Origin of the sequence: Solibacillus ferritrahens, from assembly GCF_037027585.1 — a bacterium.
Classification (GTDB): Bacteria; Bacillota; Bacilli; order Bacillales_A; family Planococcaceae; genus Solibacillus; species Solibacillus ferritrahens.
On record NZ_JAXCLE010000013.1, the window covers coordinates 57,672 to 103,812 of the forward strand.

General features: G+C 36.9%; 43 protein-coding genes, 2 pseudogenes and 1 other annotated feature (1 of these 46 running past the window's edge). Of the genes and pseudogenes, 36 read left to right on the forward strand and 9 right to left on the reverse strand.

Going from position 1 to position 46,141, the window contains the following annotated elements; all coding sequences use genetic code 11:
* The 3 genes from citZ to mdh form a co-directional block, all read left to right on the forward strand.
* Positions 1-243, forward strand: the end of a protein-coding gene (gene citZ / locus SNE38_RS13295; protein ID WP_191702885.1) for a citrate synthase. 873 nt of this gene lie to the left of the window's left edge; only the last 243 of its 1,116 coding nucleotides appear in the window; its start codon lies off the left edge, out of view; it ends in the stop codon at positions 241-243.
* A gap of 79 nt (positions 244-322) precedes the next feature.
* Entirely contained in the window at positions 323-1,585 is a 1,263-nt protein-coding gene (icd, locus tag SNE38_RS13300) for an NADP-dependent isocitrate dehydrogenase (protein WP_191702884.1), read from the forward strand.
* 227 nt (positions 1,586-1,812) lie between these two features.
* Positions 1,813-2,751, forward strand: coding sequence for a malate dehydrogenase (gene mdh / locus SNE38_RS13305; RefSeq protein ID WP_191702883.1), 939 nt, complete (start codon positions 1,813-1,815; stop codon positions 2,749-2,751).
* 59 nt (positions 2,752-2,810) lie between these two features.
* Here the strand turns inward: mdh and SNE38_RS13310 are convergent, their stop codons facing one another.
* The 3 genes from SNE38_RS13310 to SNE38_RS13320 are packed head-to-tail and all read right to left on the reverse strand — an operon-like array spanning position 2,811 to position 5,306.
* Positions 2,811-3,575 (reverse strand): ABC transporter permease subunit, encoded by a 765-nt coding sequence (locus SNE38_RS13310; protein ID WP_336046666.1) that lies wholly within the window; start codon positions 3,573-3,575, stop codon positions 2,811-2,813.
* 11 nt (positions 3,576-3,586) lie between these two features.
* The gene (locus SNE38_RS13315) at positions 3,587-4,525 is read right to left on the reverse strand and encodes a sulfonate ABC transporter substrate-binding protein (RefSeq protein ID WP_336046668.1); all 939 of its coding nucleotides are present in this window, start codon (positions 4,523-4,525) and stop codon (positions 3,587-3,589) included.
* Between the two features lie 13 nt (positions 4,526-4,538).
* On the reverse strand, positions 4,539-5,306 hold the full coding sequence (locus tag SNE38_RS13320) for an ATP-binding cassette domain-containing protein (RefSeq protein WP_191702880.1): 768 nt from the start codon (positions 5,304-5,306) through the stop codon (positions 4,539-4,541).
* Positions 5,307-5,657: 351 nt separating this feature from the next.
* Here SNE38_RS13320 and SNE38_RS13325 point away from each other — a divergent pair, with 351 nt between their 5' ends.
* From SNE38_RS13325 to thrS, 13 genes are all read left to right on the forward strand, one after another.
* On the forward strand, positions 5,658-6,368 hold the full coding sequence (locus SNE38_RS13325) for a response regulator transcription factor (protein WP_191702879.1): 711 nt from the start codon (positions 5,658-5,660) through the stop codon (positions 6,366-6,368).
* The gene (gene pnpS, locus SNE38_RS13330; protein WP_191702878.1) at positions 6,368-7,906 is read left to right on the forward strand and encodes a two-component system histidine kinase PnpS; all 1,539 of its coding nucleotides are present in this window, start codon (positions 6,368-6,370) and stop codon (positions 7,904-7,906) included. Before SNE38_RS13325 ends, pnpS begins: the two co-directional genes overlap by 1 nt.
* A 252-nt stretch (positions 7,907-8,158) precedes the next feature.
* Positions 8,159-9,133 (forward strand): FtsH protease activity modulator HflK, encoded by a 975-nt coding sequence (gene hflK, locus SNE38_RS13335; RefSeq protein WP_191702877.1) that lies wholly within the window; start codon positions 8,159-8,161, stop codon positions 9,131-9,133.
* Positions 9,133-10,206 carry a protease modulator HflC gene (gene hflC, locus SNE38_RS13340; protein ID WP_336046670.1) on the forward strand — a complete coding sequence of 358 codons (1,074 nt, stop codon included), beginning with the start codon at positions 9,133-9,135 and terminating at the stop codon, positions 10,204-10,206. Before hflK ends, hflC begins: the two co-directional genes overlap by 1 nt.
* Positions 10,207-10,369: 163 nt before the next feature.
* Positions 10,370-10,807, forward strand: coding sequence for a DNA polymerase I (locus SNE38_RS13345; RefSeq protein WP_336046672.1), 438 nt, complete (start codon positions 10,370-10,372; stop codon positions 10,805-10,807).
* Positions 10,808-10,957: 150 nt separating this feature from the next.
* Positions 10,958-13,588, forward strand: coding sequence for a DNA polymerase I (gene polA, locus SNE38_RS13350; RefSeq protein WP_336046674.1), 2,631 nt, complete (start codon positions 10,958-10,960; stop codon positions 13,586-13,588).
* A gap of 12 nt (positions 13,589-13,600) precedes the next feature.
* Positions 13,601-14,473, forward strand: coding sequence for a bifunctional DNA-formamidopyrimidine glycosylase/DNA-(apurinic or apyrimidinic site) lyase (gene mutM, locus SNE38_RS13355; RefSeq protein ID WP_191702873.1), 873 nt, complete (start codon positions 13,601-13,603; stop codon positions 14,471-14,473).
* Between the two features lie 12 nt (positions 14,474-14,485).
* Positions 14,486-15,082, forward strand: a complete 597-nt coding sequence (coaE, locus tag SNE38_RS13360; protein WP_336046677.1) for a dephospho-CoA kinase — start codon at positions 14,486-14,488, stop codon at positions 15,080-15,082.
* A 182-nt stretch (positions 15,083-15,264) separates the two neighbouring features.
* Positions 15,265-16,284 carry a glyceraldehyde-3-phosphate dehydrogenase gene (locus SNE38_RS13365; protein WP_191702872.1) on the forward strand — a complete coding sequence of 340 codons (1,020 nt, stop codon included), beginning with the start codon at positions 15,265-15,267 and terminating at the stop codon, positions 16,282-16,284.
* Between the two features lie 274 nt (positions 16,285-16,558).
* The gene (nrdR, locus tag SNE38_RS13370) at positions 16,559-17,026 is read left to right on the forward strand and encodes a transcriptional regulator NrdR (protein WP_191702871.1); all 468 of its coding nucleotides are present in this window, start codon (positions 16,559-16,561) and stop codon (positions 17,024-17,026) included.
* 19 nt (positions 17,027-17,045) lie between these two features.
* Entirely contained in the window at positions 17,046-18,410 is a 1,365-nt protein-coding gene (locus tag SNE38_RS13375; protein WP_336046678.1) for a replication initiation and membrane attachment family protein, read from the forward strand.
* Positions 18,411-18,412: 2 nt separating this feature from the next.
* Complete coding sequence (gene dnaI, locus SNE38_RS13380; RefSeq protein WP_191700671.1) at positions 18,413-19,354, forward strand: primosomal protein DnaI; 942 nt, start codon at positions 18,413-18,415, stop codon at positions 19,352-19,354.
* Positions 19,355-19,914: 560 nt separating this feature from the next.
* Entirely contained in the window at positions 19,915-21,846 is a 1,932-nt protein-coding gene (gene thrS / locus SNE38_RS13385; protein ID WP_336046679.1) for a threonine--tRNA ligase, read from the forward strand.
* Between the two features lie 101 nt (positions 21,847-21,947).
* Here the strand turns inward: thrS and SNE38_RS13390 are convergent.
* Both SNE38_RS13390 and SNE38_RS13395 read right to left on the reverse strand, forming a co-directional pair.
* Positions 21,948-22,034 (reverse strand): annotated as a pseudogene (locus tag SNE38_RS13390) (manganese catalase family protein); the annotation flags it as partial.
* Positions 22,033-22,119 (reverse strand): annotated as a pseudogene (locus SNE38_RS13395) (manganese catalase family protein); the annotation flags it as partial. The pseudogenes SNE38_RS13390 and SNE38_RS13395, both read right to left, overlap by 2 nt.
* 323 nt (positions 22,120-22,442) lie before the next feature.
* Between SNE38_RS13395 and SNE38_RS13400 the strand changes: the two are divergent.
* The 6 genes from SNE38_RS13400 (at position 22,443) to SNE38_RS13425 (ending at position 25,120) form a co-directional block, all read left to right on the forward strand.
* Positions 22,443-22,574 (forward strand): hypothetical protein, encoded by a 132-nt coding sequence (locus SNE38_RS13400; RefSeq protein ID WP_336046680.1) that lies wholly within the window; start codon positions 22,443-22,445, stop codon positions 22,572-22,574.
* Positions 22,565-23,068 (forward strand): translation initiation factor IF-3, encoded by a 504-nt coding sequence (gene infC, locus SNE38_RS13405; protein ID WP_191700545.1) that lies wholly within the window; start codon positions 22,565-22,567, stop codon positions 23,066-23,068. The genes SNE38_RS13400 and infC overlap by 10 nt, the downstream gene beginning before the upstream one ends.
* A gap of 35 nt (positions 23,069-23,103) precedes the next feature.
* Entirely contained in the window at positions 23,104-23,304 is a 201-nt protein-coding gene (gene rpmI / locus SNE38_RS13410) for a 50S ribosomal protein L35 (RefSeq protein ID WP_036156293.1), read from the forward strand.
* Between the two features lie 76 nt (positions 23,305-23,380).
* The gene (gene rplT / locus SNE38_RS13415; protein WP_191702868.1) at positions 23,381-23,740 is read left to right on the forward strand and encodes a 50S ribosomal protein L20; all 360 of its coding nucleotides are present in this window, start codon (positions 23,381-23,383) and stop codon (positions 23,738-23,740) included.
* A gap of 78 nt (positions 23,741-23,818) precedes the next feature.
* The gene (locus tag SNE38_RS13420) at positions 23,819-24,085 is read left to right on the forward strand and encodes a DUF1294 domain-containing protein (protein WP_191702867.1); all 267 of its coding nucleotides are present in this window, start codon (positions 23,819-23,821) and stop codon (positions 24,083-24,085) included.
* Between the two features lie 444 nt (positions 24,086-24,529).
* The gene (locus SNE38_RS13425; protein WP_191702866.1) at positions 24,530-25,120 is read left to right on the forward strand and encodes a peroxidase-related enzyme; all 591 of its coding nucleotides are present in this window, start codon (positions 24,530-24,532) and stop codon (positions 25,118-25,120) included.
* A 156-nt stretch (positions 25,121-25,276) separates the two neighbouring features.
* Here SNE38_RS13425 and SNE38_RS13430 read toward each other — a convergent pair whose 3' ends face one another.
* Positions 25,277-25,657, reverse strand: coding sequence for a sigma-w pathway protein ysdB (locus SNE38_RS13430; RefSeq protein ID WP_191702865.1), 381 nt, complete (start codon positions 25,655-25,657; stop codon positions 25,277-25,279).
* Positions 25,658-25,747: 90 nt separating this feature from the next.
* Here SNE38_RS13430 and SNE38_RS13435 point away from each other — a divergent pair, with 90 nt between their 5' ends.
* The 5 genes from SNE38_RS13435 to SNE38_RS13455 all read left to right on the forward strand — a co-directional run bounded on the left by SNE38_RS13435 (position 25,748) and on the right by SNE38_RS13455 (position 33,174).
* A complete protein-coding gene (locus tag SNE38_RS13435; protein WP_191702864.1) occupies positions 25,748-26,230 on the forward strand; it encodes a dUTP diphosphatase in 483 nt (160 codons plus the stop codon).
* A gap of 90 nt (positions 26,231-26,320) precedes the next feature.
* A complete protein-coding gene (locus tag SNE38_RS13440) occupies positions 26,321-27,409 on the forward strand; it encodes a M42 family metallopeptidase (protein ID WP_191702863.1) in 1,089 nt (362 codons plus the stop codon).
* 360 nt (positions 27,410-27,769) lie between these two features.
* The gene (locus SNE38_RS13445) at positions 27,770-29,515 is read left to right on the forward strand and encodes a methyl-accepting chemotaxis protein (RefSeq protein WP_191702862.1); all 1,746 of its coding nucleotides are present in this window, start codon (positions 27,770-27,772) and stop codon (positions 29,513-29,515) included.
* A gap of 113 nt (positions 29,516-29,628) precedes the next feature.
* On the forward strand, positions 29,629-32,586 hold the full coding sequence (locus SNE38_RS13450; protein WP_191702861.1) for an amino acid adenylation domain-containing protein: 2,958 nt from the start codon (positions 29,629-29,631) through the stop codon (positions 32,584-32,586).
* 63 nt (positions 32,587-32,649) lie between these two features.
* On the forward strand, positions 32,650-33,174 hold the full coding sequence (locus SNE38_RS13455; protein ID WP_191702860.1) for a 4'-phosphopantetheinyl transferase family protein: 525 nt from the start codon (positions 32,650-32,652) through the stop codon (positions 33,172-33,174).
* A 75-nt stretch (positions 33,175-33,249) separates the two neighbouring features.
* On the opposite strand, the gene SNE38_RS13460 is transcribed toward SNE38_RS13455, so the two are convergent.
* Complete coding sequence (locus tag SNE38_RS13460; protein ID WP_191702859.1) at positions 33,250-33,702, reverse strand: CoxG family protein; 453 nt, start codon at positions 33,700-33,702, stop codon at positions 33,250-33,252.
* 297 nt (positions 33,703-33,999) lie between these two features.
* Between SNE38_RS13460 and argF the strand changes: the two genes are divergently transcribed.
* Positions 34,000-34,965: an ornithine carbamoyltransferase gene (gene argF, locus SNE38_RS13465; RefSeq protein ID WP_191702858.1), complete on the forward strand. Its 966-nt coding sequence runs from the start codon at positions 34,000-34,002 to the stop codon at positions 34,963-34,965.
* A 275-nt stretch (positions 34,966-35,240) separates the two neighbouring features.
* Here the strand turns inward: argF and sspI are convergent, their stop codons facing one another.
* Positions 35,241-35,450: a small acid-soluble spore protein SspI gene (gene sspI, locus SNE38_RS13470; protein WP_191702857.1), complete on the reverse strand. Its 210-nt coding sequence runs from the start codon at positions 35,448-35,450 to the stop codon at positions 35,241-35,243.
* A gap of 128 nt (positions 35,451-35,578) precedes the next feature.
* On the opposite strand from sspI, the gene SNE38_RS13475 reads away from it, so the two are divergent.
* From SNE38_RS13475 to pheT, 7 genes are all read left to right on the forward strand, one after another.
* Complete coding sequence (locus SNE38_RS13475; RefSeq protein ID WP_191702856.1) at positions 35,579-36,340, forward strand: TrmH family RNA methyltransferase; 762 nt, start codon at positions 35,579-35,581, stop codon at positions 36,338-36,340.
* 612 nt (positions 36,341-36,952) lie between these two features.
* Complete coding sequence (qoxA, locus tag SNE38_RS13480) at positions 36,953-37,840, forward strand: cytochrome aa3 quinol oxidase subunit II (RefSeq protein WP_191702855.1); 888 nt, start codon at positions 36,953-36,955, stop codon at positions 37,838-37,840.
* A 37-nt stretch (positions 37,841-37,877) separates the two neighbouring features.
* On the forward strand, positions 37,878-39,842 hold the full coding sequence (gene qoxB, locus SNE38_RS13485; RefSeq protein WP_191702854.1) for a cytochrome aa3 quinol oxidase subunit I: 1,965 nt from the start codon (positions 37,878-37,880) through the stop codon (positions 39,840-39,842).
* Positions 39,842-40,441 carry a cytochrome (ubi)quinol oxidase subunit III gene (locus tag SNE38_RS13490; RefSeq protein ID WP_191702853.1) on the forward strand — a complete coding sequence of 200 codons (600 nt, stop codon included), beginning with the start codon at positions 39,842-39,844 and terminating at the stop codon, positions 40,439-40,441. Before qoxB ends, SNE38_RS13490 begins: the two co-directional genes overlap by 1 nt.
* A gap of 3 nt (positions 40,442-40,444) precedes the next feature.
* The gene (qoxD, locus tag SNE38_RS13495) at positions 40,445-40,726 is read left to right on the forward strand and encodes a cytochrome aa3 quinol oxidase subunit IV (protein ID WP_191700527.1); all 282 of its coding nucleotides are present in this window, start codon (positions 40,445-40,447) and stop codon (positions 40,724-40,726) included.
* A 68-nt stretch (positions 40,727-40,794) separates the two neighbouring features.
* Positions 40,795-41,024, forward strand: a binding site (T-box leader).
* Between the two features lie 286 nt (positions 41,025-41,310).
* A complete protein-coding gene (gene pheS / locus SNE38_RS13500) occupies positions 41,311-42,348 on the forward strand; it encodes a phenylalanine--tRNA ligase subunit alpha (RefSeq protein WP_191702852.1) in 1,038 nt (345 codons plus the stop codon).
* Positions 42,349-42,365: 17 nt separating this feature from the next.
* The gene (gene pheT / locus SNE38_RS13505; protein WP_336046682.1) at positions 42,366-44,771 is read left to right on the forward strand and encodes a phenylalanine--tRNA ligase subunit beta; all 2,406 of its coding nucleotides are present in this window, start codon (positions 42,366-42,368) and stop codon (positions 44,769-44,771) included.
* Positions 44,772-44,826: 55 nt separating this feature from the next.
* On the opposite strand, the gene SNE38_RS13510 is transcribed toward pheT, so the two are convergent.
* Positions 44,827-45,303, reverse strand: coding sequence for a nucleoside-diphosphate sugar epimerase (locus SNE38_RS13510; protein WP_191702850.1), 477 nt, complete (start codon positions 45,301-45,303; stop codon positions 44,827-44,829).
* Positions 45,304-45,429: 126 nt separating this feature from the next.
* On the opposite strand from SNE38_RS13510, the gene SNE38_RS13515 reads away from it, so the two are divergent.
* On the forward strand, positions 45,430-45,969 hold the full coding sequence (locus SNE38_RS13515) for a hydrolase (RefSeq protein WP_191702849.1): 540 nt from the start codon (positions 45,430-45,432) through the stop codon (positions 45,967-45,969).
* Positions 45,970-46,141: the final 172 nt, after the last annotated feature.

Consider the following 46,141-nt stretch of genomic DNA (forward strand, 5'->3'; position numbering starts at 1 on the left):
AAGATTCACGATATGATTGTTGAACAAAAGAAATTACCTGCAAACGTAGATTTCTTCTCAGCATCAGTATATGATTCTTTAGGTATCGAGCATGACTTATTCACTCCAATCTTTGCAGTTTCTCGTACTTCAGGTTGGGTAGCGCACATTTTAGAACAGTATGCAAACAACCGCTTAATCCGTCCTCGTGCGGAATATGTTGGTCCAGATATGCAAAAATACGTACCAATTAACGAGCGCTAATTAAAAAAGTATGTTAAAATATCTAGGACTGTGAATTGACACAGTCCTAGATTTATGATTATTAGGAGGCAAATTTCCAATGACTAACAAAATCGTAGTAGAAAACGGTTCTTTAATCGTTCCAAACAATCCAGTAATCCCTTTCATCGAGGGTGACGGTATCGGTCCAGATATCTGGGCAGCAGCATCTCGTGTAATCGACGCAGCTGTAGAAAAAGCTTATAACGGTGAAAAGAAAATTGAATGGTTAGAAGTTTTAGCTGGTGAAAAAGCATTCAACCAAACTGGTGAATGGTTACCAAAAGAAACTCTAGAAAAAATTAACGAATACTTAATCGCTATTAAAGGTCCTTTAACAACTCCAATCGGTGGCGGTATCCGTTCACTTAACGTAGCTTTACGTCAAGAGTTAGACCTATATGTATGCTTACGTCCAGTACGTCACTTTGACGGTGTACCTTCACCAGTTAAACGTCCAGAAGACGTAAACATGGTAATCTTCCGTGAAAACACTGAAGATATCTATGCTGGTATCGAGTACAAAGCTGGTTCTGACGAGCAAAAGAAATTATTAGCATTCTTACAAAACGAACTAGGTGTTAAAAACATCCGTTTCCCAGAAACTTCTGGTTTAGGTATCAAACCTGTATCTAAAGAAGGTACTGAGCGTTTAGTACGTTCTGCTATCGAGTATGCTATTCAACATAACAAACCATCTGTTACTTTAGTACACAAAGGTAACATCATGAAGTTCACTGAAGGTGGATTCAAACAATGGGGTTACGATGTTGCTGAAGCTGAATTCGGCGATAAAGTATTCACTTGGAACCAATACGATGCAATCAAAGCTGAGCAAGGTGAAGCTGCTGCTAACGAAGCACAAACTGCTGCATTAGCTGCTGGTAAAATCTTAATTAAAGATTCTATCGCTGATATCTTCTTACAACAAATTTTAACTCGTCCAAATGAGTTCGACGTAGTAGCTACTATGAACTTAAATGGTGACTACATCTCTGACGCATTAGCTGCTCAAGTTGGTGGTATTGGTATCGCTCCAGGTGCTAACATTAACTACTTAACTGGTCACGCTATCTTCGAAGCTACTCATGGTACTGCTCCTAAGTATGCTGGACAAGATAAAGTAAACCCATCTTCAGTATTATTATCAGGCGTATTAATGCTTGAGCACTTAGGATGGCAAGAAGCTGCGGACTTAATTACAAATTCTGTAGAGAAAACAATCTCTTCTAAGTATGTAACTTATGACTTCGCACGTTTAATGGATGGCGCTACAGAAGTTAAATGTTCTGAATTCGCTACAAAATTAATCGAAAACTTCTAATTTAAAGCTTAATTTTTTGCCTTTATATGTGAAATTGTGAACAAATTGTTTAGTAATGAATAATATTATATTTATAATTTCGGATTTATAAAGGGAAATATTGACTTTATAAGTTATTCGTTCCAAAATAAATAGTAGTTACAAAAGGGAGAGAGCATTATGTTTTCTCCCTTTTTTGTACATATTTTTATGATGCTAAGATTATTATTCTAAAGGAGCGATTCATAATGACACTTAAACGTAAAAAGATCTCAGTAATTGGTAGTGGCTTTACCGGTGCAACAGCGGCATTTCTAGCTGCACAAAAAGAATTGGGTGACATTGTAATAGTAGACCTTCCAGCAGCTGAAAATCCGACTAAAGGAAAAGCATTAGATATGTGGGAAGCAGCACCTGTTCAAGGCTTTGACTCCTATGTAAATGGTACATCATCTTATGAAGATACTGCTAACTCGGATATCGTATTAGTTACTGCAGGTGTTGCACGTAAGCCAGGTATGAGTCGCGACGACTTAGTTCAAATTAATCAAGGTGTAATGAAAACTGTAGCAAAGGAAATTTCCTGCACTTCTCCAAATGCAATTATTATCGTCTTAACGAATCCTGTAGATGCGATGACTTATACAGTATTTAAAGAATCAGGATTCCCGAAAAATCGTGTCATCGGTCAATCGGGTGTATTGGACACGGCTCGTTTCCGCGCGTTCATTGCAGAAGAATTAAATGTTTCGGTAAAAGACATTTCGGCTTTAGTATTAGGTGGTCATGGTGACACGATGGTACCTTTAACACGATATGCATCCGTTGGCGGAGTACCTTTACAAAGCTTAATTCCTGCAGAACGTTTAGAGGAAATTGTGCAACGTACCCGTGTAGGCGGCGGTGAAATTGTTAATCTTCTAGGGAATGGTTCAGCTTATTATGCACCCGCTGCGGCAATGGTAGAAATGGCGGAAGCGATAATAAAGGATCAAAAACGTGTATTACCGGCAATTGCTTATTTAGAAGGTGAATACGGTTATACTGGAATTTATCTAGGCGTACCTACATTGTTAGGTGCAGGTGGAATTGAAAAAATTTATGAGCTAGAGCTGACAGACAATGAAAAAGCAGCATTAGATCATTCTGCGCATGCAGTTGAAGACGTTATGAAGGCATTGAAATAGTATAAAATAAAAAGGGCTTTTCGGTTTTTACACCGAAGCCCTTAATTTTGTTTATTGGTTTATTGATAAACCGGATTCCATTTTAATAATTTTTTCTCTAATAATTTTGCAATAGAATCCGCAATTTTACCTAAAATAGCATATAAAATAATCGCCAACACGACAATATCAAGTTGCATATATTCCCGCGCATTCATTGACATATAGCCGATACCAGAACTTGCCGCTACCGTTTCTGCAACAATTAAAGTAAGCCACATTATTCCTAAAGAATATCGAATACCGACCAATATCGATGGCATAGCTCCTAAAATAATTACTTTAAAAAAGAGCTTGAACTTTGATAGATTATAAATTTTCCCCATTTCGATTAACCTCGGATCAACATTACGGATGCCGTGATACGTATTGACATAAATCGGAAAGAATACACTGATTGCCACTAAAAAGATTTTCCCTTCCTCTCCTACTCCAAACCAAATAATAACCAATGGAATGAGTGCCAAATTAGGGATATTCCGCAGCATTTGAATAGTTGTATCTAAATATCGCTGTGCGAATGGAACAATTCCATTTAAAATACCGATAACAAAAGCGATACTACCGCCTATAAGGAACCCTATTAAAGCACGCGTTGTACTAATTTGAAGATGTTCAAACAGTACCCCAGAAAGTGCTTGTTCATAACCTGCTTTTACTACATCAGAAGGGGCAGGTAATATTGTGTTTGCAAGGATACCTGTTTTATTTGATACTTCCCATATGACAACAATCAAAATAGGAATTATCCAGGGCTCAAGCAAATGAATCCATTTTTTCTTCATTTTCTCACCTCTTATGGTTTCCAAATATAGTTTTCGATATTTTCTACAAGGTTAGTCGTTAATTGAATATCGTAAAGATCTTCGTTTAACCTCTGCAAATCTGCCTGTGCGGACTCATCTAGATAGGTTGCAACTGAAGAACGGCGTCCAAGGCTTGTTGACCAAATATCTGCTGAAATACCTGTATTTTCTTCAAGTATAGAGGCTGCCTCACTTGAATCCGTATCAATAGCTTCGCCGACTTTTGCTAGCTCCTCAACATAAGCAATGACTGCATCTTCGTTGGATTTGATAAATTTTTCTGATGCATAGTAGAAACTGCGATGCTCCACAATTCCCTCTGCTGTAGTTAATATTTTATTGCCTTTACTTTCTGAAACTGTCATATACGGGTCCCAAATAGCCCAAGCATCAACATCGCCATTTTCAAACGCAATATTCGCATCAGCAGGGCTTAAAATTACTGATTGTACATCATCCAGTGTTAAGTTAACGGTTGCTAGTGCGGAAACTAATAAATATTCAGAGATTGAGGCTTTATTATAAGCAATCTTTTTTCCTTTTAATTGTTCTATAGACTGGATGGCGTCATTATTTTTAACTAAAATCCCTTCCATTTGAGGAGATGAATTTTCGGCTGCTATGTATTTGAAATTCATCCCTTTTGATAATGCCATTACAGAAGGAGCATCACTTGCATTTGCAAAATCGATGGCACCAGAGTTTAATGCCTCGAGTATTGAACTGCCGGTATTAAATTCTGACCATTCAACTGAATAACCTAATTCTTTTAAACGAGATTCAAGATCGCCGTTCGCTTTTAATAGCAATGTTGTGCCGTTTTTTTGGTAGCCGATTCGAACCTTTTTATTTTCCGCATTCGATGAGGAGCATCCAACCAAAATAATTGATAAAGTTAAGACCAAAAAGATTGAGAATAATTTTTTCACTTGTAATACCTCCTTAAATAATCGCTTGTAATTCTTTTGGTTTAGTTGATTTTTCGTTTTGTTGACCTAATAGATGCTGAAGCAGAATTTCCTCTAGCTCCGCAAACTTAGGATTTGAACGTGTTCTTGGACGGGGGAGTTTTACTGGTAAGTCCAATGCCAAATTCCCGTCTTCTATTAAAATAATTCGATCTGCCAATGTAATCGCTTCTGCAACATCATGTGTAACGAGCAAGGACGTATATTTTTGGTTTAACCATAATTCTTCAATTAAATTTTGCATTTCCAGTCGGGTCAGTGCATCCAATGCACCAAGCGGCTCATCCAATAATAAAAGTCTTGGCTTGGCGCTGAGTGCTCGGGCTAATGCAACACGTTGCTTTTGACCACCTGACAGCACATGAGGCCATTCGTTCGCGCGGTCCTTTAAACCTACTTGGTCGAGTGCTTTTAATGCGAGCGGTTGCCAATTCTTTATTAACTTTGTCCCTACCCCCACATTTTCCAAAACTGACAGCCACGGAAGTAATCGATCTTCCTGAAACATTACACGAACGCCTGAAAAGTCTTCCTGTTGAATACCGTCCTTTAAAGATTCACCATCTGTTTTTTGTTCCAAGTTCGCGATAATACGGAGAAGCGTACTTTTTCCGCATCCGCTTTTCCCAACGATTGCAACGAATTGTCCGGCTGGGATTATTAAATTAATGCCTTTCAACACTTCATTTTTACCGAAACGTTTCGTTAAATTTACTAACTCAATATTGATTCCATTTGTCATGGAAGCACCTACTTTCTATTGTTATATTTAACATATTGAAATACTAGGAATTAATATTAAAAAATTTATATGCGTTTTTTCTTTAACATATAAATAATTTTCTAAATGTTAACACAATAATAAATATTCGGTCAATAATAAATGTTATTTTTCCTATTGAAATAATGGGTATTAGAAATTCTTCTCAGTTAAATGGTGTTGACACAGATGAATAATTGTACTTTTCAAAAAAAGTTGATACTATGAAGATAGTGCTTTAATCAGTACATATTTATAGAAATAGTTGATAGTCAACCACTTGGAAAATTGATTTTGAGATGGGGGTTTCAAATCGATTTGGAGGAACTTAACATGGTTAAAACGGTTTTAGTAGTAGAAGATGAAATGCCAATCGCAACATTATTGAAGTATAATTTGGAGCAAGCTGGCTTTGAAGTTCTTTTAGCACATGATGGCCAGGTAGGTCTAGATACCGCAGTTCAGCAATCACCAGACTTAATATTACTGGATTTAATGTTGCCGAAACTGGATGGTGTGGAAGTATGTAAAGAATTACGTCGTTTACGCATAAATATACCGATTATTATGTTGACAGCAAGAGATGATGAATTCGACAAAGTATTAGGTCTAGAGCTAGGTGCAGATGACTACATGACAAAACCATTTAGCCCTCGAGAAGTAATCGCACGTGTTAAAGCAGTATTGAGACGTTTTTCAGGACCGGTTGTGGAAGAGACAATAGAGACTAATGAAGTCGTATATTCATTTGGCAATTTAAAAGTCTTCCCGGAGCGATTTGAAGCATTTATTGATGAAGATTCTTTAGAATTTACACCGAAAGAATTTGAATTACTAGTATACTTACTTGAAAATAAAAATCGTGTATTAACACGTGATCAATTACTAAGTGCAGTTTGGAACTATGATTTTGCAGGAGATACAAGAATCGTAGACGTCCATATTAGCCATCTTCGAGATAAAATTGAAGAAAATAGTCGTAAACCACTTTATATTAAAACAATCCGTGGTTTAGGATATAAATTTGAGGAGCCAAAAAAATAATGAACGGAATGAAAAATCGTTTGTTTTATTCGTTTATTTTTGTTATTGGATCAAGTTTAGCTGTTCTAGGGCTGTTCATAGGGCAGCTTTTTCCTTTTTTTATTGGTGAATATATTAACGAAGCGACAAATGTTTCAGAATACAAATTTAAACAGGTAGTTGAGGAACAACAGATTGAGCTGACTACCGCCCAAAAGGAAGCTCTTCTAAATGCCTCTATGATTGATGTTGAGGCAGACTCTTTAAAAGATATTAAACAGAAAATGTATGTACTTATAACGGCATTGTTATTAGGTGGATTTATTATAACCGGAATTATGGCTCATCGTGTCGCCAATAATTTTATAACCCCGATTGTTAATATTACTAAGACGGCAAGAGAGTTATCCAAAGGCAACTATCGTGCGCGAGCTTTTGCGAATGGGCCAAGAACAATTGTGGAATTACGAAACTCAATTAATATTTTAGCTCGCAATTTACAAGATATAACAAAGACGCGAGCCATCGAGGAAGAACGTTTAAAAACATTAATTGAAAATATGGGTAGTGCGCTAATGATGATAGACCGTGAAGGGAACATTTCTATTGTTAATAAAAAGTTCCAAACACTTTTCGAGCTTCCAAAAGAACAGCTTATTGGTAAGAACTTCATGATGTTAGGATTACCTAAGGAGCTGGAGCAGTTTATCGACCATGTGTTTTTAACGGAACTGCCATATCGTCAGCAGCTCGTAATGGAAATTGCTGCCGAAGAATATTATGAGCAAGTATATGGGGCACCGGTAGTAGGGGAACACGGTCGTTGGCTAGGGGTCGTAATTGTCATGCATGATGTAAGTGAGCTTGTAAGATTGGAGCAGATTAGAAAAGATTTTGTAGCGAACGTATCGCATGAGCTGCGTACACCAATTACATCGATTAAAGGTTTTTCGGAGACCCTTCTTGACGGAGCCTTTAAAGATGAGCAAATGCTGCTTTCGTTCTTGAATATCATTTATGACGAAAGTAACAGAATTCAAGTACTTGTTAATGATTTACTGGAACTTTCCAAAATTGAGCGCCACGGCTTTACGCTTGATGTGACCCCAACAAAGCTTCAGGATATTCTAGTGCGGGTAGTTGATTTAACGAGTTCACAGCTGGAAAGCAAAAATATGCAATTTGATGTGAAAATTGAGCAGGATGCGGTTATTTTAGGTGACGTTAATCGATTAATGCAGATTTTCACGAATTTAATTAATAATGCGATTGCATACTCAAAAGAAGGGACTACCGTTACATTATGTATTAGTGCGAATGAACAATACGGGATATTTGAAGTAAAGGACGAAGGAATCGGGATTGAAAAAGCTGAGATTTCACGTATTTTTGAACGCTTTTACAGGGTGGATCGTGCACGTAGCCGGAATTCTGGAGGTACAGGACTTGGTTTATCCATTGTGAAGCATTTAATTGAAGCTCATCAAGGGAAAATTCAGGTAGCAAGTGAGATTGGAAAAGGTACAAGTATTAAAGTGTTTTTACCGTTGAATCGCTAAAGCTTAACAGTAGCTTTACAAAAATATTATATAGCCTTTATATTGGGGTGATATATTTTTTATAGAAACCCCCGTTTCAAAAAAAGGTAATACACCTAAATGGTAAACACGACCGTGCAAAGAGCTATGCGTTTTTTGCATGGTTTTTTTGTGTTTCACTATACTTCACATGTTTCTAAAAATATTTGAAACTTTTACAATAGATGGTGCGTAGAATAAAAGGAAAATTAAAAAAGCGGGAGGTTCTTTACGATGAGTGTAAAAAGAACATTATTATGGGTAGCGCTTATCTTGTTTGCCATAGTGGCAATTATAGCTGTTACGACATCGTGGTATACGGTGGATGAATCGGAGCAAGCGGTTGTAGTTACATTTGGTCAGGCAGATGAGACGATTCAGGATTCAGGGCTGCATTTCAAATTACCATGGCCAATTCAATCTGTTGAAAAGTTATCAAAAGAAACATATAGTCTGCAGTTTGGCTACAAGCAAAATCCTGATGGAACGGTAGAAGCATTTGATAAAGAAACAAAAATGATTACAGGTGATGAGTATATTGTATTAACAGATTTAGTTGTACAATGGCGAATTGTTGAACCGAAAAAATATTTATTCAGTTCGCAGGAGCCACGAACGGTTTTACATAATGCGACGTCAAGTGCAATTCGTTCAATCATTGGTAGCTCTACAATCGACCAGGCATTAACGGATGGAAAAGCAGATATTGAAGCTGAAACACGTGAATTACTTGTCTCGTTAATCGAGAAATATGATATCGGTATAGGTGTTGTAGGCGTTAAGCTACAGGATGTAGAAGTACCAAATCAAGAGGTACGTGCAGCATTTACGGATGTTACAGATGCGCGTGAGATGAAAAACACAAAAATTAATGAAGCGGAAAAATATAAGAACCAACGTATAAGCGAAGCAGTTGGTGAAGTTGCTGCAATAAAATCAAGAGCTGAAGGTGAGAAAGAATCACGTATTCAGCAAGCTACAGGGGAGGTTGCATTATTTAATCAGCTGTATGAAGAATACCGTTTAAATAAAGCGATTACTCGAGAGCGTTTAGTACTGGAAACGTTGGAAGCTGTATTACCAAATGCACAAATCTATATCATGAACGATGATGGAAGCGGTACAATGAAATACTTACCACTTCAGCCAATGCAACAAAATAGTTCTTCTACTCCTACAGAAGAGAAGAAAGAAGGGGGCAATAACTGATGAGCAACAACAAAAATAATTTCGAAGGCGATTTAGATGAATTTGTAAAAAAATTATTTGGAAACAAAAAAGATTCGAAAACGGTGAAGGAAACTACACCAAAAAACGAAGAGAATCTAAATGCCAGTAACAGTGACCATTCTTCAAATAAAGGGCCGACACCTATCAAGAAGACGAAAAAGCCCCTTAACATAAAGCAGTGGGTAACATCAGCGATTATTTTAACAGTGGTATTTGCAACATTAATCGTAGTACTAGCAAATTTATATGTAGTAAAAGAAAATGAATATAAGGTTGTTCGTCAATTTGGTGAAGTCGTGAAATACGAAAGTGAACCTGGGCTTCATATGAAAATTCCATTTATCCAAAGTGTGACAACATTACCGAGCAATTTAATGACACATGATATGACGGAAGAAGAAATTAGTACGAAAGATAAAAAGCGAATTATTATCGATAATTATACAATTTGGCGTGTTACTGATCCAAAGGCATTAATTTCAAATGCTGGTCAATTATTAAATGCGGAAAATCGTATGGAAGAGCTTATTTATTCGGCGCTACGAACAGAGTTTGGTCAAACGGACTATGGCGATATTATTAATGAAAAAACTTCAGAGCGAGGTAGTATTAACGATCGTGTAACGCAACGTGTCAATGAATTAATTACTTCATCAAACTTTGGGATTGAAGTAATCGATGTTCGTATTCGCCGTACAGATTTACCGGAAGAAAACGAACAATCTGTATATACACGAATGATATCAGAGCGACAATCAATTGCACAAAAGTATCTTTCTGAAGGGGACGCTGCAAAACAAAGCGGTGATGCAAAGACTGACCAGGAAGTTCAAGTTATGTTGGCGACAGCAAATAAAGAAGCAGCAGTAATTCGATCAGAAGGTGAAGCAGAAGCAGCTCAAATTTATAACGCAGCCTATTCGAAAGATCCTGAGTTTTATAGTTTATTCAGAACATTAGAATCGTACAAGAAAACAATTGGTGATGAGACAATGATTATTATTCCGTCAGACTCACCATATGCCAAATTATTATCAGGTCAAATAGAATAAAAGGTAAGATTAGCTATTTAGAATGTGAACTCTTTCTAAATAGCTTTTTTTTTGCAAAAATTTTTTTACAATATTTACCTTCACTGAAAATTTGAATTATATTATTTAAAATTATTATTTTATTGTTATAATAAGTGAGTAATATAATTAAGGGGGATCAAATTTGAGTAGAAAAATACAAAATAGTTTACTTGCTTTCATTATGGCAACATCTGTGACAGCACTATTTTATCAAACGAATTTAAGTTTCATGAAAGTGGAAATTTATCATATACCTATTTTATTTATTGTGATTTTATTGTTGAGTGCCTTTATAGCAGAAGATGTCCGTAATTCGTTTAAAAAAGTACTATGGTTTGAAAAACGTGAGGACAAGCGTCCGATTTGGCAGGTTGGAGTAGGAATGATTTTTTACTTTGCGCAAATTGGTTTTGTTGAAGTATTTGCACGTGGATTAATGCAATACGATTTAGGTGGTATGCCAATGTATATCATCATTCCATTTTTAAATGCATTTTTACTAACAGTTATATTTGAAGAAATTTTCTATGAGGAAAAACGAGATGTTGTAGAGAATTATAAATTTAAAAAGTTAAAGTAATGATTGCTCCTTAATTTTAAGGGGCTTTTTTTGTTGGTTTGTTGCTTAAAAAATCTTGTTAATTCCTCATTAAATATTGGCAATTCGGATGAACAATCGCTAAAGTAGAAAGAGAACATATAATCGTACCAAACTGATGGAGGAACTTGAATGACAAAACAAAAATTACTTTTACTAGATGGCAACTCATTAGCATATCGTGCCTTTTTTGCATTACCGTTACTAACGAATGATAGTGGTATTCATACAAACGCAACTTACGGGTTTACGACAATGCTGCAAAAAATTATCGGTGAGGAAAATCCAACGCAAATGCTCGTTGCTTTTGATGCAGGGAAAACAACTTTCCGTCACAAATCATTTGATGAATATAAAGGCGGTCGCCAAAAAACACCACCTGAGCTATCAGAACAATTTCCCTATATTCGTAAACTGATCGATGCGTATAATATTAAACGCTACGAGCTTGAAATGTATGAAGCGGATGATATTATCGGAACTTTGGCGAAGCAAGCTGCAGGGCAGGGAATAGAAGTAATTGTTGTTTCCGGAGATAAAGACTTAACTCAGCTCGCTACTGATGATGTAACAGTTTATATCACACGTAAAGGGATTACGGATATCGAAAAGTATACTCCAGAACATATAGAAGAAAAGTACGGATTAACGCCCAATCAGATTATTGATATGAAAGGGCTTATGGGTGACCAATCCGATAATATTCCCGGTGTACCTGGTGTTGGAGAAAAGACAGCCATTAAATTGTTAAAAGAGCATGGCTCAATTGAAAAGATATATGAAGCAATCGATTCTTTGAAAGCTTCAAAAATGAAAGAGAAGCTTGTTGATAATGAAGAAATGGCTCATTTATCGAAAAAGCTGGCTACGATTCATACAGAAGTACCGTTAACAATTACGCTTGATGAATTGGCTTACGCTGGTCCAAACGAAGAAGCACTTATGGGAGTTTGGCAGGAACTTGGTTTTAAATCATTAATTGAGAAAAGCGATTTTGAAACAGAACAGGTGGAGCAGGTCGAATTAAAGTACGAAATGGTGTCTTTGATTACAAAGGACATGCTGAAAAATACAATGGCAATTCATCTAGAGTTGGAAAATGAGCATTACCATAGTTGTGAGGCAATTGGCTTTGCCATGACAGATGGAGAAAATACATTCTATTCAACGATTGAAAACGTAGCAGAAAATGAAGACTTAAAAGCATGGCTAAATGATGAGACAAAGAAAAAATATATAGCCGATAGTAAAGCAACACAGGCTATGCTCCATCGTTTAGGTATTGAGTTAAAAGGTGTGGAGTTTGATTTATTGTTAGCTTCCTATATTTTAAAGCCTTCCATTTCAGGTGATGATGTAGCAACACTGGCGAAAGAATTTGGCTATACTGCTGTTCAATCAAATGAAGCAGTATACGGAAAAGGGGCAAAATGGGTTGTACCCCACGCTGATAATGTGGCGGAACATGTAAGCAGAAAAGCAGTAGCCGTTTGGAGCCTGCAACCAGTTCTGGAACAAAAACTAAAAGATAATGAACAATTTGAGTTATATAAAGAGCTGGAGCTGCCGCTTGCCCATATTTTAGGTAACATGGAGAGCGAAGGCATCACGGTAAATGTAGATACATTACATCAAATGGGGGACGATCTTAAAGCCAAACTTGAAATAATAGAAGCTTCAATTTATGAACTTGCTGGTGAGAAATTTAATATAAATTCCCCGAAACAGCTTGGTGTTATATTATTTGATAAATTAGGCCTTCCTGTTATTAAAAAAACAAAAACAGGCTATTCAACAGCTGCTGATGTGCTGGAGAAGCTACAATCCGAGCATGATATTGTAAAGCATATTTTGGAATATCGTACCCTTGCAAAACTGCAATCAACCTATATTGAAGGTTTGATAAAAGAGGTTAAGGAAGAGGATTCAAAAGTCCATACACGTTTCCAACAAGCATTAACTGCGACAGGGCGATTGAGTTCTACAAATCCAAATCTACAGAATATCCCTATTCGTTTGGAAGAAGGACGGAAAATCCGCCAAGCATTTGTGCCGTCAAAAAAAGACTGGGTATTATTTGCTGCTGACTATTCGCAAATCGAATTGCGGGTATTGGCACATATGTGCCAAGATGAAGTGCTTGTAGATGCGTTTAAGCAAGGCATGGATATTCATACCCGGACAGCAATGGATGTATTTGGAGTAAGTAATGCGGATGAAGTAACAAGCTTAATGCGTCGAACAGCAAAAGCTGTTAACTTCGGTATCGTATATGGAATCAGTGATTATGGTTTATCACAAAGCCTTGATATTACACGGAAGAAAGCAGCTATTTTTATTGAAAACTACTTACAAAGCTTCCCGGGTGTAAAATATTATATGGATTCTATTATTGCAGAGGCGAAGAAAACAGGGTTTGTTACTACGATTTTAAATCGCCGCCGCTACTTGCCGGACATTACAAGCTCGAATTTCAATTTAAGAAGCTTTGCGGAACGTACGGCGATGAATACCCCAATTCAAGGAAGTGCTGCAGACATTATTAAAAAAGCAATGATTGATATGAATACACGCCTTGAGCAAGAAGGATTAAAGGCTAAGCTATTATTACAAGTACACGATGAGCTGATATTTGAAGCACCAAAAGAAGAAATAGAAATTTTAGAGCGAATCGTACCAGAGGTTATGGAAAATGCAATCGAGCTAATTGTGCCGCTGAAAGTTGATTTTTCATATGGTCCAACATGGTACGATGCTAAATAAGGAGTACCATTTATGCCGGAATTACCAGAAGTAGAAGGTGTCGTACGAGATTTACGACCAATAGTAGAAGGGAAAACAATTGCAACTGTCACATTTTCAGACATTGTTTATGCATCCCATGAAGCAGGTAAACAAGCAATTGTAAAAAATGCGAAACCCTATCAGTTCGAACAGCTATTGACTAATATGAAAATTGAGAAACTAGAGCGTCGATCAAAATATATTTTCTTTCATTTAAACAAAAGTGGAGAAAGTTTCATTTTAGTTAATCATTTAGGGATGAGTGGGGCATGGTTTGTTGTAAATGATGTGTTAGAAATTACAGAAGAAAAATTCAGAAAGCATATTCATGCGGTTTTCACTTTAGCGAGTGGAGAATTACTTGTCTATGCAGATATTCGCCGCTTTGGTGAATTGCGCTTTATTAAAGAACTTGCGGACCATCCACCTTTACTTAAAATGGCACCGGAGCCATTTGATGACAGTGCATGTGATTTTTTCCTAACGCAAAGTGAAAAGCCGAAATTTGCGAAAAAGGCGATTAAAGAAGTCATTATGGATGGCCAAGTTATTTCAGGCTGTGGGAATATATATGCAACTGAAGCTTTATTTAAATTATTCATTCATCCAGGACGTGTGACAAGTGACCTAAGTAGAGAGCAAAAAACAGAGCTCTTTCAAGTGATTTGTGATGTACTGCAGGAAAGCATTGATTCTGGCGGCTCTACTATATCTGACTATCGCAGTATTAACGGTGGGGCAGGTACGATGCAGCATCGCTTGAAAATGTACGGGAAAAAACAATGTGTGATATGTGAAACAAATACAGAGTCCATCGTTATCGGAGGAAGGACGTCAACATATTGTCCTCAATGTCAAAAGTAAAGGGGAATTACTGTGATTATAGGTTTAACAGGAAGTATTGCAAGTGGAAAAAGTACAGTCGCAAAAATGATTCAGTCATATAACTTACCAATTGTTGATGCCGATCAAGTTGCACGACAAGTCGTAGAGCCAGGAAGTCCAACGCTTTTGAAAATCGCTGAAGTATTTGGACAGGATGTCATTTCTGAAGATGGTACAATGGACCGCGCTAAAGTAGGAAGTCTTATATTTCATGATGAATCGAAGCGTCAACAACTAAATGCCATCATTCACCCTGCGATTCGTGAGGAAATGATTCGTCAGCGTGATGAATTTATTTCTTACGGTGAAAAAAATGTATTTATGGATATCCCTTTATTATTTGAAAGCAAGCTCGAGCATTTTGTTGAAAAAATTATAGTAGTTTCGGTAACGGAGGGCGTACAATTAGAACGCTTAATGGAACGGAACGACTTGACAGAAGAAGAAGCTAAGGCACGTATTGGCACGCAAATTCCTGTAAAAGATAAAGAAGCGCTTGCTGATGCAGTTATTTATAATAACGGTTCATTGGAAGATACGGCCCTTCAATTGCAAAATATTTTATATGAATGGAATGTTTTGAAATAAAATAATGCCTTGCCCGTTTTATGTGAAGTGGGTTAAGGCATTTATTTTTAGGGTATGTATTATCTGAAAATAACAACTTTTTTTATGTGTGTTAAATATGTTCACCTTTTTAGAATATGTGTTATACTAATCAACGAATAAATAAAACGAATGAATCGTACTTTTAGGAGGATTTAAATAATATGACAGTTTCTATTGCAATTAATGGTTTTGGCCGCATTGGTCGTATGGTATTCCGACAAGCGATGATGCGCGGTGATGTGAATATCGTAGCAGTAAATGCAAGTTACCCATCTGAAACGTTAGCACATTTAATTAAGTATGACACAAATCATGGTGTATTCCCAGGTACTGTTGAAGCGGTTGAAGGTGCATTAATCGTTAACGGTAAACGTGTTGAACTAGTTAGTGAACGCGATCCATTAAAATTACCTTGGGCAAAAATGGGAGTAGATATTGTAATCGAAGCTACTGGTAAATTCAATGACCGTGAAAATGCTGCAAAGCATATAGAAGCTGGCGCGAAAAAGGTTATTTTAACAGCTCCAGGTAAAAATGAAGATATTACAGTAGTGCTAGGTGTAAACGATGATAAATTAGATTTATCAAAACACGATGTCATTTCAAATGCTTCTTGTACTACAAACTGCCTAGCTCCAGTAGCAAAAGTATTAAATGATGAATTTGGTATTGTAAATGGCTTAATGACAACTGTACACGCTTATACAAATGATCAAAATAACATTGATAACCCACATAAAGATTTACGTCGTGCTCGTAACTGTGCATCGTCAATTATTCCAACTTCAACTGGTGCAGCTAAAGCTTTACGCTTAGTGTTGCCAGAATTAGATGGCAAAATTCACGGTATGGCCTTACGTGTACCTACACCAAACGTATCATTGGTGGACTTAGTTGTAGATTTAGAAAAAGATGTAACAGTAGAAGAAGTAAATGCTGCATTTAAAGCAGCTGCTGAAGGCAAAATGAACGGTATTTTAAACTTCTCAATGGAGCCATTAGTATCTTCAGACTATAATACGACAACATATTCTTCTACAGTTGATGGACTAACAACAATCGTTTTAGGTGACCGTAAAGTAAAAGTAATTGCTTGGTATGATAACGAATGGGGTTATTCTGCACGTGTAGTAGACTTAGCAAATAAAATTGCCAAAGAATTAGTAGCGGTGAATGCATAATTTAATTTCTTTTTACGAATAAAAGAATGAAAAGTCTTGATTGTAAATTCGGAAAGTGATTCTTTTGGCATATATAGTGCCGGGATATAACTAAACTATTGCCTTTTGTAGAATATTTATTTTTACAAAAGGCATTTTCTATTGTGTGAATCGATAGGGCACTATATAATTGAATCACTTTCCTTTTGGAAAATTTCGACGCGCATGAAGAACTATTTCACGCGCGTTGTTTTTGTTATAATATAGATAAACTAACATTTAGGAGAAATAAAATATGAGATGTCCAGCTTGTCAATACAACGGTACACGTGTTGTAGATTCAAGACCTGTTGATGATAATAAAGAAATTCGAAGACGTCGTGAATGTGAATCGTGTGCTTTCCGTTTTACGACATTTGAAAAAATAGAAGAAACACCATTAATCGTTGTGAAAAAGGGTGGCTCACGTGAAGAATTCAGCCGTGAAAAGGTATTGCGAGGACTAATACGGGCATGTGAGAAGCGGCCGGTTGCTTTAGATCAATTGGAAGAGATTGTATTATCAATTGAAAAGGAATTACGTCGACTTGGCAATGCAGAAGTACGCTCGGAAGATGTGGGTGAAATGGTAATGGATCGCCTTGCAAAAGTTGATGAAGTTGCATATGTACGATTTGCATCCGTTTATCGACAATTTAAGGATATTACTGTATTTATTGAGGAACTAAAAGAAATTATGACACGTCAGTCAAGTGACAAATAAGTTTTAGGAGGGGGACAAAATGGTTCATTTTAAAGAAATACAGCCAACAGATCATTTTGAAATAACGCTCCCTCACGCATTATCTACAAATGAACGTCAATTATTAACATTATTTTATCAGCCCCTAACAGGACCGGAGCCGATAAGTTTATTTTTAACGCTCTGGGCGGAAGCTGAAAATCATACGCCTCAGCAATATAATCATTATTATTTGATGCATGTATTGTCCATGCCTTTAAAGAAGATTTTTGAAGCACGAATCGCATTGGAAGCGATTGGTTTAATGCGCACTTGGAGAAAGGATACTGCCAATGAACGCTATTTTATATATGAATTAGTAAGACCACTCGATGCACCGAGCTTTTTTAAAGACCCGCTATTATCGATGTTCCTATTTAGTAAAATTGGTGAGGGAGCTTATCGGAAGTTACGACAGCGCTTTTTGACTCAGCCTAATAAAGAACAGTATGAAGAGGTCACACGTACATTTATGGATGTGTACCGTCCGATTAATCAAAATCTGCCTCAAGATGAATTGGAAACAATGACACCGAAGCAAATTGACTATCCTTTTTATTATGAGCAATTCGATTTTAAGCTACTGCAGGCTGGCTTATCTGAGCAGTTAATACCGAGTGCAGCATTAACAGTGAAAGCACGGGAAACAATTGCAAAGCTTGCCTTTTTGTATCACCTCACGCCATTGCAAATGCAAAAAGTGGTAATACAAGCATTGGACGAGCAAAATAAACTAACGACCGAGCGTTTAAAACGTTGTGCAGCGGATTATTATAAATTGACCGTTTCTACAGAAGCTCCGGTCATGACAAAAGTATTTGATGCAAAAAATAATGATACTTTACACGCGGAAAACTTAACGAAGGAACAAGAACTTCTGCATTATTTGGAAACAACGCCGCCTGTTCAAGTGTTGCGTGACATCAATAATGGGAAAGAACCAATTCCTTCCTCAATTCAACTTGCAGAAGATTTAGTTGTAAAGTATAGCATGCCTATAGGAGTGGCTAATGTACTGCTCGAATATGTCATGTTATCGACAGATATGAAATTACCGAAAAGTTATGTAGAAAAAATCGCAGATCACTGGAATCGTAAGCAATTGAAGACGGCTAAAGAGGCGATGGATTTAGCTCGTGAAGAACGTGATAAATATACGAAATGGAAACAGGAAAGTTCAGTGGTCAAACAACCGGCCAATTCCCAAAAGAAGCCCTCGTACAATCGTAAAAGTGGACGAGATGAACAAGTTCCTGACTGGTTTTACAAGCGCAATGAGCAGCAACAGCCAGAAAAAGATAGTGCAGTGGATTTCGAGCAGGAGCGCTTAAAAATATTACAAAAGCTTGATAGGGCAGGTGAATAACAATAGAACCGATTAATAATCAATTAAATCAAATTAAGAAAAAAATGCCCTCTTTTGAAGAACGTTTTGAAGCGATGCGCAGAGAGACGATCGAACATCCGAAAGTTCAACAGTTTTTACGTGAACATGAACAGCAAGTGACGAAAGAAATGGTTGAAATTAGTTTACCTAAATTATACGAATTTATTTCACAGTCAACGGGATGTTGCGGAAATGGTCATACAGGACAATGTACAAATTTATTGCAAGGTTATCTTCCAAAACTATTTATAACGCATAATGTCATTGATATTACGTATGTTCCTTGTGAGCAAAAGCTTCGTGAAGATGAACGACGTGATGTAGCCAATATGATTTCGAGCATGCATATGCCAAAAGATGTATTAAAGGCAACATTAAAAGATTTGGCAATCGACAATCATTCCCGACTTAGTATTGCAGAACAAGCAGCAGAATTTGTCGCGACTTATAAGCGAACGGGAGAATTACCGAAAAAAGGATTTTACTTGTACGGGAAATTCGGTGTAGGAAAATCCTTTGTACTTGGAGCGATTGCAAATGAGCTTGCAACACTAAAGGTAAGAACAGTTGTCGTATTTGTTCCTGAGTTTTTACGAGAAATGAAAAATGCGATTAGCGACAATACATTGAATGAAAAAATAGACTATGTTAAAAAGGCGCCTGTATTAATGTTGGATGATATCGGCGCAGAGACGATGTCGGCATGGACACGTGATGAAATACTTGGGACGATTCTACATTACCGAATGAGTGAAGAATTACCGACATTTATTACATCGAACTTTGATTATAAAGGGCTGGAGCATCATTTAGCGCAATCACAACGTGGTGATATCGAAGTCGTAAAGGCTGCTCGTATTATGGAACGAATTAAAGCTGTGACAATTCCGGTTGCGATGGATGGAGTCAATCGTCGAGAATAAAAAATAAAAGAAAAATTTACTTTTTACCAGTTGCAATTGTTATAAATCGAGCGTATACTTTGTACGTAATTAAACAAAAAATGCATTGAAAAGGACAACAAGTTTAACGAACTAGCTTTTAGAGAGGGAAGTCATGGCTGCAAGCTTCCTAGCACAGGCGTTTTACTTTACTACCTTCGAGCAGTGGCGGGGCCAATCCGTCAACGTTTCTCAGTACGTTAACTGACCGAGAGCTTCTTATTCGTATTGACGAAGAAGGAAGAAGGGTGGCACCACGAGCATACAGCATCGTCCCTTTTATAGGGACGGTGCTTTTTATTTTGCCTTAATATGCAAATATTTTGACTGGTAAGAAATATTGGGAGCAAATTAATTTATAGCTATAGATTAGTTGATTGTAGTGTAGGGCGGCGACTCCAGCGGGAAAAGCGTGACGCCTGAGACTACAGGCTCAGGCCACGCCCGCGGAAAGCGTCCGCCCGAAACGGAAATCAACGGATTAGGATGACGACACTTTGCTACTCTCGATTAAATGAAACCCTTATAAGGAGGACAACAACATGTCAGAAATGATCAAATTAACTTTCCCAGATGGCGCAGTAAAGGAATTTGCCAAAGGAACATCTACATTAGACGTTGCAGGCTCTATTAGCCCAGGTTTAAAAAAATCAACATTAGCCGGTAAAATCAACGGCACACTTATCGATGCTAAAACAGGTCTTGAACAAGATGGTTCAATCGAAATTATTACTAACAAGTCGGATGAAGCGTTAGAAATCCTTCGTCACTCAACTGCTCATTTAACAGCACAAGCAGTAAAACGTCTATACCCAGATGCTAAATTAGGTATTGGTCCAGTCATCGATTCAGGCTTCTACTATGATATTGATTCACCAACACCAATCACAGCTGAAGATTTACCAGCTATCGAAAAAGAAATGAAAAAAATCATTGCTGAAAATATTGAAATCGAGCGCAAAAATGTTTCTCGTGATGAAGCACAAAAAATTTACGAGGAAGTTGGCGACGAGTATAAATTAGAATTACTTGAAGCTATTCCAGCAGATGATCAAGTATCAATCTACTACCAAGGCGATTTCTTTGACCTTTGCCGTGGTGTACACGTACCATCAACTGGGAAATTAAAGGAGTTTAAACTATTATCTTTAGCGGGTGCATACTGGCGCGGAAACTCGGATAATAAAATGCTACAACGTATTTATGGTACAGCATTCTTTACAAAAGATGAGTTGAAACATCACCTGCAAATGCTTGAAGAAGCAAAAGAGCGTGATCACCGTAAAATCGGTAAAGAATTAGATTTATTCATGACTTCTCAAACAGTAGGGCAAGGTCTACCATTATGGTTACCAAATGGTGCAACAATCCGTCGTACAATTGAGCGTTACATCGTAGACAAAGAATTATCTTTAGGCTACAAACACGTTTATACACCAGTACTTGGTTCGAAAAAATTATATGAGACTTCAGGTCACTGGGAGCACTATCAAGATGGTATGTTCCCTCCGATGGAAATGGATAACGAAACATTAGTGTTACGTCCAATGAACTGCCCTCACCATATGATGGTATTCAAAAACGGTCTGCACTCTTACCGTCACTTGCCAATCCGTATTGCAGAACTTGGGACAATGCACCGTTACGAAATGTCAGGTGCGGTATCTGGTTTACAACGTGTACGCGGGATGACTTTAAACGATGCGCACATTTTCGTTCGTCCAGATCAAATTAAAGCGGAATTCAAAAAGGTAGTTGAATTAATCCTTGAAGTTTATAAAGACTTCGAATTAAAAGATTTCTCATTCCGTCTTTCTTACCGTGATCCGAACAACACAGAGAAGTATTTTGATGACGATCAAATGTGGGAAACTGCACAGGCAATGTTAAAAGAGGCGATGGATGAGCTAGGTTATGATTACTTCATCGCAGAAGATGAAGCAGCATTCTATGGTCCAAAATTAGATGTTCAAGTAAAAACTGCTATCGGTAAAGAAGAGACATTATCGACTGCTCAGCTTGACTTCTTATTACCACAACGTTTTGATCTTTCTTACATCGGTGAAGATGGTCAACCACAACGCCCAGTAGTTATACACCGTGGTGTTGTATCGACAATGGAACGCTTTGTAGCATTCTTAATTGAAGAGTACAAAGGGGCATTCCCAACTTGGTTAGCACCAGTTCAGGCAACTATTATTCCTGTATCAAACAGCGTTCATTATGACTACGCTCGTGAAGTTCAGGAAAAATTAGCAGCTGCTGGCGTACGTGTTGAAATGGATGATCGAGAAGAGAAATTAGGCTACAAAATCCGTGAATCTCAAATGAAGAAGATCCCTTATATGCTCGTACTTGGAGATAAGGAAGTAGAAGATAATGCAGTAAATATTCGTTGCTACGGTTCGAAGGATTCAGAAACAATCAGCTTTGAGCAATTCTTGGCAGACATTACTGAAGAAATAAAAAAGTAATATAGCAACGGGGAGCTTGGAACAAAAGCTGTCTCCATAATAAAAGCAGTTCAAATTTTGTAAAAAATTTGAACTGCTTTATTTTTGTGCCTAGAGATTATCATATGATAGAATCTTGATACTTGGAGACGACCTTGTGAATCAGCATTTAAGTTTGCGCGGAAATCAGCAAGTAAGTTTCCGCTCGAGCACTTCCTGGATCTGACGTGCTAATAATGGATCGGGTCTTTCAACTTTTACCTCAAATTGCAATTCTTTTTGATGTCTAAACATTTTATAGATTCCTCCTATCGGTAAATTTTGAATCTATAACTAGATACCACGGAAAAAGAAAATAAAACATTGAAAATTTAAAAAAATTATAAACTTAAAAGATTATATTATAAAGCATATTAAAATGCTTGACGTTATTTTTAAAGCATGCTAAGATTGTTTAAGTTATGAATACAAAAGTTTGCAAGTAGAGGCTGCCCGCTTCTCACCTGATTAAGTGCTTTTATAAGTTACGAGCAGGTATTAGACACGTTGAATTGTTTTGCGCAGGACTGCGTATGCACATATAGCGGGCGGACATCTCAAATGTCCGTCCTTTTTGTTTGAATAAAACGAAAAGTACATATGGACATAACGCAGAGGTGTACCGTTCGACCGGGTTATACTTTACACCAACTCATGTATTCCGACAAACATTTGGAGGTGGATTAATATTAGCAAAGACATGTATGTAAACGAAGGCATTCGCGCACGCGAACTTCGTCTAATCGACCACAACGGTGATCAACTAGGTCTAAAAACGCGTACAGAAGCGATGGAGATTGCTGCTCGTGCTAACTTGGATCTTGTCCTTGTAGCCCCTCAAGCCAAGCCACCAGTCGCTCGTGTTATGGACTATGGTAAATTTAAGTTTGATCAGCAAAAGAAAGACCGTGAAATTCGTAAAAATTCTAAAGTAATCGTTATGAAAGAGGTTCGCTTGAGCCCAACGATCGATGAACATGATTTTCAAACGAAATTACGTAACGCGATTAAGTTCCTTGAAAAAGGTGACAAAGTTAAAGCATCAATTCGCTTTAAAGGTCGTGCAATTACACACAAAGAAATCGGTCAACGTGTGTTAGATCGCTTTGCTGAAGCGTGTGCTGAAGTATCTACGGTTGAACAAAAACCGAAGATGGAAGGCCGAAGCATGTTCTTAGTTCTTCAACCAAAGAATGAGAAATAATACTGATGTATAAACAAGTTTAGGAGGAAATCGACATGCCAAAAATGAAAACTCACCGTGGAGCTGCGAAACGTTTCAAAAAAACAGGTACTGGTAAATTAAAATTTGACCGTGCTTATGGCTCTCACTTATTCGCTAACAAATCAACTAAAGCAAAACGTCACTTACGTAAAGCGAAAGTTGCATCTTCAGGCGATTTCAAACGTATCCGTACATTATTAACTTACATGAAGTAATCTTTGACCGTTTTAAAGATTATTAAAAAAACAAAAAAACAACTACATTCGAAAGAATTAGCAGGAGGTAATTACTATGCCACGCGTTAAAGGCGGAACAGTAACACGCGCTCGTCGCAAAAAAGTTTTAAAATTAGCTAAAGGTTACTACGGTTCAAAACATACATTATACAAAGTAGCTAACCAAGCAGTAATGAAATCAGGTCAATATGCATACCGTGACCGTCGTCAAAAGAAACGTAATTTCCGTAAATTATGGATCACTCGTATCAACGCAGCTGCTCGCATGAACGGTTTATCTTACTCTCGTTTAATGCACGGCTTAAAAGTAGCAGGTATCGAAGTTAACCGTAAAATGTTAGCTGACTTAGCTGTAACTGATAGCGCAGCATTCACTCAATTAGCTGACGAAGCTAAAAAAGCAGTCGCTAAATAATTAGCAATTACTTTTATAATTAGACTGGTAGGGAATTTTCCTTATCAGTCTTTTTTCAAATTGAGGAGGAATATGTTGATGGCATTGGCAGCACTTTCATATTTAGTAGTCGTTTCACTCATTTTGTGCATCTATATGTATATTGATAAAGAACGTGCAAAAAAACAGGAGTGGCGCATTTCAGAAAAAACATTGCTGACGCTTGGATTATTAGGTGGAGCATGCGGTGGTGTGTTAGGAATGTATTTATTCCGGCACAAAACAAAGCACAATAAATTCGCATTCGGATTTCCATTAATGGCTGCAGTACATATTTTTCTATTAGTACAGTTATATAGTATTTAATTAAACGCATTAAGGAAGTGTTTTCCTTAGTGTGTTTTTTGTTATGGGGCATTTATTGTTTCTACTTTTTGAGGAAATTTGGCGAATATCTGGATGATAGGAGCGATTATATAAAAATTTTGGCTATTATACGTTGAATTGACGAATATCTTCTAGTGAGTGACGATTATCGGGTGAGCAGTGACGATTAAATTTGTGATACTGACGATTAAGTGGACAATATTGACGATTATCCTTTATAAAGCGGCTAATATACTTCACGGCTTTAATCCTTATTCCTACAAAAGCGGTTTGTATTGTAAATAGTTGTAATTTATAATGTATTCAGAAGGCTTATTATAAGGAGGAATTTTTCATGACAGTTGCCACACAATTAAAGCTTTGGAATCAACTAAGAGAATGGAAGTCCCGTGTATTTACAATTATATTAGTTGGTGAAAAATAATGAGCAAATACAATGAACAGTTGTCGCATTTACAAAAGCCTAATGAAAAGGAAATTCCGAATGATTTACAGAAAATTTTCGACGACCATGTAGAAAAGCAATTGGAGCAAAATGGTTTCGTAAATAATTTATTTAAAGTGCTTCCATTAAATGCTGCGCAATATAAAGGATTTTTAGATTTCAAATATACCTTGTTTAATGAAGAAACATGCTATTTATCAACAGCAGATAAAGAAATGATTGGACTTGTTGTGTCTTCAACCAATAATTGCAGTTACTGCTTAACAACACATAGTGATATATTGCGTGGGCTGACGAAAAATCCAGGGTGGGTAGACCAGCTTTCATATAATTATCGTTCTGCAAAACTGACAGATAAGCAGCGCGCATTATGTGATTATGCATATCGTGCGACGCGTTATCCCAATGAAATTACTACAAAAGAAGTAGATTTATTGCGTGAAGCTGGTTTTAATGACCATGAAGTTTTAGAAGCGGCATTTGCAGTAGGCTTCTTCAACTACACAAATAGATGGGTAAGTACAATAGGCGCGATTGCCAACGAAGGACATTACGGACATAACCGGTAAATAAGCGGATGCTACAGTTCAATGTAGCATCCGTTGTTACTTCTAAATGATAGAAATAATAGCATTAAATTATGACTACTAAACAAGGTTTATTCATGATACGGTTGTAACCTCAAAAAAATAGCGAATCACAATTCCGTGATCCGCTCATAGTATTCAATCTTGCATTAATTGCTCAATTGGATTTTTCCAGTTAATTTTCGCGTTAGGATAATTCATTAAAATTTCTTTTTCCAAATATAAAAAATCCTCTTTCGTAAAGCCTTGAAGTTTCATCTCATCATGGACGAAGACGAAAATGCTGACGACATCAAATGCATTTTCAGTCGTACCTAAATATTTCTCTCCTTCAAATAATGCTCCTTTATACGTAATGAAAAAGTTTTTCCGAATGTTCTTCACATCATCATAAAAATAATAGTGTCCATTTTCATAGGCCTCATCTAATTTACGCTTCGGGTCAGTTAAGTAGCGTACCCCTTTGTAAAATATGTAAATGATGAGAAGGATAATGGCAAACCGTAATAATACAGCCATAATACTTCCTCCTTGCTAGCGGTGTTTCTCTGCTATACGATTAAGTAGTAGAAAAAGTTTCAATATTTTTAGCAAAAGAGGGATTTTATTATGGAATTTAGTCAATTATTTGAAATGCAGAAGCAGCTTGACCGGTATATTGAAGAAACACAAAATATACAACATGACGTTTTTGATGAAAAAGGACTGGCGTTATTGGTTGAGCTTGGAGAGTTGGCAAATGAGACGCGCTGTTTTAAGTTTTGGTCCACAAAAGGTCCGTCGGAGCGAAGTGTTATTTTGGAGGAGTTTGTAGATTCCATTCATTTCATGCTATCACTTGGGTATATGCGTGATTTCAAACTGGATGAATGGCCCGTTGTAATGGAGAAAGCGGATTTAACAAAGTGTTTTATTAATGCAACACAAACGGTTCTTACCTTCTTGCAGCACCAAACAGAGGAAAACTATAAAGACATTTGGACACAGTATAGCTTAATTGCCTACAATTTAGGTTTCACGGTAGAGGATATTATAGAGGCATATAAACTAAAAAATGAAAAAAACTATGAACGTCAACGGAATGGCTATTAAAACAGTTTTAATTGGTCAGCAATAAACTATTTCACATTTCGAAATATTGGCGCTATAATAGGTAAGAGTAACTATTAGGGGGATATCCACATGACAAAGCTAGATGCTACATTACAAATGTTTAAAGATTTAACAGATGCAAACGGAATTCCAGGAAACGAACGCGCTCCACGTGAAGTAATGAAAAAGTATATTGAGCCATTTGCAGATGAAATAGAAACTGATAACTTAGGTAGCTTAATTGCCAAAAAAGTGGGCGATGAAAATGGTCCAAAAATTATGGTTGCTGGCCACTTAGATGAAGTTGGTTTTATGGTAACTCGCATTGATGACAAAGGTTTTGTATTTTTCCAAACAGTGGGCGGCTGGTGGAGTCAAGTTATGCTTGCTCAACGTGTTACAATTACAACACGAAAAGGGGAAGAAATTATTGGGGTTATCGGTTCAAAACCACCACATATTTTACCGGCAGATGTCCGCAACAAAGTAGTGGATATTAAGTCGATGTTCGTTGATATCGGCGCTACTTCCAAAGAAGAAGCGATGGAGTGGGGAGTGCGTCCAGGGGATATGATCACGCCGTACTTCGAGTTCCATGTAATGAAAAATGAAAAGCATCTTTTGGCTAAAGCATGGGACAATCGTATTGGCTGCGCCATTGCAATCGATGTTTTAAAAGCATTAAAAGACGAAAAGCATCCGAACATCGTATACGGTGTCGGGAATGTGCAAGAAGAAATCGGCTTGCGCGGTGCAAAAACGTCAACATTTAAAGTACAGCCGGATATCGGTTTTTCTGTAGATGTAGGTGTTGCTGGAGATACGCCAGGTGTAACATCAAAAGAATCTACTTCAAAAATGGGTGAGGGTCCACAAATTGTTGTATTCGATGCATCGATGGTTTCTCATACAGGCTTACGCGAATTTGTACTTGATGTGGCAGAAGAAGCAGGTATCCCATATCAATTCGAAGCGATGGCAGGCGGGGGCACGGATGCAGGCAGTATTCATATTACTGCAAACGGTGTTCCATCATTAGCGATCGGTGTTGCTACACGCTATATTCACTCGCATGCAGGTATTTTACATCGTGATGACTATGATAATGCCGTAAAATTAATCGTAGAAGTAATCAAGCGATTAGACCGTGAGACAGTAAATAAAATTACGTTTGAATAATTAGAGTTTAAAATGATTCAATTAAATTTAAAAGGTGGGTTTGTCGATAAAAAGACAAACCCACCTTTTTGTTAAGAGGCTGAATGCTAATATTTCGGCTTCTTTTGTTTTTATATTAAATGAATTTATATTGGAATTATCTGAATTTTAATAAATATATGTCGCTTAGGTATATTTTACTAAAAAATGAATAATTTATAAAAATATAAAACGTTACAAAGGGACTATGCTCACTCGAAAAGAAGTAGTTTCAATGATATAGTTTATAACTGGGTTTAAAATGATTTACATGATTTTATTGCCAATTTTTAACGGAATAATTAATGGAAACAAAATAATCAGGAAAAAGGAAGGATAAACATGTTTCGAAATCTAACATTTTTCACAAAAAACATATTAGTTACTATAGTAACAATTTTATTTGTAGGGACAGTTCTTATTGGTATAAGTTATGTTGTACAGGGATATTTATTAAAGGAACAGTTAAGAGAACAGACACAGGATATTTCTGAGTCTTGGTACGAAAAGCTAGATGGAAATGAAGTTGAACAATTAATACAGGAAACAAATATTCAAAGTCCTGTACATAAAAAATATACAGATATGTTCAACAAAATGAGTGAATATAATCCTGTAGTAGCACAAGGCTATATTTATGGGGTTGAATTAGCAGGAGAAAAGAACAATGAAACGTCATTAATTTCATTCGATGATGCGATTTGGGAAATGTTTAAAGGGGAAGGCCTACAACCTGGTACTTTATACGAACAGCCGGATATTGTCGTTGAGGGATTAAATATTTTAAAAGAAACAGGCAAACCGCAATTTACAGAGATTTATAAAGATGACTATGGTACATGGTTAACGTTTATGTACCCAATTTTCAATGCACAAAACGATTTAATTGCCTATTATGCTATTGATGTAAATGCTTCAAGTGTTGGTGAAGGTCAAATGGGATTGTTAATGTGGTCATCAATCATACTGGCAATATTATTAATCATTGCAATTCTTGTGCAGTATTTCGTTATTAAATCCCAGCTAAAACCTTTAACTTACTTGTTGGCAGGGATTAATAAAGCAAGTAAAGGCGATTTAACGGTTAATATACCAGAAGGAAAAGATGAATTGGGCACAGTAAATGCACGATTCAATGAGATGATTTCCTCATTAAGTAATATTGTAAACAGTGTGAATGTTTCAGCTGGGAAAGTAAAAGAAGACTCCATTCAATTGGAAAATGCTTTTATGTCAACATTTAATACATTTGATAAAATTACCGGCGCGGTTACAAACATGAAAACGAATTTAAAAGGGCAAGAAACTTCAATTGAAGAGGCAGCATTATCGATGGAAGAGATGTCTGGACAAGTTCAGCAAATTGCAGTGGATGTAACTGATGTATACAAATACGCTGAAGACGTTACTGCATATTCGAATGATGGTAGCAAGGCAATCGCAGATGTAACGAATCAAATGGAATCCATTGTAGTAAATGTAGAAAATTCGAATCAAAATATTGGTACTTTAGTAAATTTATCCGATGAAATCGGTAAGTTTCTACAGATTATTACAGATATTTCAGATGCGACTAATTTATTGGCATTAAATGCAAGTATTGAAGCTGCGCGTGCAGGAGAACATGGAAAAGGGTTTGCTGTAGTCGCACAGGAAGTTAAAAAGCTATCTGAGCAGTCAGCTAAATCAACAGAAGGCATTCAAGAACTGATTGGACGTGTACGAGAAGCGGTAACAGAAGCACAAAAGTTTATGGAAAGCATAAAAATTGGTGTAGATGGTGGGAAAAAATCTACTCTGCATACAAACGAAATGTTCAATAAAATCTATGAATTTAATAAAGAAATTACGGATAAATTGCAATCAGTATCTTTGGCTACAGAGGAAATTTCCGCAGGCGTAGAAGAATCTACAGCCATGATTATTACATTATCTACAAATGCTAGCGAAATTGTAGACGGATATGAAGGTATAGCTACGAATGTAGAAAACCAACGTGGTACTTTAGGCAATATCCGAAATATGTCTGAGAACTTAAAAGTCACTTCCGAGGAATTAGAAGAAGTTGTTAGTACGATTAAAAATTAAAGAGTTTTAATCGCATATTAAATTTCAGAGGAGGCATTTGAAAGTTAAATGCCTCCTTAATTAGTTTATATAGGTGAATGAATACATATATTTTTGGAAAGGATGATAAGTTAATGGATACTATTTTACATAAATTTAATGAAATTGTTTTAAAGCAAGGGGATGCAATTGCTTTAAAGGAGAGAAACCGTCAACTGTCATTTACTGAATTGGATAATGAGTCCAATAAAGTAGCTCGTTATTTAATCGACAATGGTTTTGAAAAGGGTGGCTTTGTAGCAATTTATTTAAAAAGAAGCGTCGATACGGTTGTTTCATTATTAGGTATTATAAAAGCTGGTGGAGTGTATGTTTCTTTAGATCCATCTCACCCAAATGAGCGAAACAGCTATATTATAGAAGATATTAATACTTCATTTATTATTACAAATGCGGGTGCAGAGCAAAATCTAAGTTTCTTACAGCATAATCCCTCAATGAATATTTTGCAGTTAGAAAAAATCTATGCCAATAAATCAGCCGATTTATTTGGAGATGTAAATGATCGAGTGGAAGATCCGTGCTATACAATCTTCACATCAGGTACAACTGGTAAGCCAAAAGGAACTTTAATTCGCCAAAAGGGAATTTTAAACTTAGTGGATTATATGCAAAAAGATTGGCAAGTAAATGACCAGGATAGAATATTACAATTTGCTACATATAGCTTTGACGCGTCTGTATTAGATACATTTTTATCATTATTAACCGGTTCAATGCTTTATTTAATAGATGACGAAGAACGAATGGCTGAAAGTAATTTTCTTAACGTTGTAAAAAATGAAGGGATTACTATTATTCCGGTATTACCGACTGTTTTCTTTAATCGAATTGTAAATCATTTAACAGAAGAAAATTCAGATTTATTTACCTCTGTAAAACTAGTCGGTGTTGGTGGAGAATTATTAACAGGTGACTTGGCAAGAAAATTCAAATCATTTGTTGGTGATAAAACGAGATTCTTCAATTTATACGGTCCTACTGAAATTACAGTCATGGCAACAGCTTATGAAGTTCCAAAGGACCTTTCAAATGATGTCTATAGTGTTCCGATTGGTAAGCAATTACCAGGTAATAAAGTCTACATAGTCAATGAGGATGGAAAACAATGTGAAGTAAATGAAGTGGGTGAGCTATGGGTAGCTTCTGTCGGGATTTCCTTAGGTTACTTACATAATGAAGAAAAGACAAAAGAAGTATTTGTTCAAAATCCTTTTGATTCCAATATTTATGAAGGAATCGTTTATAAAACAGGGGACCTTGTAAAGCAATTGGCTGATGGTAACATTGAATTCGTTTCACGTAAGGATACGCAAGTTAAAATCCGTGGACATCGAATTGAAATAGCTGAAATTGAAACGAAGATGAATGAAATTGATGGAGTAAATAATGCAGTTGTAGTCGTTGAAAAAGAAGAAGATGATCAAATATTAAAGGCCTTTTTCACTTCTACCGATCATATTGATCATTCATCCATTATCGAGATATTAAAGGCAGATTTGCCGAGCTATATGCTTCCGGCTAAGTTGAAGCAACTGGAAGATATTCCATTTGCACCAACAGGTAAAGTGGATAGAAAAGCACTGGAGAAAATTGAAGCTGATCGTGTGTCTTTGATGGGTTCAAGAGAAATAATTGCACCGCGCAATAAAGTAGAAAGCGACCTTGTTGCTGTATGGCAAAAAGTACTGAAAATTGATTCGGTTAGTGTAAACGATAATTTATTTGATATTGGTGGACATTCGTTAAAGGTTATTGAAATTTTAGCTCATGTAAAACAGACATATCCTGCATTGACGATTAAAGATTTTTTCGATTTAAAAACAATAGAAAATTTAGCTGAAAAAGTAATCAAAACTTCAGTAAATAAAGAAGTTGAATTTAATGGGGAGTTTACGAAGTTAACAGAATGGCCGATAATGTCAATCAAAGAAAAAGTAATGCCAGTGAATAGAGTATTGGTTACAGGAGCTACCGGATTTTTAGGTAGTCATATTGCCAAAAAATTGCTGGATGAAGGGAAAGAAGTAGTTTTACTTGTCCGTGGAGAAAACGCCGAGCAACGAGTATATGAAACAATGCAAAAATACTTCAATTGTAATATGCATTCTCTTATTACGGTTATTAGCGGGGACTTAACTAAACAATTTTTAGGTTTATCGAAAGAGGTCTTTACAGAGCTGGCCAACAAAATCGATGCCATTATCCATTCAGCAGCAGATGTAAGACACTTTGGAAATCGGGAACATTTTGAAAAAGTGAATGTACAAGGTACTAAAAATATATTTGAACTAGTAAGTATAAATTCAGATATCACGTTCCACCATATTTCAACAGTAGGCGTTGTACAGGATCTATTAATAGAAGGAAAATGGAATGACGTGAAATATATGTCAGAGATCCCTGAAGATTTACAGCTGGATAGTGTTTATACAGATACGAAAATGAAGGCTGAAAAATGGATTTTGGACCAAGCAAAAACAGGTAAACAAGTATTCGTATACCGAATGGGTAACTTAGCAGGACGCTACAGTGATGGACATTTCCAAAGCAATATAGATGAAAATGCATTTTATCGAATGTTAAAGCTGATGATTTTAGTGAATAAAGCGCCAAATGTACAATGGATGGTAGATTTCACGCCAATTGATTTTGCAGCAGATGTAGTAGTGAAATCAGCATTGACAGCTGAGCATGCTGTTCGTGTATATCATGTTTGTCACCCAAATCCGATTCCGTTTGCACAATTCGTTTCAATATTAAATGAACTGGATTTATCAATAGAAATGGTCGAGAAATCATTTTATGAAGACTATATTTTAAGTGGCAATATGAGTGAAGAAATAAAAAATCTAGCCGTTGCACAATTAGATGGCGACGGAGCAAATGATACTAACGCAATTTTTGATAGCCAACAAACGATGCAGCTACTAAAAATTGAACATTTACCTAAAATAGAAAAAGAGTACATCGGTAAATTAATTCAATATGCTTCAGAACAGCAATTTATTAAAGTAGCTGTATACGCATAATCACAAGGGATGTATTAAAAGTCAAAAACTTTTAATACATCCCTTTTTAGGAGAATTTATGTTATGAAAGTATATTTGGAAAATAAGTGGAAGACAAAAGTGGATTCTAACAGCCCAAAAGAAATATGGGCGACCGAATTAATAAAAGACCGGTTAGGTAATGTGGCCATTCAAAAAGATTCAAATGGGAAGCCTTTTATTTTAAATTCTTCTTCTTTTATAAATTGGTCACATAATGATGATACGTTAATTTATGTATTAAGCGAGCAAGGTAAAGTAGGCATAGATATAGAAAAAGATGATTTAATCTATAATGAACATTTGTATTCTTGGATTTTGCATAAAGATGAAATACAAAAAATAAAAGAAGGAACTACATTTTCTGAGATTTGGACGAGGAAAGAAGCCATATTGAAATGTACGGGAGAAGGTATTAATGAAAACATGGCTCATTTCAGTAGTTATCAAAAGATGAGATTCACTGTAAAGACTATTTTTATGAATAATCTATGTATTAGTATATGCAGTGAATTTGATGAGAAAATTGAATTTTTAATGGATTATACAATATCCTCTAGCATAGAGTAATTGAAGTTAACGTAAAAAACATTAATTTTCTCGGAAGGAAAAAATTAATGTTTTTATTTTACCCACATCCTCTAGTTACTTTACGCTATGTAACTCAGTGAGCTTTGTTTCAATAGAATTGATTAAATCTTTTGTTGCTTGCGGTACGAAGGTTTCTAAAACAGAGTTAATCATTATGCCCATAAATCCACCTGCAGATAGATCCAAGCTACCCGTCACTTGCACAGAATCACTACTGTTTTCAGAAAGCTTAAAGTAGCCACTGCCTTCAAAGTTATCGGAAAGCCCTTTTAAGTCGAATTTCACTTCAGACAGCTCAGTGAATTCTTTCATATCAACCTGAAGCTTAATCGTCTTTTTCGTAAAGCCTAAATCTGCTAAGTAAATCCACGTAAACTGTGATTCATTTTGTACTTCATGCGCAATATAACCCGGCATTAAAGGTGCCCAATTATTATAATCCTTTAAAAAGTCCCATGTAACTTGATTAGATAACGGTAAATTAACTGTATGTGTAGCATTTGGCATAATGATTCCTCCTTATAATTCTTTACTATCGTTTTAAGTGAATTTCCACAAAAAAACAACTCTTTAAAATATTATGCTTAAAAGTTAATGGAAATTCAATGGTAAATTAATAATTTTCTACCTGTAAAACACAAAATTGTCGTTTAAGTAATTTTTTCGTCATAACCGTCTAGATAGTGAATATGTATAATTATTGAATAATTTAATTAATTATAAAAATTTATATTAATTCGCTTGATTTAATAAATATGCATATGTATAATGAAAATCAAGATAAAGCTTACAGAGGTGTGTTATATGAAATTATTGGAAGAGGTTCAATTGAAGCCTGTTGAAAGTCTGAAGGGAAAAGACTTATTAACACTACTTGATTATACAAGTGAGGAAGTAAAGCAATTACTTGAGCTTGCTACACAACTGAAAACAGTTACTAAAGCGGGGAAATGTCCACGTCTACTAGAAGGTAAGACACTTGGCATGATTTTTGAAAAAAGCTCCACTCGTACTCGTGTATCCTTCGAGGTTGGCATGATACAGTTAGGTGGATATGGAATGTATATGAATGCGCGTGATATGCAAATAGGGCGTGGGGAACCAATATCAGATACAGGGCAAGTATTGTCTGGGTATTTGGATGGTATTATGATTCGTGCTAATTCCCATGCGATGGTTGAAGAGTTAGCTGAGTATGCTACAGTACCGGTTATTAACGGTTTAACAGATCTCGATCATCCTTGTCAGGCATTGGCGGACCTTGAAACAATTGCTGAAAATAAAGGCGAGCTAAAAGGATTGAAAATAGCGTACATTGGTGATGGCAATAACGTGGCGCATGCGCTTATCGTTGCTGCTGCGCATGTTGGAATGCATGTATCTGTTGCGACTCCAGTAGGGTATGAATGTAATGAAAGTATTATCGAAAAAGCGCAATACATTGCTTCCCAAAATGGGGGGACAGTATTCGTAACGAATGACCCAGTAGAAGCAGTAACTAATGCTGATGCCATATATGCAGATGTATGGACTTCAATGGGTCAAGAAGAGGAAACGGAAAAACGATTAAAAGACTTTACTGGTTATCAAATAAATGATGCACTAGTTGCGCATGCTAAGCCAGATTATATGTTCTTGCATTGTTTACCGGCACACCGTGAGGAAGAAGTTGCGACATCAGTTATTGATGGACCAAATTCCTATATATTTGAGCAAGCGGAAAATCGTTTACATGCTCAAAAAGCAGTTTTAGTATCTTTATTAGCTTAAAGATCAAGTAGAGGGTGTACTGCGGGTTGTAGGCACATCTGCTTCCATACAGATTTGCAAGCAGGTAGAGCGAGCAAATTATGTAGTAGTCCAATACGAATCATAACGGGAGACGCTGTGACGATTTATAGCAGGATTACAGGTGATGTATGTATTCAAGATGGAATGCTTCATCGCTACATAGTAAAAGCAATCTGGGAGACGCCAGATTGCTTTTTGTTTGTATAAAAAAATGTAAACATCACTTTATATACTAGCAATGGAACATACTAATTTTAATTAACAAATTGTTGGGCCAATTTTTGGGTGAATTCATTACGTTCATTTTCACTTGCGCTCTTCCACCATGTTTCTAAAAATACTCCTAGTCCAGGCAATAAATGTTCCTCACCTCGTGCAATTGCATCATTAACAATATCCTGAAATTCTGCTGCATCAGAACCCATTACGTTTGCAGTAATAGCTTGCCGAATCTGAAAATCCATATGAATATGAAACCTCCTTTTCCCATACTTTGTACCAATTTATCAACTTTATACATTGCATCGCGGTATAGATTACGAAAAATTTATGATAGAATGTAAATTCGAGTACTGAAAAAGGACGGGAAATTATGAAAAGAATTGAATCAACACAAAATGGTCTAGTGAAGCATTGGAAAAAGCTTGTTACTCAGCGTAAAGAGCGGGAAAAAACAGAAGAATATATAGTAGAAGGATTCCACTTAGTAGAAGAAGCTTTAAAGCACAAAGAGCAAATCGTTCAAGTTATTGTTCGAGAAGGCGTTGATTTGCCGTTATTATGGGCGATTGACGATGTGACATTAGTATATGTTAACGATGCAGTTGCAAAGGAAATTGCAGAAACTGAAAAATCCCAAGGTGTATTTGCACATTGTAAACAGCGCCCTATTCCGCAGGATGAACAATATGATTGGCGCAAAGTGCTCTTAGTGGACGCAGTACAGGATCCTGGTAATATAGGAACAATGATTCGAACTGCTGATGCAGCGGGAATAGATGCAGTCATTTTAGGAAAAGGATGTGTCGATGCTTTTAATCCAAAATCATTGCGTTCTGCACAAGGCTCACATTTTCATATTCCAGTTATCCGAGGGGACTTAATGGAATGGATTGAAAATTTACAAGCGGATGGTGTTCGTGTATACGGTACTTCATTAGAAGAATCGATATCCTATAGAGAAATTGAAAAAAGTGATGCATTCGCACTAATAGTAGGGAATGAAGGGAGCGGTATAAATCCGCAAATTTTGGCTAAGACAGACCAAAATGTAATTATTCCGATTCTAGGTGGTGCAGAATCTTTAAACGTAGCTGTAGCTACCGGGATTTTATTATATGCTTTTGTAAAATAAAACAAAAAAATATACAGGGGTTTCATAGAATCTTCACACCTATGAAACCCCTGTATTTTGGTATTTACAGGCAGTTTTATGTAAATAAATCCAGTAAAATAGGGCAAATGGATTTTTCTGATTAGTCCCAAAAGAATTACTTCATTATGTTCATAGAAATGTCATTTTTGAAATCGAACAGTTTATTTGCTCGCAATTACGCGGTTTTACTGTGTTTTTCGACATTATTTTAAAATACTAATAAATAAAGGTGCGAAAATAGTAAGAAATAAGGTTTTTTTCCAATTTGATGTTTTGACACTTATTTGTTGTTTCACTAAAATCTAAGTAGGTTAGACAAGCGCTTTAAATTTCCGCACGAAAAATAAAAATATAATGCTTTCGAAAATTTTGTGCAAACTGTTAATTATGGACTTCAATCTAAAATTCCAACTTGGTAATGATGGATTGGGGGATTATCCATTGTATTTAACACTATATGCATAGTGTTAAAAGTTGTAAGTGAATTTATTCAATTGAATTGCACTATTTTCACTATTTTATTTTCGCTCTCAGATGAAAGCGCTTAAGCAAGATCTAACAAGCTTTATTTAATTGGAAAGGAGTCCAACTATGAAAGTAAATATGAAGGGAACATTACTCTCTTTCATGGGACTAGGAGCTATTTTATTAGCAGGCTGTAACGACAAGTTAGCAGTACTTGATCCTAAAGGTCCTCAAGCTCAAAGACAAGCCGACGACACAATGTTATTAATTTATTTGATGTCAGGGATTGTTCTAACAGTATTAGCAATTATGGTATTTATGTTAGTTAAGTACCGCGCTTCAAAACAAAGTCCAGATTATGAGCCACCGCACATTCACGGTCACTGGCTTGTAGAAACAATTATGATTGGTATTCCTGTAATTATCGTTATTTTCTTATCGTTCGTATCTGTTAAGAGTAACTATATTGTAGAAAATGTTCCTCAAGCATACGAAGATCAGGAACCATTAGTAATTTATGCTTCATCATCCAACTGGAAATGGCATTTCAGCTACCCAGAGCAAGGAATTGAAACAGTAAACTACTTATACATTCCTGCTGGACGAGCAATTGAATTTAAACTATATTCTTACGGTCCAATTACAAGTTTCTGGATTCCACAACTTGGTGGTCAGAAATACGCGATGGCAGACATGGTAACAACTTTACATTTAGCTGCTGATAACCCAGGCGAATTCTGGGGACGTAACGCGAACTTCTCAGGTCGTGGTACAGCAGAAAATATATTTGATGTAACGGCCTTAACGCAAGCAGAATTTGACGAGTGGGTAACAGAAGTTCATGAAACGGCTGCACCTCTAACAGAAGAAAAGTTTGAAGAATTATTGGAGCCAGGTCATCTTGGTAAGTCAACTTACACAGGTACTCATTTAGAGTTCTCACCAGCTCCTGAACACAACCACGATTCTTCAGATGAAGATGAAAAAGAAGAAGAGGATCACTCTTCACATTAATTTTTGAAAGTAAGCACTTTTGAAAGGAGTAACTACTATGTCGGAATTTTTTGCACAGTTTGCAGTTCCACACCCAAGTACCTTGATTTATATCGCAATGGCTTCAATAGTTTTAGGAAGTATCGCGTTAGTAGCTGTTGTTACTTACTTTAAATTATGGGGTTACTTATGGCGTGAATGGATTACAACTGTTGACCATAAAAAAATCGGTATCATGTATTTAATCGTCGCTTTAGTAATGCTATTCCGCGGCGGTGTCGATGCCGTAATGATGCGTTTACAGTTAGCTGTTCCAGAAAACAGCTTCTTAGATGCACAACACTATAACGAAGTATTTACAACTCACGGGGTAGTAATGATTTTATTCATGGCAATGCCATTCATTACTTTCTTCTTTAACTATTTAGTACCATTACAAATCGGGGCACGTGACGTTGCGTTCCCACGTTTAAACAACTTAGCATTCTGGTTATTCTTCATGGGTATGGGATTATTTAATATCTCATTCATTATCGGTGGATCACCTGATTCTGGATGGACTTCTTATTTCCCATTAGCGGGTAATGAGTTCAGTACATCCGTTGGTACAAACTACTACATGCTCTCGCTGCAAATCGCGGGTCTTGGTACGTTATTGACAGGTATTAACTTCATAACGACAATCTTTAAAATGCGTGCACCAGGTATGACATTATTCAAAATGCCAATGTTCACTTGGTCAGCACTTATTGCAAACTTAATTATCGTATTTGCATTCCCAGTATTAACAGTAGCTTTAGCTATGGGTACGATGGATCGTCTATTCGATACTAAGTTCTTTGCTATCGGAGACGGTGGTATGGACATGCTTTGGGCCAACCTATTCTGGGTTTGGGGTCACCCTGAAGTATATATTTTAATCTTACCGGCATTCGGTATTTTCTCTGAAGTTATTTCGACATTCTCACGTCGTAATTTATATGGCTATAACTCAATGGTATGGTCAATGATCGTTATTTCAGTATTCTCGTTCGCTGTATGGACTCACCATTTCTTTACAATGGGTCAAGGTGCATTCACGAACTCGATTTTCTCAATTACAACAATGGCTATCGCCATCCCAACTGGGGTTAAGATTTTCAACTGGTTATTCACAATGTATAAAGGGAAAATTGAGATGACAACGCCGATGTTATATGCGATGCACTTCATTCCTTTATTTACATTAGGTGGGGTAACAGGTGTTATGCTTGCGATGTCAGCAGCTGACTACCAATACCACAACACAATGTTCTTAGTAGCTCACTTCCATAACGTGATCATTCCTGGTGTTGTTTATGCGATGTTAGCAGGTTTAACGTTCTACTGGCCAAAAATGTTTGGTTTCATGTTAAATGAGCGTATCGGTAAAGCAACAGTTTGGGTAATGTCTACAGGTTTCGTACTAGCGTTCATTCCAATGTACATTACTGGTTTAGATGGTCAAGCTCGTCGTATGTACACATATTCAGAATCAACAGGTTTCAGCATGTTAAACATGTTATCATTCGTTGGTGCTGGTATTATGTCTGTTTCATTCTTAATGCTTGTATGGAATATTTGGTACAGTTTCAAAAACTCTCCACGCGACATCGGTTCAGATCCATGGGATGCACGTGGTCTTGAGTGGGCGACACATACGCCAATTCCACACTATAACTTTGCAATTACTCCAGACGTAACTGATTCAACTTCAGAAGCATTCTGGGATTCTAAGAAAAATGGCACGAAGTTATTCAAAGGTGAAATTAAAGATATTCACATGCCAAATAACTCAGGTCAAACATTTATATTATCAGTATTCTTCTTCATCGGTGGTTTCGCTCTAGTATTCAGTATGTTTACTTTAGCAATCATCAGCTTAATCGGTATTTTAGCTTGTATGGGTTACCGTTCTATGGAGGACGACCATGGCTATCATATCCACAAACATGAAGTGGAAGAAACAGAAAAAAGCTATGACAAAAAAGGAGGTGCGAAATAATGGGTAAAGTAAATAACAATGTTCCTTTAGAGTATTCTACTGAAGAAAATAGCTTAAAAATCTTTGGTTTTTGGACTTTCCTAGGTGCGGAGATTATGTTATTCGGAACATTATTCGCATCGTACTTCACGCTAGTGGATCGTACAGGTAACGGTCCAACTGCTGCGGAAATTTTCGAAATTACTCCAGTATTAGCAGAGACATTCATCCTGTTAACATCAAGTTTTACAATTGGTTTAGCCATACATGCCATGCGTCTAGGTAGTAAAAAAGCGACGTTGACATTTATGGGGATTACATTACTACTTGGTGCGGCATTCTTAGGTGTAGAGATTTATGAATTCGTACACTATGCACATGTAGGTGCAGGTATTACTGTAAGTGCCTTCACTTCAATTTTATTAACAACTTTAGGAACTCATGGTCTTCACGTAACGTTCGGTTTATTCTGGGGTATCTTCCTTATGATTCAAATCGCTAAACGTGGTCTGACTTCTGTAACAGCGGGTAAAGCATTCGTATTCTCACTTTACTGGCACTTCCTAGATGTAGTTTGGATCTTCATCTTCAGTTTCATTTACTTGAAAGGAATGATGTAATCTATGGCAAAGTTCTTTCCAATAGGCCAAATTATGGGCTTCGTATTTTCACTGATTTTAACAGTGATTGCAATGCTTGTTTACTTCACAGATATGTCATTCACAACTGGAATGATCATCCTGTTAGTAACAGCATTCATTCAGGCAGGTTTACAGTTCATGGTATTCATGCATGCTGGTGAAACAGAAGACAAATGGGCTATCTACTCAAACATCATTTACGGTATTGGTTTAATTGTACTTACTATTTTAGGTACATTGTTAATTCTAATCTGGGATATGTAATCGTTAAAATTTCTCCAGCTAGTTGAAAAGTATTCAGTAATACATTAAACTAGGTGGAGAATATATTACGAAATGCTTTGACCGGGAAGAGTAGGTATACAACATTTGTTTTAGGGAATGCAAGCCAATGACTGAAAGCTTGCTAACAAATTGTATAGTGAAGTTCACCCCGCGAGCAGCATCCGGGATCCACTTGTGGTGAAAGGATTGCCGGCTAGACATAGTCGTTAGCTCCAATGAAGTGATTGCTTAACGCAATAACTAGGGTGGTACCGCGAAACTCGTCCTCGTCCCTTTCTTAGGGGACGAGGTTTTTTTATTTTCAAAAATGTAAATAAAGTTGTAAATTTGATTATTTATTAACACAAACTAGTTGATTGGAGTGGAGGTTCGACTCCTGCGGGAATAGCGTGACAGTGCTTCTGCGGTGGCCGCAATAAATTGCCGCCATCCTCGGCGCAAAGAATTAGAGACAAACAAGTTTGACTCTAATTCTTGCCCGCGGAAAGCGTAACCGCAACGGAAATCAACGTATTCAAAGGCAGAACATTATTTGCAAAACTTAATAAGGAGGACTTTGTAAAATGGAACAACAATTAAAGCAATTAGAACAAGAAGCATTAGCCAAAATTACTGATGCTGGCGATTTAAAAGCATTAAACGAAGTTCGTGTTGCGTACTTAGGTAAAAAAGGACCAATCACGGATCTTTTAAAAGGAATGGGGAAACTTTCAGCTGAAGAACGCCCGAAAATGGGTGCCCTTGTGAACACCGTACGCGAAAATGTAACAGCTGAGCTTGAGAAAAAGGTAGCTGCATTAGAAGAGGCGGCAATTTTAGCACAGCTTGAAAACGAATCAATCGATGTAACATTACCAGGTGCAAAAGTACGTGCAGGAAACCGCCATCTTTTAACACGCGTAATTGAAGAAATTGAAGATTTATTCCTAGGAATGGGATACGAAATTGTAGAAGGTCCGGAAGTAGAAAAAGACTACTATAATTTTGAAGCGATGAACTTGCCTAAAGGTCATCCAGCTCGGGATATGCAGGATTCATTCTACATTTCAGAAGAAACATTATTACGTACACATACTTCACCAGTACAGGCACGTACGATGGAAGCCAAAAAAGGCGAGCCGATTCGTGTAATTTGTCCAGGTAAAGTATTCCGTCGTGATACAGACGATGCAACACATTCTCATCAATTCATGCAAATTGAAGGTCTTGTAATTGGTGAAAATATTCGCATGTCAGATCTTAAAGGTACTTTGGATGCCCTTGCGAAAAGAATGTTCGGTGCAGAACGCGAAATTCGTTTACGTCCATCATTCTTCCCATTCACAGAGCCATCTGTAGAAGTGGACGTATCTTGTCATAAATGCTCAGGTAAAGGCTGTAACGTATGTAAACAAACAGGCTGGATCGAAATTTTAGGTGCCGGTATGGTACATCCGAACGTACTTGAAATGGCTGGATATGATTCAACGGTTGTTTCAGGTTTCGCATTCGGAATCGGTGCCGAGCGTATCGCAATGTTAAAATACGGTGTGGATGATATTCGTCATTTCTATACAAATGACACGCGCTTCTTATCACAATTCCACCAGGCAGAAGTGTAAGAAGGAGGACAATATAAATGTTAGTTTCATTAAAATGGTTAAGTCAATATGTAGATATTTCTTCTTTAGAAGCAAATGAATTAGCAGAAAAAATTACGCGTGCGGGGATTGAGGTAGACGCAGTAATTGACCGTTCACTAGGGATGTCAAATGTTGTAGTTGGTCATGTTGTATCAAAAGAAAAGCACCCGGAAGCAGATAAATTAAATGTGTGCCAAGTAGACGTTGGCGAAGAAGAACTTCAACAAATCGTTTGTGGTGCTCCAAATGTAGATGCAGGTCAAAAAGTAATCGTAGCGCGTCCAGGTGCGAAATTACCTGGAGGCATTAAAATTAAAAAGGCAAAATTACGTGGTCAAGAATCGAACGGTATGATTTGTTCACTTCAAGAGTTAGGCATTGAAGGTCGGCTTGTGCCAAAAGCTTATGCTGAAGGAATTTATGTTTTACCTGCAGATTCAACTCCAGGTGCGGATGCATTAGAAGTTTTAGGCTTACGTGATACAGTACTTGAGCTTGGTTTAACACCCAATCGTTCGGATGCATTAAGTATGCTTGGTGTTGCTTATGAAGTAGCAGCAATTTTATCTCAAGATGTAAAATTACCGAAAATTAATTATACAGCTTCAGCTGAAAAAGCGGCAGATGTATTAAAATTAACAGTAGAAGATAAAGAAGCAAACCCAATGTACGCAGCGAAAGTTGTGAAAAACATTGAAGTAAAAGAATCTCCATTATGGTTGCAGCATGCGCTAATGGCAGCAGGTGTACGCCCATACAATAACGTAGTCGATATTACAAACTACGTATTAATGGAGTACGGTCAACCATTACATGCGTTCGACTATGACAAGTTAGCAACTGGTGAAATCGTTACACGTATGGCTCGTGAAGGGGAAGTGATGACGACTCTTGATGATCAGGAGCGTAAATTACAACCACATAACCTTGTTATTACAAATGGTCAAGAAGCTGAAGCAGTAGCAGGTGTTATGGGCGGTGCTAAATCAGAAGTATCAAATACTACAACGACAGTAGTAATCGAATCTGCATACTTCAACCCAGCATCTGTACGTCGTACTTCAAAAGAAATTGGCTTACGTTCGGATTCTTCTGCACGTTTTGAAAAAGGTGTAGATCCGAACCGTGTCCTTCCTGCTGCTGAACGTGCAGCACAGTTACTTGCTGAATTAGCAGGGGGAGAAGTACTGGAAGGTACAGTGCTTGTTGATGAGTTAGATAAGACACCAGCCCGTGTAGTTGTATCACCTGACTTCATTAATGGCCGCTTAGGTATGAAGATATCTTTAGAGGATATGCTGTCCATTTTAGAGCGCTTAAAATTTGATGTGGAAGCAGTTAATGGTTTATTAATCATTGATGCTCCGACACGACGTCAGGATATTAAAATTCCGGAAGATATCGTGGAAGAAATAGCACGTATGTATGGCTACGATGAGATTCCTGTAAGCTTACCGGCGAGTGATCAAGTTGGCCGCTTAACGCCATATCAAGCAGGACGCCGTATTGTACGTAATGTTATGGAAGGAGCAGGTCTATACCAAGCAGTAACTTATTCTTTAACTTCTGCTTCCCATGCTCAAAAGTTTGCTCTAAAAGCTGAAGAGACGACAAAGTTATTAATGCCTATGTCTGAAGAGCGCTCTACACTACGTCAGAGCTTAATCCCTCACTTAGTAGAGGCGGCAAGCTATAACGTAGCACGTCAGGCGGAAACAGTGGCATTATATGAAATTGGTTCTGTATTCCTTGGTCAAACTGCGGAAGAACTTCCATTTGAAGAAGAGCACTTGGCACTTGTATTAACAGGTAAATGGATTGATAATACATGGCAAGGTGAGAAGAAAAACGTTGATTTCTTCGTTGCAAAAGGTATTGTAGAAGCGGTATTTGCAAAATTAGGCTTATCTTCTCGTGTAGGCTATGTAAAAGCGCAAGTAGACGGCTTACATCCTGGTCGTACAGCTGATGTATTATTGGATGGCGAGAAAGTTGGGGTCATTGCTCAGCTTCACCCACAAGAGCAAAAGGCATTTGATGTAAAAGAAACGTATGTAGCCGAATTAAACTTGCATGCCATTTTAAGTGCGACACAAGAAGAGCTTGTTTATTCAATGATTCCGCGCTTCCCGGCAATGAGCCGTGATATCGCATTAGAACTGGATATAGCGACTCCAGCAGGCGAAATTGTAAGCATTATTAAAGGTGCAGGCACTTCTTTATTAAAGGATGTAAAAGTATTTGATGTATATGCAGGGGAAAAAATGACGGCTGGTAAAAAATCAGTGGCATTCTCATTAACATACTTTGACCCAGAGCGTACACTAACAGATGAAGAAGTAGTTGCAGCACATAATAAAGTATTAAAAGCATTAGCACAAGCTGGCGCAGAAGTAAGATAATTTCATAAATATATTTAAAACCCGAATGCACAATTTTTTAGCATTCGGGTTTTATTTACGGTTGAATTTGTTTATCAGACTTTGTCATTCCTACAATTGTGCCGATTAGACCACTGATTGTATGTACGATGCCAAAAGTGTAAAAGTTTAAAAAGACATGGTTTGTATATTCATTTAAACCTGGAAACCCAAAAATGACAGAGCCGGGTGTACTCGTGTCGCCTCCAAGCGAAGCATATACACTATCTTTAAAGTCAATTGCATAAAAAATCAAAACAACGAGCAGAGCAACGCCAAATATAAAATAGATCATCCGCATTATATGATCTTTAGCATTGCGCGCGCTTACAACAAAAAAGCGATATGTAATAAATAAGCTTAATAATATAAATGGTGCGACAAGTGCTAAACCAAGTGCACCAAGATTACCGCCATCGGCAACATCATCTGGCTTAACCGTAAAAAAGTGCTGAATAATCATTACACCAAATAAACTAATGCCCAAACTTATGAGCCAACTAAGACGTAGCATGTAAATCCTCCATTTCTATTATCACTATACATGGTACTCTATTTCGTTTCAATGCAGACTATAGGATTCTTTTATCCGATAAATTCAGTATAATATAGTAGAATGATGTAAAGGGGAGGAATTTTAATGCTTAAAAAAGAAGAAGCGGTACTAGTACTTATTGATATCCAGGGGAAATTGGCCCAAATTGTCGATGAAAGTGAATTTATCATAAACAATATAGCCAATGTGGTACAAGGGGCAAAGCTACTTGAGTTACCAATTTTATGGCTTGAGCAGTATCCTAAGGGGCTCGGAGCAACAGATGAACGTATTGCAAAACATTTAGAAGATGAAAAACCAATCGAAAAAATTACGTTTAGTGCATACGATACAGAGGAGTTTGTACGTGCTTTAGAGCAAACGGGGCGCAAAAAAATTCTACTAGCTGGCATTGAAACACATATTTGCGTCTATCAAACGGCTGCACATTTACTTGCGAATGGCTATGAAGTGGACGTGCTGGCAGATTGTGTATCGTCACGTACTGCACGGAACAGTGAAATAGGCATACAGAAAATGGTACAACTTGGAGCTACCTTAACAAGCGTAGAAATGGCCTTATTTGAAATGCAGCAAGTGGCAAAAGGCGACGTATTTAAAACAATCAGTAAATTAGTGAAATAAGAGGGAAAAGGTTAGCGACAACTGAACTGAACCCCGAATAGTGGACACTTTAAAAAAAGTGACCTATTCGGGTTTTTTCTATTTTCATTACTAGAAATCCTCGTTATACTGACCATACGATTTAAGAACGGGAGAACATCATGAGTAAAATAATTTTTAACGAATACCAACG

Coding starts and splice junctions, on each gene's coding strand:
- SNE38_RS13365 (WP_191702872.1), top strand. CDS start 15,265: ATGACAGTTTCTATTGCAATTAATGGTTTTGGCCGCATTGGTCGTATG.
- SNE38_RS13320 (WP_191702880.1), bottom strand. CDS start 5,306: ATGACAAATGGAATCAATATTGAGTTAGTAAATTTAACGAAACGTTTC.
- icd (WP_191702884.1), top strand. CDS start 323: ATGACTAACAAAATCGTAGTAGAAAACGGTTCTTTAATCGTTCCAAAC.
- SNE38_RS13440 (WP_191702863.1), top strand. CDS start 26,321: ATGACAAAGCTAGATGCTACATTACAAATGTTTAAAGATTTAACAGAT.
- SNE38_RS13325 (WP_191702879.1), top strand. CDS start 5,658: ATGGTTAAAACGGTTTTAGTAGTAGAAGATGAAATGCCAATCGCAACA.
- sspI (WP_191702857.1), bottom strand. CDS start 35,450: ATGGATTTTCAGATTCGGCAAGCTATTACTGCAAACGTAATGGGTTCT.
- SNE38_RS13460 (WP_191702859.1), bottom strand. CDS start 33,702: ATGCCAAATGCTACACATACAGTTAATTTACCGTTATCTAATCAAGTT.
- polA (WP_336046674.1), top strand. CDS start 10,958: ATGACAAAACAAAAATTACTTTTACTAGATGGCAACTCATTAGCATAT.
- qoxA (WP_191702855.1), top strand. CDS start 36,953: ATGAAAGTAAATATGAAGGGAACATTACTCTCTTTCATGGGACTAGGA.
- qoxD (WP_191700527.1), top strand. CDS start 40,445: ATGGCAAAGTTCTTTCCAATAGGCCAAATTATGGGCTTCGTATTTTCA.
- pheT (WP_336046682.1), top strand. CDS start 42,366: ATGTTAGTTTCATTAAAATGGTTAAGTCAATATGTAGATATTTCTTCT.
- hflK (WP_191702877.1), top strand. CDS start 8,159: ATGAGTGTAAAAAGAACATTATTATGGGTAGCGCTTATCTTGTTTGCC.
- SNE38_RS13475 (WP_191702856.1), top strand. CDS start 35,579: ATGAAAAGAATTGAATCAACACAAAATGGTCTAGTGAAGCATTGGAAA.
- SNE38_RS13435 (WP_191702864.1), top strand. CDS start 25,748: ATGGAATTTAGTCAATTATTTGAAATGCAGAAGCAGCTTGACCGGTAT.
- SNE38_RS13490 (WP_191702853.1), top strand. CDS start 39,842: ATGGGTAAAGTAAATAACAATGTTCCTTTAGAGTATTCTACTGAAGAA.
- mutM (WP_191702873.1), top strand. CDS start 13,601: ATGCCGGAATTACCAGAAGTAGAAGGTGTCGTACGAGATTTACGACCA.
- SNE38_RS13515 (WP_191702849.1), top strand. CDS start 45,430: ATGCTTAAAAAAGAAGAAGCGGTACTAGTACTTATTGATATCCAGGGG.
- pheS (WP_191702852.1), top strand. CDS start 41,311: ATGGAACAACAATTAAAGCAATTAGAACAAGAAGCATTAGCCAAAATT.
- SNE38_RS13445 (WP_191702862.1), top strand. CDS start 27,770: ATGTTTCGAAATCTAACATTTTTCACAAAAAACATATTAGTTACTATA.
- infC (WP_191700545.1), top strand. CDS start 22,565: ATGTATGTAAACGAAGGCATTCGCGCACGCGAACTTCGTCTAATCGAC.
- SNE38_RS13310 (WP_336046666.1), bottom strand. CDS start 3,575: ATGAAGAAAAAATGGATTCATTTGCTTGAGCCCTGGATAATTCCTATT.
- SNE38_RS13455 (WP_191702860.1), top strand. CDS start 32,650: ATGAAAGTATATTTGGAAAATAAGTGGAAGACAAAAGTGGATTCTAAC.
- rplT (WP_191702868.1), top strand. CDS start 23,381: ATGCCACGCGTTAAAGGCGGAACAGTAACACGCGCTCGTCGCAAAAAA.
- SNE38_RS13375 (WP_336046678.1), top strand. CDS start 17,046: ATGGTTCATTTTAAAGAAATACAGCCAACAGATCATTTTGAAATAACG.
- SNE38_RS13420 (WP_191702867.1), top strand. CDS start 23,819: ATGGCATTGGCAGCACTTTCATATTTAGTAGTCGTTTCACTCATTTTG.
- qoxB (WP_191702854.1), top strand. CDS start 37,878: ATGTCGGAATTTTTTGCACAGTTTGCAGTTCCACACCCAAGTACCTTG.
- mdh (WP_191702883.1), top strand. CDS start 1,813: ATGACACTTAAACGTAAAAAGATCTCAGTAATTGGTAGTGGCTTTACC.
- SNE38_RS13430 (WP_191702865.1), bottom strand. CDS start 25,657: ATGGCTGTATTATTACGGTTTGCCATTATCCTTCTCATCATTTACATA.
- hflC (WP_336046670.1), top strand. CDS start 9,133: ATGAGCAACAACAAAAATAATTTCGAAGGCGATTTAGATGAATTTGTA.
- SNE38_RS13450 (WP_191702861.1), top strand. CDS start 29,629: ATGGATACTATTTTACATAAATTTAATGAAATTGTTTTAAAGCAAGGG.
- SNE38_RS13510 (WP_191702850.1), bottom strand. CDS start 45,303: ATGCTACGTCTTAGTTGGCTCATAAGTTTGGGCATTAGTTTATTTGGT.
- nrdR (WP_191702871.1), top strand. CDS start 16,559: ATGAGATGTCCAGCTTGTCAATACAACGGTACACGTGTTGTAGATTCA.
- rpmI (WP_036156293.1), top strand. CDS start 23,104: ATGCCAAAAATGAAAACTCACCGTGGAGCTGCGAAACGTTTCAAAAAA.
- thrS (WP_336046679.1), top strand. CDS start 19,915: ATGTCAGAAATGATCAAATTAACTTTCCCAGATGGCGCAGTAAAGGAA.
- SNE38_RS13425 (WP_191702866.1), top strand. CDS start 24,530: ATGAGCAAATACAATGAACAGTTGTCGCATTTACAAAAGCCTAATGAA.
- argF (WP_191702858.1), top strand. CDS start 34,000: ATGAAATTATTGGAAGAGGTTCAATTGAAGCCTGTTGAAAGTCTGAAG.
- pnpS (WP_191702878.1), top strand. CDS start 6,368: ATGAACGGAATGAAAAATCGTTTGTTTTATTCGTTTATTTTTGTTATT.